This window comes from Duffyella sp. Ts4 (assembly GCF_051851875.1).
GTDB lineage: Bacteria > Pseudomonadota > Gammaproteobacteria > Enterobacterales > Enterobacteriaceae > Duffyella > Duffyella gerundensis.
Window position 1 is genome coordinate 284,358 of sequence record NZ_JBLYPN010000003.1, and the last position, 56,110, is coordinate 340,467.

Sequence of the window (56,110 nt, forward strand, 5' to 3'; positions counted from 1 at the left end):
CAGCGATCGCTTCAGAGGCATAACCTTTGCCACGCGCGTCAGCAATCAGCGTCCATCCCGCCTCGGGGCAGGGCAAAGCTGGGGTAATATCGCGATGGGCATCCTGAAATCCAAATGCACCCACATACAGATTCGTCGTTTTCTCAAATACAGCCCAGTAACCATAACTCAGGGCATGCCAGTGCCCAATGTAGCGCAGCAAGCGCGACCAGATGAATTCTGAGGTGGGCAACTCACCGCGATTCAATTTAATCATTTCTGGATCGGCCCAGCATGCCTGTAGTGCCGGGAAATCATCAAGCGTGAACTGCTTTAACACCAGGCGTTCTGTCTCCAGCCGTGGCGCCTGCTGTATAGGCATTTTATCTCCGTTGCTTTAGCACAGTGATACCGGGCAATTTATCATCACATCCTGATACGATGACGAAAAATTAACGCAGCATGACAAGTAATTTTCGCCCACGTCACAGAATACCCAACCAAAAGGCGCAGCAGACCCGTCAGTAATGAATAGCCAGCGTTGAGCAATAGCATTGGGTAAAACCGATGCCGTGGCTTACCGATCTGGCTTATTCATCACGCTCAACGCAGCAGGAATAGCAGCCTCGTTTCGCGTTATGGATCTGGATATAGCTTATCAACGGATCGGCAAAAAAAAGATGGATAAGCTGTTCAGCGAATTTTCCCTCACAGATATCCGCCTGCCGTATAAAGTGTCTCTCGTCATAGGCGCGCAATGACAGGAGCCGGGTGGTCATCACCTCCGGTAACGCGTTGACGTAAATGCCTTGCTGCGTACAGCCTTCCCACAAATAGATGGCATGCGTGCCGAAATAGGGCGTATTGGCCGGCTGATAGATGTGGTTGATGAGAATCGCGGTTTCACCCATCGGGATATCACATAATGAAATTCTGTCGGGATAGCCAGGATAACTCTCCACAGTGTGCCTGCTGGCACCCAGGCGGTTAAGACAGGCATCGCTCTGTCCAAAAAGATGAATGAACGGCTCGGCCTTCAGGCCAAAAATTTTGTAATTCATAACGTCTCCCGTGGTTGTCAGCGCTACAGTAGCGGGCAATTGAAGGAGAAACTCGCTGCTTTAGGTCAGGGAATTCGCAGTAACGTGCAGGATGAAAATGGCGCATGCGGTGCTGTGCTTCATTCAGCCAGCTTATGCGGGTGATCGGTCAAAGATGAGTGAAAAGCCCGTTCAACACACAATAAATAATATGGCCGCCGCATCCCTGGGCGGCCATTAACGGGTATTACGCTGATAACAGCGTCGCTTCCCAACAAACTCATTTTCGTGGCCTAAGCCGCGAGCAAACGATTATTCAACGGTAACGATAATTTTACCTGTCTGACCATTGGCTTCCATATAGCGATGCGCATCGGCAATATCGTCAAGCGTGAAGGTTTTATCAATGACGGGTTTCAGTTTGCCGGCGCGCAGCCCTTCGGTGACGAAGGATTTCGCCCGCGCCATTTTTTCCGCGTCGGTGGTGATTTCAAACAGCTCATAGCCGCGTAGCGTGAGATGTTTACCAAGAATCTCGAAGACAGGTACAACCATGTCACGGCTGTCGAGCGCACCATACTGGAAGTAGATGCCCTGCGGTGCCATGATTTGCATCAGCTTCGCCGCGTCTGGGCCGCCAACAGGATCAAACACAATATGGGCACCTTCACCCTGCGTCGCCTGATTAATTTCAGCCACCATATCCTGCTCTGCGGTAGCGATAACGGCGGCGGCCCCCGCCTTCATTAGCAGGTCGCGCTTTTCGCTGGTGCGGGTGAGGGCAATGGGTTTGGCACCCAGCATATTCGCTATCTGAATGGCTGCCAGGCCAACGCTGCTGGATGCTGCGCGAATAATTACATTCTGATCCGCTTGCAGGTTACCGTATTCCACCAGCGCACCGTAGGCCGTGACGTACATCATCCAGCTCGCAGCGGCTTGTGCAAAAGAGAGATTATCGGGGTGTTTTACCACCGCATGCGCCGGTGCGTTAACTATCTCACCGTACATGCCATATTCGCTAAACATGAAGGAAGGTATAACGCTGACCACATCGCCTTTGGCAACGCTTTCGACATGCTCACCCACAGCCTCTACCACTCCAGCGGCTTCATAACCCAGTCGCGCCGGGAATTCAGGTTCAATCACATACTGGCCATTGCGGTACATAATTTCTGCGCGATTAAGGCCAATAGCATGGACCCGAATCTGAACTTCTGCGGCACCAGGCGCGGGTACCTGAACATCAATAACTTCCAACACTTCCGGACCGCCAGTGCGGTTAAAGGTAACAACTTTAGACATATTCAGACCTCGTCAGTGAACGACATACCCTGGAAAGGCATGATCGATTTATCTGCGAATACTCTACGGGGTTGTCATCAGGCGAAAAATAGCTGCTGAGGAACATCAGTGTTACGAATTCAGTAACAATCGGTGGTTTCAGGCGAGCTGCCTGGCAAAAAGGTCGCTGAACCAGTCGATAAACACGCGCACCTGCGGCGAAAGGTTGCGCCTGTCCGGATACATCACTGAAACGGGCTTAGAAACACAAGGGTACTGCGTCAGGATGGCTTCAAGCTTACCGGAAGCAATATGCGGGGCCAGGGCGTTACAGGATGCCTGGATAATACCCAGACCGGCCAGGGCACAGGACAAGAGAATATCGGAGTTATCAACCAATATGCTGCCGGCAGGGCGCCGCGAAACAACCACGTCATTCTCGATAAACTTCCATTCCATCACGTCCCGGCTGTGATCGCTGAAGAAGTTAACCGCCCGATGCTGCTCCAGATCTGCCAGCGTTGCTGGCCGCCCGTGCTGCTGCAGATAGGCAGGGGCGGCACAGGTGACCATCCTGATTTCCCCAATACGTCGGGAGATGAAGCTTGAGTCCTGCAGGTCACCCAGCCGCACTACGCAGTCCACGCCTTCGCCAATCAGATCGGTTTTTTTATCCGATGAAACCAGCACCATTTCAATATCGGGATACAGCGACTGGAACCCCATCAGATGGGGAATAATGATGGCATGAGCCAGCGCCAGCGGGACATCAAGCCTGAGCCGTCCACGCGGCGGCAGGGTCGGTGAAAAACTGGCCATCATGTTATCTACTTCAGCCAGAACGTGTTTGGCACGCTGATAAAATTCGTCGCCCTCAGCCGTTACGCTCAGCTTGCGGGTGGTGCGGTGAATGAGTTTTATACCGAGATCGTCTTCAAGATGCTGTATCGCTTTACTGACGGCGGGGCGGTGCAGCTGCAGAACATCAGCGGCTTTGGTGAAGCTACCCAGTTCAACAACCTGGATAAAAATAGTCATATATTCAATCATATTGGAACGCATATCAGCCCCTGAGCACCTTAATATTCCTGCCGCGCCTGTGTGTTTCGTGATTCGGATCGACCTGAGGCGCTAACTGAAAGCGAATGCGGAATGAACCGTGACTTAAGTCTACCTGAATTTCACCTGCAGGCTTTTGGGCGGCTGTGCTTCAATGTTCGCCTCTGGCGCAATGCCGACTACGCCAGGGCTTGCACGTCCGCTATGAGCGATAAGCGGACATCGTTGTCATGTTATTTATGCCGGGCAGGTTTCACAGATCATATCTTTAGCCATCGCCAGCAGGAAAGCGGTAACCGAAGTGGCGTCAGTGATTTGGCCGTTACGTATTAACTGAGCGAAGGCGCTGATTTTAATTTTTTTCACCGTCAGGCCGTACTCTTCCTCCTCCAGTTGCTGGCCGGTAAATGTCAGTTCCGTGGCAAGGTAAATATGATAGCCCTGAGCTGAATAGCCCTGCGCGAGCTTCTGATAACCGACATACAACATTTTTCCGGCGCTCAGCCCGGTTTCTTCTTTAAGCTCGCCTCTGGCAACGTCTTCAGGTGCAGCATCGGGGGAACATTCCCAGCTTCCCTGCGGCAGTTCCGTGGTTCTCTGGCCCAGTGGATAACGGTATTGCTCAACCAGGTAGACTTCATCATTCTCAACCGGAATGACGACTACGAAATCATCTTTCTCAATAACGGAATAGAGCCCCTCGCTGCCATCGGCTCTCATAATCCGGTCCTCCTTAAGCGACATCCAGCGGTTACGGTAAATTTGCCTGGATTCCAGTGTTTTTATCTCTGTCTTCACGATAACCCCCCTTCTTTCTTTGTCTGATGCTCTGCAACAATAACGTTAACGCCTTCGTCTCTGAACAGCGCGATATAGTCAGCGGGTGCATCGTCATCGGTGATGATGTCGCTGATTTCTCCGGGAAATGCATAAGAAAAGGGAGAATGGTTTCCCATTTTCTCTCCCGAAATAACGCACACGCTGCGCTCTGCAGCTTGTGCCAGTCCACGTTTAACCTGAGTTTCGTCATAGTCGATACTGCTGAAGCCGGTGGTGATATTCGCCGCCGCCGCACCGATAAAGCAGATATCAAAAGCCATGGTGCGTAACTCTTCACACACTTTATGGCCCGTTATATCCATCGCGGGCTTAAATAATTTACCGCCCAGCACAATGACTTCCACATCTGGATGATCGGCCAGCGCCATAGCGGCGGGCAGGTTGTTTGTGACGACAGTGCAACGTAATCCGGGCGGGATAGCCTGTGCGATGGCAAGCGTGGTAGTACCTCCGTCCAGTCCGACGACATCATCCTGCCGGATAAGCGAGACTGCCATCGAAGCGATAGCGCTTTTTGACGCACCCGTTCTGCCCAGCCTTTCCTGATGATGAAGCGGTACCTGGGTGCGGGGGATCGCGCCGCCACGGACGCGACGCAGCATGCCTCCAGACTCAAGCCGTATCAAATCGCGGCGAACCGTGTCTTCTGATATACCCAGCTTTTCAGCCAGTGTTGAGGCCTGCAGTTCGCCATGATGGCTCAATAAATCGAGGATTTTCTGCCGTCTTGCATCAGGTAATTTCATTTAAGTGCGCCATTTTGCAATTTATATTGCGTTAATATGCGGAAATATGCAGGTTAATGCAATGTTTTGACAGAGTGGAGGCGCAGAATGAGAGTAGAATTATTCCTGCTGAAGCAGGGAAATGAAATCCCGGCTTACTGGCAATTTATACCCGCCATAGCGTGGAAAAATCGCATCGCTGAAAAGACCGCAGACGGCGTATACAGGTACGAGGCCAGAAATCATGATTAAGGCATTATCTGTCCTGGCCGCAGGCGCATTTGTTTCGCAGACAACCGAATATTTGCCAGTCGGGCTGTTAAATCAGATAACAGAGCATCTGGGGATTAGCGGGGTGAAGGCCGGCATGCTGATTACCGTATATGCATGGATAATAACCCTGTCCGTCATACCCGTCACGTTGCTCACGCAATCAATTGACAGAAAAAGGCTTTTTGTTTTTTTGCTCGGCCTTATCGCAATTTGTAATGGCTCGGTCATGCTGACAGACAGTTTCGTCATGCTGCTTTTACTGCGGGTCATTGCAGCACTGGGACACGGTGTGTTCTGGGCAGGGATTGCCTCTTATGCCATCAGAATAGCGGGCACCATGCCTGCAAGCAGGGCGACAGCTATCGTTTTCTCAGGCATATCGCTGGCGATAGTTATGGGAGTGCCGATGTCGACTGCAACAGGAAATTATTACGGTTGGCAAAAGGGGTTTGGCCTGTTCGGCCTGTTTTCACTGATTATTATGTGTCTTGCTGTCAGATGGCTGCCTCGCGTTCATGAACCTACAGCGAAAGCGGGCCCGTCTGGCCTGCAAAAACCTGCTTTTTCCGGATTACTCTGTCTGCTGGCAGGCGTAACGCTTTTAATTATTACGGCACACTTCATGAGTTATACCTATGTCACTGTTTTCCTGAGATCAATACCGGGAGTTAATGCTGATGTTCTGACAATATTACTTTTTGTTTTCGGCGTGGGAGGAGCCTGCGGTACGCTGCTGATAAGCCGCTTTTCCCTGAAACCGTCTTTACTGACACTGGCGGGAGGCTCGGGTATCGCGCTTGCCCAGACTCTTCTGCTGATACCGCTGCCGGGTTCTCTCAGTGCTGGCGGGGTGTTGTTTCTCTGGGGCTGCGCCATCTCAGTCGTTATCGTTGGTCTCCAGTCATGGGTAATCGAAGCGTCACGGGATTTTCCTGAATTCGCATCTGCTCTTTATGTTATGTCGTTCAATATTGGAATCGGGTCAGGAGCAGTCGCGGGAGGCTACTTTACCGGTACAAAAGACAACAGTGGTTTATTTCTGTGTAGTATCGTTCTGTGTATCACAGGATTATTACTGGCTGGGATTATCTTTTTCAGAAAATCAGACAGAAAACATCGGGAAACGAAAAAGTGACAGGTCTGAGGTTATCGTATTTCGCAGATGAGCCTTTTTGATCTAAACCGCTCCAGCCTCTCTGATTCACTTAGTGATTTCAAACTGAACAGGGGTCGTTATGACGTCTGATTTCCGCTCCTGATATAAAGCGGACTCACTAAAAAACTCATCTCCGCTATGAGCGAGAAGCGGAAGTACAACGTGAAAAAGCTCAGGAGCATTGCCGTTGATGATGATAAAGAGGATCAGACTAACCAGCGTATTAGCACTTCTCATCACAATGATAAGGCACAGAAATACAATCACTATTGTGAATTTTATTTCACTATAGTAAATTTAATTGGACTCATTTCGTACGTTATTACTCAAAATAAAGATCACTTTAAGGTTGAAAAATGTTAGATATCAGAATGTCACGGCCATCTGAAGCGTCAGAAGTCATACAAATCTGGAAGAGTTCAGTGGATGCTACCCACGACTTTCTGACGGCTCATGACCGACAAGAAATCGAAAAAGAAGTTGTCAGCTTTTTCTCAGAAACTCCTGTATGGGTTGCAACAAATCAGGATGACCAACCGCTAGGATTTATGTTTTTGCATGAGGGGCATCTGGAGGCACTTTTTGTAGCTGCCTCTGCTCGCGGACTTGGCGTCGGAAAACGGTTGATCTTACATGCTCTGGCGCTGCACCCAGAGCTAAGCATCGATGTAAATGAACAAAACCAGCAGGCCGTCGGATTTTATCAGCATATGGGGTTTGAGGTATCAGGGCGTTCCGGGCGGGATAATCAGGGAAGGCCATACCCCCTTTTGCATTTAAGAATGGCTAATAAGAAGTAACCATTGTGGCATAGAACTATCATTGATTTTTTTGGCTAAAAGCCACGATGTAAGAGCAGCTCTGCTCACTATCCGGATTGCTCATTCGGTACTCACTTGCAAAGGTAAGGGCAAGACAGTCACCGGCACGTAGATGATGTGTCTGATGATTGACTTGAAAATCAAGGCTGCCACTCAGCATTAAAAGCGTTTGCCCTGAAAGATGCTCATTTGCTGAGGCGGGTATCGTCAGCTCACCCATTGCAGGAATTTCAACTTTGATCAATTCCGGGCATGCCCCTGCAGGAGATAAAGACCAGCGGGTGATGCCTGATTGCTCATCCGTCCAGTGCTGTTGCTGATGAGTGAAACGAACCAGTGAGTTCTGATGTTGCTCAAGCTCTGCAAAGAGTTTAGATAGCGTTATATTCATGGCGTTGGCCAGACGGCTAAGAATAGTTGCACTGGGACTGGAGGTACCTCGTTCAACTTTACTAATCATGGCCTGACTGACGCCCGATCGTTGAGCAAGCTCTGTTACAGTCAAGTTGCGGGCCTTCCTGTGTTTAAGCAATAAACGTGCAATATCGCTATCTACTATCTGGTTTTTAGTTGTTTTATCCATTTCCGCCCTCTCTTTAGCCGAACTGATTATGCCATTACATAAATTGGGCTGAAATAAATGATTTTGTAAGTCTATAAGTTCACGCCTCGTAATCGTGGTACTTCTTTTATATGCACTTATGGCCCTAAAGCATGAGCGGGCAACCTTAACGTCCGCTTTTGGCACAAAGCGGACGGAATCAGATAAACATCCGCTATGCGTGAAGAACCGAAGTTGGCATTTTTCTCACAGTTGTTTGGGCTGTTGCCGATAACAAGTCAGAAAAACTAATAGCAAGGAACGTCGGTAATGCAAGAAGACTGATATACTTTCTTCCAGTTTATTTATCGTCGGCCAGAAGTGAAGTTTGAAGTAATTCCCATTAATGCTCATTAGGGCAAGATTCTGATGTCCGCTATTGGCATAAAGCAGCATGCAGCAGGGCGCCCATGTCCGCTATGAGCGAGAAGCGGTCATACCTGTCATAAATTACAGCGCGACCCCCACTGCATTAAGGCTGGACATGATAATTTGTATCCATCCCATTGATTTATTTATTTCTGGAGCCAGGCCTGAAAGCATGCGCTTTCCCGATGTAAGCGATGAGAAAGGCGACCGCCATTAAGACCATCAGTGCCCAGGGAAAGGATGCTGCACCGGCATTAGTGAGCAGCACGCCCCCGACAACGCCGCCGCTTGCGATAGCCAGATTCCATGCGGTGGTTACCATCGCCTGAACAACATCGACATGATTGCCGGCCGCATCAGCCGCGGCTGTCTGCATCTGGGTTGACGCGCCGCCAAATGACCATCCCCACACGATGACCGCCAGCACAACAACGCTCTGCTCTCGCATGCCCGCAGCCAGCACCACTGAAACAGTAACCAGCGCCGCGAGGCTGAGCAGAACGAGTTTACGTAGGTGACGATCAACCAGCGTTCCGGTAATCCAGATGCCGACAAGTGCAGTAAGACCGAAAACAAGCAGGATGAGGCCGACTCGCTCTGTCAGGCCCGACAACGCCAGGAACGGCCCTATAAATGTATAAAGGATGTTGTGGGCCATCATCCATAAAAAGATGACCGCCAGAACTGGACGCACGCCGGGCATCATGAAAACCTTCCATACGGGCAAACGCCGCTCAGCCTGTTGTCCTGGCAGATCGGGAACCACCACTAACGTCCAGATAAACAAAATAACCGCCAACGCTGCCATGAGACCAAACGACACTCGCCACCCCATTATGCCGCCCAGCCATGATCCTGCCGGAGTGCCCAGGGACAGAGCAATCGGAATGCCGACCATAGCAATAGCCAGCGCGCGGCCCTGTAAATCAGCCGGAACGAGGCGCCGCGCATAGCCAGCAAGTATCCCCCATGCCAATCCGGCCGCCACGCCGGACATAAAGCGAGCTGCAAGCGTCAGCGAATAACTGGTCGAAACGGTCGTAATGGTATTGAAAACCACAAAGGTTCCCACGGTCAGCAACAACACCTTTTTACGGCGCCATCCGCTGGTAAGCACCGTTAGCGGAATAGCTGCGAGCAGCGAACCCAGCGCATAGATGCTCACCAGTTGACCCGCCATCACCTGTGAAACGCCAAGGCCCTCTCCGATGGCCGGAAGCAGGCCCGCCGGAAGTGTCTCGGTCAGGATGGCGATAAAGCCGGTCATGGCAAACGCCAGCAAGGTCGCCAGAGGCAACCTACGTGATGTTGTGGCGGTCGAAAGTTCTGTATTAGCGTGCACGATGAGCCTTTTTAATTTTCATGAAATAGCTGAAAAATTCGCAAAAAAATTTTGCGAACATATATATATCGATTGGTATATATATTGGAAACTATAGATCACCCTACGGGTTGTCAAGCACATATGTATCGATTAGTATTTATGTATCATTTGCCAGACGAGGAGAGGGTATGGCTAAGATGGGACGTCCACGCACATTCGATCGCGACGAAGCAATTCGTCAGGCAATGTACCTTTTTTGGCAGTATGGCTATGAGTGCACTTCGCTTGCCTTGCTTAAAGCAAATCTTGGTAACGGCATAACGGCACCGAGCTTTTATGCGGCATTTGGTTCGAAAGAGGCGCTGTTTGAAGAAGTAGTTGATTGCTATTCGTCAACTTATGGGCAGGTTAACGACTGCCTCTGGGACGACAGTCTCAATCCGCGTGAGGCTACTGAACTGGCGTTGCGCCGTTCAGCAAAAATGCAGACAGAGCAGGGGCTTCCGGGCGGCTGTCTTATCGCGTTATCTATTAATACCTGTTCGCCCGGGCACGAGCATATTCGCCAGATTCTTGAAGCACGACGCACCCGTACCCGCGAAGGATTCCTTAAGTGCGTCCTCAGAGCAATTGATTCGGGCGAACTGGCCGCTGACACCGATGCACGGGGGCTGGCCACGTTTTTTCACAGCTTTGAGACAGGCCTGTCAACTGAAGCGCGTGATGGCGTAACAGGCGAGGAACTTAATGCCTCGGTATCATTTGCGATGAAGGCCTGGGACGCAAATAGTTTGCTGAGTAAAAATTAACGATTAAGAGATGTTATTAATGTCCGCTGCTGGCAAAAAGCGGACGCGCATGTCAGGTCCGCTATGAGCGATAAGCGGACATGCGCAATTTATCGGTAAGAGATGCAGGCTTGAAAAACGGTCGCGCATTTATCGTGTAGAAATAAAGCAGGCTTTCTCTATGGTTGGATGATGAACGTTCAAAACTCAGCAGGTAAGCGCATGATATTAAGTGTTAATCACGTTGGTTTTTCAGTTAAAAACATTGAAGACTCATTATTTTTTTGGACTCAGATTCTTGGAGGTAAATTATTACGTGAAGGAAAAATGTCCGGACCTATAATCGATGAGGTAACAGGGGCAAGGGGAGCTGATGTACGAATGGCTTTGCTTGAACTGGCTGATATTCGAATTGAATTACTACAATACAATAACATTGAACAGCCAAAAGAACCTTCAGCGCCTTATATACCAGGCTACGCTCACCTTGCTTTTAATGTAGAGGATCTTGATACGCTCCTAAGCAACGTATCGGACTACGGCTGGAAGACGCCGGGTAAACCTCAGACAGTACTGTCAGGCCCCATGCAGGGAACCAGAGTAATATATTTACAAAGCCCTGATGGTCAGACGCTTGAATTGATGGAACGCAGTCAATGAGGCCCACATATCATGACCTGTTATCCTCTAACTAAGACAGAGATGTTTGCAATATCTGCTTGTGGCCCAAAGCGGACTGATATCAGGTAAAGTCCGCCTGGAACGAAAAGCGGACCCAAACCTACACGCTGGTCATCAGCCCCAGTAGTTTCTGAAGTTAAATGGCAGTTTTGCAAAAGATGACAATAGATAACGATGACCGAATAAATTTATCTGAAAGGCGGGCACGCCCGGAGCGAGATATGCACACACTGGACTTAGTGCCCTGTAAATACACATACTGATCAATCATGGCTGTTCGGGTAAAGGTGAATCAGTCGCCTGCTTCCCATATCCAGACAGCATTGCCGTTGCTTCATCCATCCGTTGACGATCAAGTTTATAGAACACCCAGTTCTTGATACGTTTCGATGTCACAATCCCAGCTTTAGCAAGAATTTGCAGATGGCCTGTCACGGTGGGCTGACTCAGACCAATTTTTTCGGTGATAAATCCGACACACACACCATCCTTAACCAGATCGCCGTCCTGCTGCACCGGAAAATGTGCCCCTGGATCGGATAGCCATTCAACAATCACGAGCCGATGCTCATTACCAAGGGCACGAAAAATATCGGCCATTAATGTCTTAGAGTTGTGCATATAGCCAATCGCCTATATAGTAATTTGCTTATATAACTTTAGGGTCATACTATGACAAACCACAGACAAAGGCTAACAGACAGTGTCACGCTGAAAGATATTTATGCAGCTTCCGGGCGAATTAAATCAACAATTTGCAAAACTCCGCTGGAGCCTTCGCCCGCGCTCTCTGCTCTTGTCGGGACGGAAGTCAGGCTCAAGATGGAAAATCTTCAGCATACCGGTAGCTTTAAGCTGAGAGGTGCTGCAAACGTGCTTGCCAGTCTTGATGCAGACCAGCGACGTGCCGGCGTCATCGCCCCGACGGCAGGAAATCATGGTTTAGGGCTTGCCTGTGCGGGACATGCAGCAGGCATACCCGTATCCATATTCTTACCGTTTTCAGCAGACCCGATTAAGGTTTCTGCGATGAGGAGTTATGGTGCTCAGGTTACGTTTTTTGACAACATTGAAGATGCAAGGCAGAAAGCCATTGTCACAGCGCAACAGTCCGGCGCAACGTTCGTCTCAGCCTACAATAATCAGCAGATGATTGCCGGGGGCGGCACCGTCGGCCTGGAAATCATTGAAGACTGGCCAGACGCCGACGTTATTCTCGTGAACATTGGCGGCGGCGGGCTGGCCTCCGGTATCGCAACAGCCATCAAGGGCATAAACCCTGCAGCCGAAGTGTGGGCAGTGCAGAGTGAAGCAAGCCCGACGTTTGCGCGCTGGAAAGAAGCTGGTGAGACGATCCCAGTGGAAATATCGTCGTCAATCGCCGAAGGCATAAGTGGCTATATAGAGCCTGAAGCGATGACCTGGCCACATATACGCGAGCGCGTCGATCGTGTTCTTCTGGTTTCAGAAGCCGAAATCAAAGCAGCGATGTTGTTAATGATTAATCTGCACAGCCATATTGTAGAGCCTTCAGGCGTACCCGCAGTTGCGGCAGCCCTTCGTTATGCAAAAGAACTGAGCGGGCGTAAAGTTGTCTGCGTGGTGAGCGGTAGAAACATATCGGGCTCCCGCTATCTCAAATTAATTAATGAGGCGTCACTATGAAGAAACAGAGCGGAGTTAAGGTCGGCTGAGCTCTTATTGCGCAACGTTCTTATCATAACGGCTTTATTTATTACGCAGGCTTTGAGGTAGTGCCCCCTTTGACGGCCTGCCGTTTAACAGCCTTTCCGCTCAAAATTCTATGGTTCGTTTAAGGGAATGTCAGGCATCATCATCAAAAAATATATTTTCCATACAAGGAGTAAGACTAATTAATATAAATATAAGAACAGCCCGCGCTGCTGATATTGATACTATTTTCGAAGTCAGAACCTCAGTGCTCGAGAATTATTGGAGTCGTGAAGAAATGCGTCAGCTGGGGATCACCGAAAGCGTCGTGGCCGATATGATTGAAAAGAATTTATGCGCCTGGGTTGCGGCTGAAAACGATAAAATAGTTGGCTTTTCAATAATTTTGCCTGATGAAGGCTGTCTTTTTGCGGCCTTTGTTCTCCCGGAATATGAAAGCAGAGGTATAGGTCGCAGGCTGGTTTATCTCGCCGAGCAGGAATGATTCAAACATCATGAGATTGCCTGGCTGGAAACCGATAAAAATAGTCGCGCGGCGAAATTTTACATGCAGCTCGGCTGGGGTAATAAAAAAGAGATTAACGGCACCGATATCAAACTGGAGAAACATCGCAGCGTGTGATCCACTGCAACTTTCATCAATGTCCGCTTATGGCACTGAGCGGACAATATCACTCGCCTGGCCGAACGAGCCCCAGCAACTTAACGAGTGGCGAATTTAATGCGCGGAGCAAACAATGTGTCTCACGTTAGAATTAAATCGCCCCCTTTAGCCATCAACTATCCTGCATCAATATCTTTATAAACTTTTCAACCTGATGAGAAAAAGACCCTTTCTCTTCAGGCGAAAGTAATATATTCATAATTTGGTCATCAAGGCGGCAGTCATAAATATCAATACCCACCCAGCCTTCAGACCAGAACTCTACCGTTCCCAGCTTGTTGAAACCTTCAAACTCTATTCTTTCAAGATCACCAAAATCCCCGTTAGCGAAGCATGAATACTTTGCAGTAAAATCCTTGAAAAGGGGTTTTGCTTTTTCATTAAACAAGGAAACATCCATAATAACTCTCAATTCCTGTCTGGAATTTCAATGTTTTTGATCGCCAGAAGATGCTCGCTGCCCTGATTATTAAGCAAAAATTGTTGGGACTTATGGACATCAGGGCCAATCATTTTAAACCAGTTATCTTTACCGCCTTGTAACAGGCTCTCCGCTGGAACATCACATTCAACATAAACAGAGCCTTAAATTCGTCGATACCCTTAGTCGAAATAACGGTTTTGACCTGCTCCCCGTTGATGAGTACATGCCGATGTTAGCAACGTCAGCTTCTGGCACAAAGTGGACTGACGTCAGGCTAATATCCGCTATGTGTGAAAAGCGGGCAGACACGTTCACATCTGAGCGATGCACCGTACTTTCTAATAGTTTATCAACTCACTTCCTTAGCCCATCTGTTGCAGTGTCAGTGAGCATCAGTACCGATTTTAAGCTGGTTTGAATCCGTTCAATAATGGCATCACGTGGTCCTGACGTCCACGCATCACTGCAATAAAATGCTCTCTGTGATGCATCCAGATGCTCAGGGTCATCATAGGCTCGGATTAGGTAGTAAGAATCCTCATCATGCGTTGAGTTTCCAAAGGCAATGATGTCAATGCCCGCATCACGATGGAGGGGGATACTTTCCTCAATCATGATTTGATGAAATTCCCGTCCAGTGCCTGCTTTCAAGGTGTACTGCAATAACTCGACTGTTTTCATCAAACTCTCTCAGTTGCTTTAAGTTCGGGGGAGTTAGCAAAAACTCTCCTGGGTGCGTTCACGCAGATTTCCTCAGCCTGTTTATGCAGCAGTATGGCCGTTTTTCGGCATCCTGATACCCGGTGCGAATCATGCAAAAACGCCTCTGGTAATTTCGGTGCCATTGTTGCTCTATATACCCGCAGATTAATACATTCCGATGTTCATAATGTCTTCTTCTGGCACAATGCGGACGCTGTGCAGGCCAATGTCCGCTATGAGCGAGAAACGGACATTATACCATTACTCTTTGAGCTGTTTGTCTGGAGACATGTAAGCTTTCTGTCCACGCTAAATTTTAAGGGACACAGATGCTAACTACGTCAGGAACACCACAATTATCATATATTGCAGAAGGAAAAGGGGCACTGGTTATAATGCTTCACGGTCTTCTGATGGACGGAAAATCGTGGCGGAATAATGGATTCATATCTTTATTCAGTCCATTTTTCCACGTTGTTTGCCCGGATCTTTTAGGTCATGGCAAAAGCGACAAACAGCCGGTGCCAGAATTATATACACAACAAAACCAGGCGTTATCCATTGTCAAAATTATGGATGAGTTAGGTTATGAGAAAGCGCACGTGATAGGTTATTCCTCTGGCGCATGGGCTGCATTAGGACTACTAAACCACCATCCGGAACGGCTGCATTCTGTCGTATTAGGCGGATGGGACTTAAAAAATGGCCTTCCGGAAACGCCTGAAGGCAAACTTAGTTTTGATATGTTTATGTCTTATGCAGCAAGCACAGCTCCAGAGCTTACCTCTGGGCTTTCACTGAACGATAAAGAAAGTATCAGACGCTTTTTCAATGAGTTAGGAAAATACTCTGACAAAAAAGAAGCTTTATTTCCTTATAAAACGCCCATTCTACTTTGGGCTGGTGCCAGCGACCCTTACAACTCAGCTATGGGTGATATAGCGCAACAATATGGCTTATCTATGATCCCTGGAAAAGGGGATCATTTGAGTGAATTTAACAGTCCTGACAAAGCATCAATAAATGAAATTTTTAGATTTTTTGAAATGCAAGAGGGTTCAATGACATCTGTCACTTGTTCATAAAAATATAAATTGTGGTAGCTGGAGTGATGTCCGCCTCTGGCACAAAGCAGACATGATTGCGTGGCACAGTCCGCTTTGAGCGAAGAGCGGACATGCGCATTTGCTCTGCAGCAGCTGGAGGTTTTGTTAACGTAGCCACATATTAATTAACAGGGGCAGGTCATGCTGCATTTCCACTTCATGCACATGCTCTGGCAGGTTAAGTCGCTCTTTGTACTCGACAAGGCTTGCTGCCAGGTCAACGTTTACTCTGTCACGATCCTCGCGACTGCGCGCCGCAAGATTATGCGTTGTGACTATGCATCCGGATAGCCGGCTAGATTTATGCCAGTTTCAGATGCCCTGTGTGCGAGGCAGAAGGCTTGATAACAATCTCAATATCGCAGCCTAAACGATTCAGGCACTCCATTAGTTTATGCTCTGAGAGGTTAGTAAAATCGCCCCGGAGCAGATTGGAGACCTTTGCCTGGCTTATTCCCATGCGTTCCCCTGCTGCGGTCTGTGACAGACCCAGCCGGCGAATATTTTTAATAATCTCAATCGCCAGCCCTGATTTTACTTTCTGCTTTTCAGCATCCTTCAGGTTAAGGTCAGCGTAAATGTTGCCTGAACTCATTTCGACAGTAACGCCGTTAATGATTTTGTTTTCCATGTTTTATCTCCTGGGCTACTACAGCAGCTACTTTAAGCCGGTTTCTGATAATCTCCATGTCTTCCCTTGGCGTCGCTATACCCTGCTTGCTCTTTTTCTGGAAAGCGTGAAGTACAAACACGGCCTCATCAAACTTGACGGTATATACAGCGCGGTAAGTACCACCCATATCGTCCTCAACCACTTCAAGAACACCGGCACCACCAAAACCTTTAAGAACCTTCGCACTGTCATGCTTCTCACCATGTTGGGCGAAGTCCAACGCAAAGCCAAAGAAACGTTGCACTTCTTTAGGTAGTGACAATAGATCCTTTTTACTGCTACCGAGCCAGATTAGTGGCTTCTCTCCCTGCAAACTCATCCTTTATACCTTTACTGGTATGGGTGCAATCATTATACCTTAAAAGGTATAATTTAAATTACTGTTAACCCAAAAATTTTGAGTTGTAAAAACTCCTGCCTGATACATAGCAGCAAAGCATAACTTTAATTAGCAGACTGGCTTTAAGCCTGATTCAATATTTGAAGAAGATTACAGGACGTCAACTTAAGTGACCTGCTCCCTGTTGATGAGTACATGCCGGTGTTAGCAACGTCAGCTTCTGGCACAAAGTGGACTGACGTCAGGCTAATATCCGCTATGAGTGAGGAGCAGACGTTGCCGGTTAAGGGAAAGGCGCTACCAGACTGAACATCTTCAGCTCCCTTGCCGGTCATACCTGTCTCAGAAAACTCTCTTCCTTAACATTAAAGGCAGGGCGGCATTAATGTCATCGCTTCTGTTCTGAGATTTTGACCATACTATCTAAACATACGAGTTCCTTCTCTCATCATCCACCTTCTCAACGGTGGAGAAATCAACCTGTTAGCAGCCAATGTTTCCCGGAGATTTCATTTTCCTGTCATTTTTGTTGTTTACGCTGTTAGCTTCCTTACCTGGATATTAACAATATGAAAATAAAAACTATTTCTCTGGTTATCGGCTGTGCGCTCTCTTCATCAACGCTGGCGGCGCAGCCGCAGGTCGAGCGCTATATCGTCAGTTTTCCCGAAGGTACGCACGTAAGCTACAACGGCGCATTCGCCAGCGCATTTCCAAAGGGGTTGCCGGTGGGAATCGGCTCCGGTTTGCTGTTTACCGGCAAGCAGGGGGATGCGCTCACCTTCGCGACCGTCACCGATCGCGGGCCGAATGCCGACTCGCCTGATGTGGGTAAGCGAGAGGCAAAAATTTTCGTCACGCCAGAGTTCGCCCCGCTACTGATGAATATTCGGGTGCAAAACGGCAAAGCGGAGGCCATGGACGCCCGACCTTTGCATGACGACAAAGGCAATATCAACGGCTTGCCGTTGCAGGATGGCATCATCGGATCAACCAATGAAATTGCGTTAAGCGATACGTTGAAAGTGCTGCAGGGCGACAACCGCGGTCTGGATACGGAAGGCATTACGCCAGACGGCAAGGGAGGATATTGGCTGTGCGATGAGTATGGCCCGTTCCTGATTAACGTTGATGAGCGCGGCAAGATCCTGACTATTCATGGGCCGCAGGCAGCAGAGGGAGAGAAATCGATCGCGGGCGGTCTGCCGAACGTTCTCAAATGGCGTCAGCCAAATCGTGGATTTGAAGGACTCACCCGCATGCCGGACGGGCGTATCATCGCCGCGGTGCAGAGCACGCTGGATATCAATGGTAAAAGTAAAAAGCAGGCGCGCTTTACCCGTCTGTTGAGCTTCGATCCGGCGACCGGGAAAACCGCGATGTATGGTTACCCTATCGACAGCGCCGCTTACAGTAAAAACAGCGACGCAAAAATTGGCGATATCGTGGCGCTCGACAATCAGCATATCCTGCTGATTGAACAAGGCAGCGACAAAGACGACGCGATGCGCAACCTGATCTATAAGGTGGATCTTAGCCCGGCTACCGATCTTGCCGCGTTCGATAAGCCTGGCGAGTATCCAGAGTTTGACGACGAGAAAGCGCTGGCGCAGCGCGGCATTAAGCTCGCCGCTAAAACGCTGGTGGTCGATTTACGTCAACTCGGCTGGCAGCAGGAGAAAGCTGAAGGTCTGGCGTTGATCGACAATAAAACGCTGGCGGTCACCAATGACAATGACTTCGGCGTGAAAACGGTTATGCAAAATCCGGTGGAAGGTAAGAAGCGCAAGGATTATCGGGTGACTGAACAGGGTACGCTAACGATAGATGATAAGCCGATTGCAACCACCATCGGCGTGAAGCCGCTGAAAAAACCGGAGTCGGACAGCGAGTTGTGGATTGTCACGCTGGCGGCACCGCTGAAGTAAATGCTTTCCCTGCAGCCAGGCTGCGTCCCTTAATTACATCGCTTTTTGTAAAAGAGCCGGATGCAGCCAGTTCTGCTATCGACAGATCATTCCTTGCCGTTTGGTGACAGCGGGCTACGAACCAGACATCGTCCGCTATGATCGGCAAGCGGACGTTTAACTGCCACGAACAGAATCAGTGAGGCTACAGATCTCTAAAAAATCCAGCTCGTTACAGACAGCAATAGCGTACCAGCTACTCTGTTTTTTGCAGATGCGCGTTTTGCACGGTATCCGCATTGATAGGTTGCCCGCATGACGACCAATAACACGTGCCATCTCATTTCTGGCAGAGCGGGCAACGCAAGCGACGGCTGGACTGTTCACCGATCCTTTTCGCGCAGGATCTTGCCGACATTTCCGCCCGGATGAACGTTTAACAGACGCTCCTGATTGAAGCCATTACGCAGCATGATGTTGCCGCACAGCGCATCAAATACCGCTAGCACCAGCACGATAGAGGTGGTGGCCAACATATTGAACGGGTCGATTTCCCGCTGGATATGTGTTTTCACTACCAGCGTAGCGGCCGAGGCAATCGGCGAGTCCAGATTCTCGGTCACGCTGATAATCGTCACGCCTTTAGTTTTCAACGTCGGCAGCAGGCGTGTCAGTTCTTCAGAGTTGCCGCCGCGTGAAATCAGGATCATCAGATCGTTGCTGCGCATAAAACCCAGGTCGCCGTGGGCCGCATCTGTCGCACTGAGGTAAACGGCCGGTTGCTCGACGCACGCCAGCATGTGTGCGATTTTACGTGCAGCAATGCCCGAGGTGCCGACGCCGGTCACGGCAATTTTGCCTTTGCAGCGCGTGACCAGCGTCAGAAGTTGCTGCCAGGTATCGGCATCAAGATTATGCTGCAAAGCCAGTAACTCCTGGCTGTAGGTCTGCCAGCCCTGACACGCCAGACCAAACTCTTCTTCCGCGTTCATTTGGTTTCCCCCTGCATCAGCTGTCGGTATTTCATGCTGTCGTGGTACATCTCATGGAATACGCGGTATTTCCGATCATAATACTCTTTGATTTTGTTGGTCTGTGGCGTGATGGTTTTACCGATGCGGCTCATAGCGGCCATCGCTTCTGGCAGAGAATCGTACGCACCTGCCGCGACGGTGCCCATCATGGCGCTGCCGAGCAACATCGCTTCACTCTCTTCCGGCAACAGCATCGCGCAGCCTGTTGCATTGGAATGTTCCTGCACAAAGACGGGATTTTTGGTGCCGCCGCCACTTGCCATCATGGTATCGATGCAGTAACCGCTCTGGTTCATCGTCTCAATAATATGGCGAGTACCGAGCGCCAGCGCCTGAATGGTGGCGAGGTAGTGCAGCGCCATGTCTTCTGGTGTGCGTGACAGTTTCAGACCCGTCAGCGTTCCAGTCAGCGTCGGGTTAGCACGCGGTGAGCGATTGCCATGGAAATAGGGCAGCATATGAATGTCTTTGGTCAGGAACGCGATATTCTCTGGTTCACCCGCCATTTTGCGCAGGATGCCGTTCAGTATTTCATAAATGGTCTTGCCACTATCTTTGCCCTGCTTCAGCAGATCCTGATAACACGGGTGTGACTGAATAACATGGTCAACCAATGCGCCAGTGGTGGATTGTCCGCCTTCATTCAGCCAGTAATCTGGCAGAATCGCCGAATAATACGGCCCCCAGATCCCACCGATATAGCGCGCGCTACGTGACATCGCCATATGTGCAGTGGATGTGCCGCCGATCAGCGCAATGCGGTTGTCGAAATCCGCTGACTCGCCGGATGGCCCACTGGCACCAAGAATGCCAAGGCTGCCCGCGTGTGCATCAATAATCGAGACGCTGACTGCCGTGCCGGCTATCAAACCCATTTCCGCAGCGGCGCGCTGCGTCAGTCCATGTCCCAACGGCTCGCCCATGGTTTTCACTTCGCTGCCGATTTTCGACGCGTTGTTTTCCAGCAAGTCATCCAGACCGATCTGGCGGAAATAGCTTGGGTCCCAGCGGTCTTCGTGACCGATATAGGTCCACTTGCAGACGGTTGAACATAACGAGCGCGTGGTGTCATGCGTGGCGCGCCAGGTGAGGAAATCAGGCAGGTCGAACAGATGCCCGACGTTGCTCCAGGTGGTCGGCATGTGCTGTTTCAACCAGAGCAGTTTTGGCGTCTGCATTTCCGGCGAAATAATTCCGCCGACGAATTCCAGCACGCGGTGACCGGTGGCATTGATACGTTCTGCCTGCGTGATTGCGCGGTGATCCATCCAAACAATAATATTCTGCTCGCTGCGTCCGGACGGGCTGACGGTCAGCGGTTTGCCTTCTTTATCCAGCACGACCAACGAACAGGTAGCGTCAAAACCGATTCCTTTTACCTGAATGGGGTTGATGTCGGCCTGATTAACCGCGTCTTTGACGGCATTACAGACGGATTGCCAGATCTCATCGGAAGATTGCTCGACGAAATCGGCCTTCGGACGGTACAAGGTGATCTCGCGGCTGGCCTGGCCGACCATGCGGCCGTTCATGTCGAAGACGCCCGCGCGGGCGCTACCGGTTCCTACGTCTACGCCAATAAAATAACTTGCCATGTTGTTTCCCTTCATAAAAAGCGTTCGCTTATGATTTTCTGTTTTGCAGAGCGATAAACAGGATCAGTACGCAGCCCCACAGAGCCATAGTCAGGTAACTGCTGACGCCCATCAGGTTCAGGCCGCTTTCCAGCATTTGCAGGACAATCAGCGCCATTACCAGTCCGATAACCCGACCAAAACCGCCATCGGGATTAATTCCACCCAGCACGGAAGCCAGAATAGTTACCAGCAAATAGGAGTCGCCGTAGCCTGCTTTGGCAGAGTTAAATTTGGACATCATCAGCAGTGCCGCGCCCCAGCCGAGCAGCGCAGAGAGCACGTAAACTGCAATGGTGACTTTGTGGGTGTTGACACCACTGAAGCGCGTGGCCTGTTCATTTGAACCCATCAGATACAGGCTGCGACCAAGGGTGGTATGTTCCAGTAAGAGCCACAACAGCAGCGCTACCAGCAGGAATAAAAGCAGGGCAACCGGAATACCCAGCAGGCTGCCGTTGCTGAGGTATTGGATTGCCGTCGGGAAGCCGGAAATCACGGCGCCGTTCGTCAGCAGAATATTCAGCCCGGCAATGAGCGTCATGGTACCCAGCGTTGCCAAAATCGGCGAAACACCGATATAAGCGATCAATGCGCCATTGAGCACACCAATCACCACGGCCACCCCCAGACCGGCGAGCATCGCCAGTGCGAAATATTCTGGCTGGTTCGGATGCGCCACCAAAATAGCCGCCATCACCAGCGAACAGGCGTTGGCACCGGCAATCACGGAAAGGTTGATACCGCCGGTGAGCATGGTGATACCCATTCCCAGCGCCAGCATGCCCAGAATCGGTAATTGCGAGGAGATCGACTGGAAATTGCCGATGCTGTAAAAACTGCCGCCCAGCGTGAACGAGAACAGCACGGCAACGGCGATGATAATCAGCAACTGCAAACGTATGATGCGGTCGCCAGGGAGAAATCGGTTCAAGGTGGTCATGTCACATCCCCTTTGCCAGTTTGCGTTTTTCATTCCACGCGGTGCTGCTGATGCTGACCAGAATGATCACGCCGCTGAAAACCTGATGCCAGTAGGATGAAATGCTTAGCAAAGTCATGCCATTTTGCAGAAAGCCCAGCAGCAGCACACCCAGAATGGTGCCGGTCAGCGAGCCACGTCCGCCGGTCATACTGGTGCCGCCTAATACCACCGCCGCCAGCACCGTTAGCTCATAGCCGAGCAGGGAATTAGGGGCTACCGACTGGGTGATTTGCGCCTGAACCACCGCAGCAATGCCCGCCAGCAATCCCATAAAACCGTAAACGTAAAAATGCAGCCGTAAGATGTTCAAACCGAGACGCGACGCGGCGTCACGATTGCTGCCCATGGCATAAATCTGACGACCCACGCGTGTTTGGTTCATCAACACCCCGGTGGCAATAACGACACCCAGCAGGCTGAGCAGTGGGAGAGTCAGGCCATAGTCGTAACCATCAGCGGCGGTAAAGGAGAACCAGTTAATGCCGTTCATAAACCAGTCGGGAAAGCCGTACAACCAAGTGCCATTGGTGAGATAAACCAGCAAACCGTAGAACAGATTTAGCGTGGCGATGGTGATAATGATGGCTGGAACGCGCAGCCAGTACACCAGAAAACCGTTGACCAGCCCGAGCAGCAAACCGGTGCCCATTGACATGGCAAACGCCAGCGGAAAGCTGCCGCCGTGATGAATGATGTAACTCGCCATTACGTACTGGCCGATGGATGTGATGGCCGGGAAGGAGATGTCGATGCCTCCGGCGATCAGCACCACAAACAGACCGCAGGCCAGAATACCGAGAATGGCGTAACTGGTGGCGACATCTGTCAGATTACCCAGCGTCATAAATTCACTGGTGCTGACGCTCAGGCCAATTGCCAGCAGCAGAACCAGTAATCCAAGCCAGAATTCGTGCCGGGAAAACAGTTTCGAGAGAACGTTGTTATCCATTGATCATCTCCGCAATCTCCACTTCGCTGCTCTGGTGCGGCGCAAATTCCGCCACCAGTTCACCTTTGCGCATCACCAGCACGCGATGACTGTTGTAGTAAGCTTCCGGAATTTCATCGCAAATCATCAGCACCGCCATGCCAGATTCCGCCAGATCGCGCGCAATGCGATAAATGCCTTCTTTGTTGGCAATATCCACGCCGACGGTCGGTGAATCGAGGATCAGAATATGGGGTCGCGTCGCCACCCATTTAGCGATAGCAATACGCTGCGCATTACCGCCAGAAAGCGTCTTCACCGGTAAGCCGCTGTCGGAGACTTTAATGTTCAGGTCACGAATCAGATCTCTCACTACCGATGCGGCTTTGCGATGATCCATTAATCCTGTGCCGGTGTGCAGCTTGTCGAAAATCGATACCAGCGTGTTGTCGTAAATCGATTGCTCCATGATCAGTCCTTGCGTCAGACGGTCTTCTGATACATAGGCGATGCCGTGACGGATGGCGTCGCGGTTACTGTGGAGTTTCACCGCATTGCCGTTAATGCGGATTTCCCCGCTGTCCGGTTGGGTCATGCCGAACAGGCTTAAACAGAGTTCTGTACGTCCTGACCCGAGCAGGCCGATAATCGAGGTGATTTCACCCTGACGCAGCGACAGTGAAATATTGTGATACTGACCTTTACGACTCAGCTGACTGACTTCCAGCAGCGGCGTCACGTCGGCGGGTGCCCGGTGTGGCAGGTGACTGTAGGTAAAACGCTGTCCAGTCATCAGGAACGCCAGTTCATTGCTGTCGAGTTCACTGGCTGGCCAGGTGCCGACCAGTTTACCGTCGCGCATTACGCTGATGCGGTCGGCCACCTCCATCACCTCATCAAGACGGTGGCTGACAAACACCACGCAGATACCGGCGGCTTTGAGTTCATTCACTACCCGCAGCAGGCCATTAACTTCTGTGCGGGTCAGTGAAGCGGTCGGTTCATCCATAATCACCAGGCTGGCATCAGCGGCGATTGCGCGGCATATTGCCACTAACTGGCGGTCGGCGATCGACAGCTTTTCGACTTTACGATCCGGATCCAGAGAAACCCCGACCCGTTGCATTGCCGCCACCGCTTTTTTGCGCATCGCCTCGCGATGTACCCAAAAATCACCGCCCGGTAAATAACGGTGAATGGCAATGTTTTCGGCCACAGACAGATTTGGAAACAGAGATAAATCCTGATAAATAACCTGAATCCCATAATAAGAAGACAACTGCGGCGTAAGGGTGTGAAAGAGTTTCCCGTCCAGCTTAATGGTCGCGCTTTTTTCCGGCTTATAGACACCGGAAATGATTTTAATTATGGTGCTTTTTCCGCAGCCATTTTGACCGGCAAGACAATGCACTTCACCTTTATTAAGGGTCAGGCTGACATTATCTAATGCTAATACTCCCGGGAATTTTTTACTGATTTTCTCGAGGCTGATAAAGGCCTCATTACCGGCTTGGGACATGCTGACAATATTCATCACAGATCCTTAAATATACCTGTTTACTTCCAGCTGGGATGGGCAACGCTGGCGCACTCAAATCACTTCATTATCCAGGCTTATTGGGATTCGATCATTTGCCGACTTCCACCAACTCAACATATTCAGGGCGTGAAATTTCAAAGTCGGAACAGAAATAAAAATACGGCACAGCGTACGACGCCGTATCTTTTTTATTAACCTGGTGTGTTGCTGGAAAAATTTATATACGAAAGATAAAAGAGTTAAAGGTGCCGATCAGAACCCGAGTGATTTCGCATTCTCTGGTGTCACCTCGAGAATTTTATTAAATCGAATCACTTTCTTGTCCATATCGACGTCGGCTTTGCCCAGCCCTTCAATGCTCAGATCTTTAGTAACTTCTTTACCCTGAAGCAACCGATCGGCGACCGTGACTAAGGCGTAACCGGCATCTTTCGGATCCCACAGCAGGGCTTTCTTAATATCACCGCGCATCAGATAAGGTGCAGCTTGAGCGGGCATAGCGATACCGACAACGGCGATTTTATTTTTCGCACGTTTCTGCTGAACGGCTTGGCCAGCACCGATTGGACCGAGCGAACCGAAGCCGATAATGCCTTTTAGATCGGGATAGGTTTTCATTAAATCGAGCGTGGTGGAGTAGGACTTATCAATATTTTCTGCTACCGGCAGACGTGAAGTCACTTCATGCATCTCCGGGTACTTTTCTTTCTGATATTTGATCGCAGCATCAGCCCATGCATTATGCAATGGCACGGTCAGGGAGCCGACATAAATGGCGTATCCGCCTTTGCTGCCCATATCTTTTGCCAGCTCGTCCATGTTTGCTTCGGCATATTTCTGGCTGTCGATGGTTTCAATATCCCACTGCCCAATTTGCTGGTCCGGCGATTCATGCGTTAATACGACGATGCCCTGGTCACGGGCTTTTTTCAGCACCGGCTCCAGTACTTTGGCATCATTTGGCACCACAATGATTGCGTTGACTTTTTTGGCTATCAAATCTTCAATCACTTTTACCTGCTGGGCCGGATCGGGGGTGGAGCCTCCAACCTGATACGCGTTGACATCCAGCTTCTGCGCGGCTTCTTTTACGCCCACTTCCATACGGGTGAACCAGGGAATACCCGTAACTTTAGCGACAACGGCGATATCGTAAGGTTTGGCGGCAAATGACGGTGTTGTAAATGCCATGCATGCTGAAACCACACATGCGCTGACTAATGCGAGATTAAATTTCATTTCGGTACCTTTCTTATGGTGTTCTGAAAAAGGGAAAGAATGATTTCTGTTAAATTCACGATCAGAGATTAACGTAGAGGAACATCGTTTTTCGCGCAGTTGTGAAGGAAATGTGAGTAAAGCCCGTATTTGTTAAATATTATGTAATATTAAGTTAATAAATTGTTATTAAAGGCGCTCAGTGCGCCGACTTTAGCCCGCAAGGGGGCTGTTTTCAGCTAAATACCTCATATAAAATCACATTAATTTAACAATTAATTTACATATAAGTGCGGCGTGGTGCTTTTCCGGCCGGAAAAATGCGGCAATGGTTTTTATTTGCGCAGAGTGTGAACAGCATCACGCGGCAGGTGCGTGAGCCATCACGCAACGCTGCCTGTGTCGGACGTTAAAGCTGAAAGAATCAGGCAGGACATGTGCCGACATACCTGGACGCCCAAACCCCGTGCATGAAGTGTTGAATAATAAGCGTGCGCTGACGCTGGCAATGTCCGTAGTCTGCATAAAATGCTTACTTTTACGCTGGCATCTCTGGTAGAGGCAAAAGAACCCGAACGAGCGAGAGTGCGGTCACCGGAGCCCGCTACGCGCAGGGTTTTTTAATTCTGTGGCGAGGGATTGAATCCCGAGCCGCCCAGAAACAAAGCGGCATAAGCCACAACGTCACGGACTCATTCGCAAAGCGGGCTAACGCGCGCCAGGGTCGGTTTTGAGGGAGGAGCGGACGAAGTGGCAGAGGGAAAGCATCAATGTTAATGTCCGGAAAGTTCATGTTAAAACTCTGTATGGCATTGGTCATCGACGATTAAAAAGGGCTGTTAATGGCTACAGTTGAGGTATTAAAATTAAAGTATCCAGGCGCAGATGCCTGGCAAATGGGCGACACTCCGGAACTGGCTAGCAAGCTTGCTGACCTGATTAAAAAAGGGATCAAAACGGCCTCCTGCGGATCTCTTACCTCTTACCAGCAGGAAAAGCCTGCGCCGAAGATTGGGAGCTATAACATCATCCTTGATGGCCAGAACGTCCCGGCCTGCGTAATCAGACTGGTTTCAATGCGACTGGTGCGTTTTTGTGATGTTACTGAGGAGTTTGCCCGCAAAGAAGGTGAAGGCGATTTAAGCCTTGAATACTGGCAGAAAGAGCATCAGAGATTTTTCACCTGCACGGGACATTTTTCTGATGATATGGAGCTGATCGCAGAAGAATTTGAGGTAATCGAGGCCCTGTAAGATAAAATAACGTTCTGGCGTTTGAAACCCTGCCATTTATAACAACGTCCGCTTCTGGCACAAAGCGGACATCTGCATAAGGCAATGTCTGCTATGAGCGACAAGCGGACGTTTTGTCATTAGTCATTTTGGTTCGGGTTGGTAATAAGTCTCTTAACGCTACTGAAATACGGCTGGATTAAGCATGGTCTTCATTAGGCGCACTTCTATTCGCAAATAAAGGGTTGCCTTTGTTGAAGGAAAAGACAGTATATCCTTTTAAGTTAAAAGGATTTTTTATGAGTAATTCTTCATACACATCCATCGGGCTGCTCCTGTTTCCGGCTCTTACGCAGCTTGATCTCACCGGCCCTTATGAAGTTTTCGTAAGAGCGCCAAATACCAAGGTTCATCTCATCTGGAAAAACCTGGGCCTCGTGGTTTCTGATCGTGGTATGGCTATACAGCCAACAACCACATTCAACGCATGTCCCGAACTGGATGTAATTTGTATCCCGGGTGGTCCAGGGCAGATAAACCTGATGGAGGACGAAGAAGTTCTTTCGTTTATCCGTACTCAAAGTAAACAAGCAAAGCTCGTGACTTCGGTATGCACTGGTTCGCTTGTTTTGGGCGCAGCAGGGCTTCTGAGGGGATACAAAGCAACTACACACTGGGCGTCTCTGGATCAGCTAGCTTTGTTAGGTGCAGAGCCAGTAAGTGAGCGCGTAGTTCGTGACCGCAACCGTATAACTGGCGCAGGTGTGACTTCAGGTATAGATTTTGCTCTCAACGTCGTGTCAGAAATGTACGGTAGTGATATCGCTCAGAATATTCAGCTGCATATGGAATACGACCCCGCACCTCCCTTTACCTGTGGCTCACCCCGTACAGCATCTGAAGAACAGCTAAAAAAAGCACAGGAACAGGCTGCGCCATTTATTGAAAAGCGGCGGCAGGCTACTTTGAAAGCAGCAGCCAGACTTTAGAAATAAAGGCATAGCGGAAGAAGGTTATTTCCCTTTTCATTTTTAACGTCCGCTTCTGGCAAAAAGCGGACGTAAACTGAAAGAGCAGCTCACGAGCAAACATCTGTATTTTTCATTGCTGCTGAAGCTGCCAGAGAAATCAGTGCTCATTAAACTGCCCAGATTTTTCATTCCCCTATAATGCGGTGAAGCTCGTCATTAGCGCTGAAAAATATACGTCCTTTCACTGAATAATCGCTCGTGTTGAAATAAGGGGCAGCCATCTTGATGCCGACGCGGCTGAGCGGGTGATTATGCAGCCATCGTTATATCGGAGGAGAGAGTCAGGAATGGCTTTATCTGAGTCCCGCAAGGTGGCATTGCGCTGATAAAAGTCATTACCAGGCGAAAGCACCCACTTTTATCGGTTTCTCCACCGTTCAGGCCAGCGAAACTGCCCGCCAGCAGTGCTAAACGCATTCGACGCGTAACAATCCGCGCCGCACTGTGGTTGAATTCGCGCCTTACATTTTTCGTACGTGGTTATCATGCATTACATTCAAAGTTTGGTGAATTTTATTGAGGGAAACAGGGTGCTGTCAGTCAGCGTCAGCCTGCTGTTGCTGATTATGGCCGGGATGGTGACTCACCTGATCTGCAAATTTTTCATCGTCAAAGTGATCAGAAAGGTCTTTTTCAGCAGCCATAAACAAGGCGTTCCGCTGGATAAAGATGTCCGCCTCTCTCAGAAACTGTCGAATTTTGTGCCGGTGATTGTGGTCTACAATTTCCTGCAGTTTATGCCAGGCCTGCCTGAAAATCTGAAAGTTGCGATTCAGACCATCTGCGGCATCCTGTTTTTTGTCTATCTGTCGATCTTCTTCAATGAAGTGCTGGAGATTGTTAACAATTCCTATTCGCGCAAATCGAAGCGTAAGAATCATTCGATCAAAGGCTATATTCAGATTGGCAAAATCCTGGTGCATATTATCGCCGCGATCATGATTCTGGCGATTATGTCCAACAAGTCACCGGCAATTATTATCTCCTCGCTGGGTGCGGTCGCCGCGGTGCTGATGTTGATTTTCCAGCATACCCTGCTGTCGCTGGTGGCGAATATTCAGCTCTCGTCCAACGATGTGCTGCAACTGGGCGACTGGATCGAGATGCCGGACAGAAATATCAGTGGCGAGGTGATCGATATTGCGCTGCATACCATCACCATACGCAACTGGGATAACACCATTTCGCGCATTCCGACCAAGAATTTCCTCACCGAGACCTATACCAACTGGCAGGCGATGTTCTCTTCGGGCGCGCGCCGTATCATGCGCAGTTTTCATCTTGATCAAAAGTCGATCACCTTTGTGAACCAGGAGATGCTGCAGGCGATGAGCCAGATCCGCATCGCCAGCGAATCCATCACTGAGCTGCTGGATGGGCGTGATATCAGCGCAGTCGGCGATCGCTGGTTTATGGAGAACGGCATCACCAACCTGATGGTGTTCCGCAAATTTCTGACCGCCTGGCTCGCCCAGCGTGAGGATATTAAAAAAGAGATGTATATCGTGGTGCGTCCGTTAAAGCCGTCACCGGATGGCTTGCCGGTAGAGATCTACTGCTTTACCTCATCTATTTTCTGGGCCGATTATGAAAATACCCAGGCGGCGATTTTTGAGTATATCTATGCGATGGCCCGTTACTTTGAGCTGCAAATTTACCAGCATCCGGCAGGATCCGATTTTGCCCGGCTGGCGCAGCCGCGCGCAGAGAGCACCGATGCCAGATCGGGCGGCACGCAATAATCTGACTCACGGCGGCGTATCTTACGCCGCCTGATTTTACCAGGCGCATTTGGCGTTATCTGCACCGTCAGCGTCTGCCCTTCAGTGGTGTTACAGGTTCGCGCTGGTAGTTTCATTTCAGCAGACGCTGCCCATACGGATACGGCATCGGGTTGTCGGGTTGACCGCACTGGGCAATCAGCGGCTACTGGCATCCAGGCAATCTGTAGATCTCTGAAATTATTTGCATCGTTGCCTCTTCGATCGTTCCTTCATTACGGCATAAAACCCAGCCGTGATCGGCAACTTCTCGCTCAAACGCCAGGGTACAAGCGACATGCTCTTCCAGCTTATGCATCACCGTACTACTTAGCCCACGCGTTCTGGCCGCGGCCCTTGCCCATGAAATCTCAGGCGTCGTCACCACCCCAACATGCAGGTCTGGCGTTCGTACGTTTCTCTCCCTATTGAGCTGTAAAATCTCTGCAAAGGGCACCATTCGGCGAAACACGGCATCCGACGGATACCAACGATCCATCAGAATTATGCTGCCCGGTGGCTGCTTAGGCAGCACATGTTCGGAAATCCATGCACGGCTATTCGCAAAGTGCGCACAAACTTCCCGTTCCAAATCCAGGGCAGGAGTTCTGGCGAGCCTGTTCACAAGGGCCATCGTTTCGCTTCTGTTGGGATCGCTTTTTTTCTCAGAAAGTCGTATCACTTTCTTGTTGTCTGCCCTCAGCACTTTGGTAATGGCTTCCAACAGCGTGGTCTTACCGACGCCTTTCGGGCCATCGAGAGAAATAAACAGTGGGCGATTCATGCTCAACATGACGATGGATATAAGCTTACACTAAAATATAACTCACTGAAAAACATGATTTTCCCTGATTATAAACAGACCCGGATGAACAGTGTGGCCATGCTTCTCATTCGCGAGCCTGAGCGACTGATATCAAGGCCGATGACGCCGAGTGCTCTACAACGTTATGCGCTCAGCCATAACAAAAAAAGTGCGGATAGCTTAGCGATATCCCTAAAACAGCAGGGGATGATCTTTCCAGCATGTTTAAAATGCAACCCTGTTTTCCGCTATCAGCATCACGCAGAGTTTATTAAAGATTGTCGGCGACGCAGCCGATAAATGGAGATCAATACCTTTAATCCTGAATCCCGTCATCGACAGCGTGCCGCCTGTTTTCTGTAACAAAGAGGCGCGCGCCGCGGCAGCCATGATGCATGACGGACATTCGTTTGATCCTGAACCGCTTGCCGTAATACTTCCCAAAGAGGTTAAGGCAAAGCGGTCTTTAACGACGAGTAGTAAGCTTATTCAGTATCACCAGCCAATAACGGATTCGACCAACATGAGCACTGCGATCAAGCCTGACCTTTCTGCCATTTGGTCCACGGACGCTCAGGGCCTGTGCATCGCCTGTCAGGAAAGTCCTGCTGGCCTGATGCCGGCATTGAAAGGCGTCACGCTCAGCGCCTGGCTGAGGCTCGCGCAGGCAGATGATGATGCGAAGATCGCGCTGCAGCTGACGGCGGCTCTGGAAGGTGTCACGCCTTTTCACTTCGAATTGCCGATTCAGTGTCTGGACGGCACGACGCGGCGGGTGATTTTTTCTGGCCTGCCGGACAGCCAGCCCAGCGCTTCGCATCTGCAATATAACGGCTTTATTTTTGATATCACCGGACAGCGCAAAGCGCTGGAAGATGCGCTGCGCACGGCGGCGGAATACCGTCTGTTGATTGAGAACAGCACCGATCTGATCGCCCATTGCGATTCAGACGGCAGGTACGTTTCAATCTCGCCTTCCTACAGCAAAATGATCGGCTGGTCGGCTGATGAAATGATTGGCCAGCGAGTGCTGGATTTTCTGCATCCTGATGATTATGCCTCCGCTTCCGAAGCGCTGGCACATATATTCAATAACGGTGCGTTACCGGACGTTGTCGAAGTGCGTAAGCGCCATCGCGACGGCCATTACATTACCCTTGGCACCAAAGCCTGTAGCGTCAGCAATCCTTCCACCGGCAAAAATATCGGTGCCGTGCTGGTGTCGCGCGACATTACCCGCGACAAAGAGAAAATTCTTGAGCTGGAGAAACTGGCAACCCGCGATACTCTCACCGGATTACCTAATCGCGCGTGGATCAACGACCAGGTGAACAGCATGCTCGCGCAGGCCGACAGTGGCGCCTGGGTCGCGGTTCTGTTTATCGATCTGAACGGGTTTAAAGCCGTCAATGATTCGATGGGACACGCATCAGGGGATCTGTTGCTGCAGCAGCTCGGCGAACGGCTGCAATACGGTATGCGCCCGGGCGATTCAGTGGCGCGAATGGGCGGGGACGAATTTGTGGTAGCCGCCATGTGCGACAGTCGCGAAGCGGCATCCGCTATCGCCCAGCGCCTTATCGACAGCATGGAAGCGCCTTTTGCTATCAATAATTTGAAAGTGCGGATCGGGGCGGCAATAGGCATCAGCCTCGCCCGGCCCGGCACCGCATCGGCCCAAATGCTGTTTGAAAATGCCGACAAAGCGATGTACCAGGCAAAAGCACGACGCGATGGCTCATATGAGTTTTTTGAGCCGGTGACGCTGTTGTGCGGCGATCAGCCGAGCTGATTCCTCTGGTCCTGACCATGATTTAACGAGTGGTGGCTCACTTTGCTCCCAGTCAATCCTGTTGATGGCTTTCAAAAAATTGCCGAAACAGGGCAGCTCAACCCAATACACGGGTCGATCGTTGCAGGTAGGCTGGCGAAAGAAAGCATGTAAGAACGGTCGCTTGAAACTGTTCAGGTGACTACTTTTGGTACTTCGCAGCCAAACACGCGCGCATGATCTGCCATCAGTGAAAAACAGAGATATTCCCGGTACAGAAGGATTTAATAAAGAGCAGATCACGGTGTGTTTACTGAAGACGGGAGCAGATTTCAACTTACGAAAAAGCGTCACTGAAAATAATAGCGTTGGGCTCGGCTGTGATTATGCTGCATCAGGGCAGCGAAACAGCCCTGATGCATAACTATTGTTATTGGCTTAGCGGATAAAAGATTGCGACTATCACAGAAAACGCGGCCGTTTCCCTTCCCGATGATTATTTCCCTTTATTCACCTTATCCTTCTTTTTATTTTTCTTCTGCCCGGAACGGTATTTTTCGTGATATTGGTCCATCATCCCTTTGAGTGATTTACCAATGGCGGCGTACTCATATTCATTAAGGTTAGCCAGGGAGATGCGGCCAGCAGGCTTCAGGCTACCGAATCCTCTGCCAGGCAGCATAACGATCCCGGTTTCCTCAGCAATACGGAAAAGCAGATCCGTTGGATTGAGCGTGATATTCACCCAGTCGGCAAACTCGTCACCGTAAACCTGACGGGATATCGCTTCGAGATCCAGCAGGGTGTAGTAATCGACAGCCTCTTCAGTATCGATATGCGTGATGCCTAACTCACGATACAGCACCGCCTGACGTCGGCGAATCACCTGCGACACCGCCGCTTTGTATCCATTATCTCCGTCCATCAGGGCAAACAGGCTGAACAACACCATTTGCACCTGCTGTGGGGTGGATAATCCGGCGGTGTGATTGAGCGCCACACTTCTGCTGTCTGCCACCACCCTGTCAAGAAAACGCAACGCCGGAACATCCGGTGTCAGCGAACCGTAGCGATGATTGAGGCGGTTTTTTTCAGCATCACTGAGTTCACTGAGTTGTTCATCAAGAATGTTGTTCTGATGCGTCGCGATAACGCCAAGGCGCCAGCCCGTGGCACCAAAGTATTTGGAAAAGGAATAGACCAGGATGGTGTTTTGCGGACAGACGGCAAACAGCGACTTGAAGTTGTTGGCGAACGTGCCGTAAACATCATCAGTCAGAATAATCAGGTCGGGACGCTGCGCCACGATGCTGACCATTTTCCCCAGCGTGCGTTCGTCCATTTTAACCGATGCAGGATTGCTCGGGTTTACGCAGAAAAAGATTTTGATTGCCGGATCGAGCAGCTTATCGAGCTCTTCATCAGGATATTGCCAGTTCTCTTCCGGTGACGCGTTAATCATCACGCTTTCCAGACGGTAATCTTCCAGTTGCGGGATTTCAATATAGGGGGTGAAGATGGGCGCGCCCATGGCGACTTTATCACCGGCCGTGACCAGGCCGTTGGTGCGCAGCGTGTTGAACAAGTAGGTCATGGCCGCCGTCCCGCCTTCTACTGCAAACAGATCAACATCTTCAGCTGAAATCAGGCCACCGATCATCTCTTTGACGATATATTCACGGGTGATTTTTTCACTGATGGTCAGCATCCGCGGCGGAACCGGGTAATTTGAACCGAGAATGCCTTCGACCATCTCATGTAAAAAATCAGACGCGGAAAGTCCCAGCTGATCGCGCACATAGCTCACTGCCCGCGATAAGAACGCCACGCCAGGTTGTTCATGTCCCCGCGCCAGGAATGCATCAAAGCGCGCTTCGATGCCCTCTTTGCGCGGTATTCCTCCAATGCCATGCGGCAAATAGGAATAGGAACGTTCAGCCTCTTCGGTGGCAAATAATCCCAGGCGCCAGAAGGCCCGGCGCGGCAGGGTAGCCAGAAAATTGGGATTTCCCCTTCCTGCATTCAGCATCATGCGATCGGGTTTGCCAGAAGCCAGCTCTATCAGTGCGTCTTTGAGTTCAAAAGGACTGAGTGATGCATATTTATCGTAAGGATTCGACATGGTTGATCTCTCCGGATAAGAAAGCAGGTCATCGTCATACCAGCGCGACGATAAGCGGGCCTAGCAAGGTGAGGAACACATTTGCCAGCCCGTAAGTCACCGCAAAGGGAGCGGTTGGAATGGCATTACCCGCTTTATCGAGGATTTCCCCAAAGGCAGGATTCGCGCTGCGCGTACCGGATAAGGCACCGGCAAAAATCGCCGTGTTGTCATAGCGCAGCAGATAGCGGCCAATGAATAGCGTGATCATCAGCGGGACGACCGTGACGACGATGCCGATCAGAAAAATGGAGATGCCGTTATTTTTGACGGTCTCAACCGCTTGCAGGCCAGACTGTAACCCGACGACGGCAACGAAACCTGCCAGCCCTAAGTCGCGCAGCAAGCCGGACGCTGGCAGCGGCATATTCCCGATCAGAGGCTTACGCGCCTGATACCAGCCAAACAGCAAGCCCGCGAGCAGGGCACCGCCGCCGCTGCCCAACGTCAGAGGCACAGAGCCGATACGCAGCACCAGCAAGCCAAGCAACAGACCAAACGCCAGGCCAAAGCCGTGAAACATCAGGTCGGTTTTTGGGCTTTTCAGCAGCGCCGGTCCGGCCATGGCGACAGCGCGTTGTATGTCCTGTTCACTGCCGTACAGCGTCACAACGTCATTGCGCTCTATCACTACGTCATCTTTGAAGGGAAGCACCGTCTCGCCACGCTTCAGGCCGGTGACATAAATACCGTGGCGGACATCTGCCGACAGCTGTTCGCGCAGTTCATCCACACGTTTGCCGATCAGCGCGGGATTGGTGAGGAAAACGTCGGCGGTTTTCATGGTCATTGCCGGGCCCGCTTCCTCATCCAGCTCTTTGCCAAGCGAGGGCGCAAGGGCAACGATACCTTTGCGGCGGCCTACCAGAAGCAGCACATCATTCTCATTAAGCGCCATATCCGGCGTGACCGCGATAACCTGATCGTCGCGTTTGATGCGTTCGAGCGTGACCGGAAAAAGCGGATTTGCCAGTGCTTCAACCTGAGCCACGCTTTTGCCAGCGACCGGCCCGGCGAGAAACACGCGCCCGACCAATTCCGGTAATGCGGGCACCTGGCCTGGCGCCAGAACCATTGCACCATGCATCATCTCCTGTTCAGCTTTTATTGCATCTTCACGGATTGAGCGTCCCATGATTTTGGGCAGGATATTAACGCAGATGATGATGGCACCCAGCGAGCCGAAGATGTAGGTCACCGCGTACCCCACCGCGACGTTGCCCTGCATCTGCTGGAGCTGAGCCGGGTCCAGATTTAATTTAGCGATGGCTGCACTGGCGGTGCCAATAATGGCTGACTGAGTTAGTGCACCCGCTGCAATACCGGCGGCAATTCCCTTATCCAGCGCAAAGATTTTTGCCAGCACCACTATCGTTGCTAATGACGAAATAACCAGTACCAGCGCCAGGGCAAATTCCCGCAATGTTCGCCGCCCCAGTGAGGAGAAAAATTTGGGCCCGCTTTCAAAACCCACGGCATAAATAAACACGGCAAACAGAACGTTTTTAATCCCGCTGTCGATAGTAATGCCTACCTGGCTTATCAGCACGGCAACCAATAGTGCTCCGGCTACGCCGCCAAGCTGGAAGGCACCCAGTTTGAATTTACCAATCCACGTACCTGCCGCAAGAGAAAGGAAAAGAGCCAGCTCCGGCGACAGACGAAAAACTTCATGCATCAAGCCCATAGAATAATATCCTGCACAGTGATTCTTGTGATTCAGGCAGATGGAATTACCTGAAAAGTGATCGATCAGGTGAAGATAAGCGGCAATATTTAATGCTCATAAAAGATTAGCGTTATAAATTTTTTTGGCAATGAAAAAGTCGGGAAAACAGGCGTGAACAATCACAGTGACCGTGTTTGATTAATTATCACGTTGGTTAATTCGATGATTTAAAACAAGAAAATTCATTAATCGGTTTCATTGTTTTATTCCTGTTGCAGCAATATTTCAGTGATGTCATTTAAGCGGGAAGCTCACGCTGTATGCCTTATGCGTAATACGCAAATATTGACTTTCAATCTGGATCTGAATTTTCCTGTTGATAAGTTAGAAAATGAATTTTACCTGCGTCATTATTGGATAATATCTTCGCTGATGCTTACTATTGAATTTCAGTGCTGATGCGGAGGTTTTACAGGTTTGGAGAATTAAAATCGGCTTATCCACGCTTCGATTGAATATGAGGTCGTTATGTCCACTGAATCATTAAACGATATAGCAAAAGATTTATCCGCTTTTGTGGGAACACATTTTGTTTATACCTACGATAATGGCTGGAAATACGAATGGTATGCGCGCAATGACAATACCTGTGATTACCGCATACATCAGGGGCTGGTGGGCGGGCGATGGGTGACCCATCAAACGATGAATGCTGTGCAGTTTGCGCCGGGCATTTATAAAGTCGACTGGCACGAGCCGACAGGAACCTGCGTCAGCCTGTTGTTCGACATTGAAAGAAAAATCATTCATGGCACCATCTTCTTTCCGCAGTGGATTGCCGGTGAAAACCAGCACCCTGAAAAAACCATCTGTTATCAAAACGAATTTATAGACGATATGCACCGTTTTCGCGACGAAGGCCCGGCTTATCCTTATGTTGTGATTCCTGAGTTTGCCCGGGTGACTTACATGAAGAACGAAGGTCCTGATAACGATGCTGTAATTAGCATGGCACCGGGCCAGCTGCCAGATGATTTCTTTGAAGGGAAATAAGGGCTAATGGCCGAAGTTAAGATGCACTGGCGGGGTAATTATTGCTGGACGTCATGCCTCATCCTAAAAGGTTTCTTCTGTGGAAACCTTTATCCACTATCCTCATTCCATCAGGGTTTTCTGACTGCCGCGTAATGGGGCAATGCGACACATAAAAAGTCTCGGCATAATAAGGCCAGAGTTAACTGTTGTTGCGGCACGGTTTTCTTGTTGTTTTCGGCTAACCAACATGTGCTTTGGACTGGTGCTGTCACTAAAAAGGCGAGAAAGGTTCTCTTTCTCGCCTTCTCTGTAAAAGTGCGCGACTGGCATACTTTTAGCGTGTTACTGCGGTTGGCTTTCACCAAAAACCTTTTTAATCGCCTCAGCGCTGCATCGATCGTCAGATTCTGCGCCACCGGTGCCCGCCATGCCGACGGCACCGATCCACTGGCCGCGATAGTTAACCGGTACGCCGCCGCCAAGCAGCAACAGGTCGCTGACGGTATTGAGATTAACGCTGTCCGGTGAGGATTGCGCCTTGATGGTGAGCTGTTTGGTCGGCGTTTTGGTCGAGAGCGCCGTAAACGCTTTACGCCAGGCAGCCTGCGTATTGTGCGGTCCAACGTTATCATCCCGCATTATCGACACCAGATTACCGCCGCGATCGACAACTGCTACCACGCCCTGACGATTCATGCCATGGCAAACCGACAGTGCTTCGGTAGCCAGCTCATTACTCAGGGCCTGAGTCATGTCATAGACGGCTGCAGGTTCAGCTGAAAATGCCATGCCTGGCCCGGTTGCCAGCGTCAGTGCAAGCAGTAAACGTTTCATTTATTTTTAAGCTCCCGCGATAGAAAAAATAACCGTACTGGCTCAGCAGCAACGGAACGTACAGATGTAGGTAGCAACAGGAAATGTCACCGGGACTTCACAGATAAAACGCGCTCTCCACGATTCATCACGCTGCTGTTATACCGGCACGGTGGTTCCAACTGCCTGTCAGAAAGATGACCGTATTGTCATCTGGCGTTGAAACGCTGGGGAGGACATGACTTTAATGGCAAACTGCGCCGATGAAACTATTACTGATCGAAGATAATCTGAAGACCAGCGCCTGGGTGCGGAAAGGGTTGGAAGAAGCGGGCTATATCGTGGATTTCGCGGCAGACGGGCGGGATGGCCTGCATCTGGCACTGTCGCATCCTTACAGCCTGATCATTCTGGACATCATGCTGCCGGGCATGGATGGATGGCAGGTGCTGAGAACGCTGCGTACCGCCAGCAATGTTCCCGTGATTTGCCTGACCGCCAGAGATTCTGTAGACGATCGCGTTAAAGGGCTGGAGCTGGGCGCCAATGATTATCTGGTCAAACCTTTCTCATTTGCTGAGCTTTTGGCACGGGTAAGGAATCAGCTACGACAGCAACAGCCGCACAGCAGCGTGCTGCGCGTGGCCGATCTGGTGATGGATTCCACGCGCTTTCAGGTCACGCGTGACGGTATACCTCTGACGCTGACGCGCAAAGAGTTTATGCTGCTCTGGCTCCTCGCCAGCCGTCACGGTGAGATTTTGCCGCGCACGCTGCTGGCCAGCGAAATCTGGGGCGTCAATTTCGACAGTGAAACCAACATTGTCGATGTCGCCATTCGCCGCCTGCGCCGCAAAGTCGACGATCCTTTCACTCATAAGCTCATCACCACGGTAAGAGGCATGGGATATTGTCTGTCGGAAAAGGCACCTGACAATGCATAGCGCGTCGCTAACGCTGCGGCTGACCGCAATTTTTACGCTGATCATGGCGATGGCCTGCGGCGGTATTAGCCTGATACTTTACAACGCCTTACGCAGTGAGCTGGTGTGGCGGGACGACCAGACGCTGATCAACCGCGCTGCGCAATTAAGGCAGCTGCTTGAAGATGGCGCCCATCCCAGTTCGTTGCCGCTCTATTTCAACCGCATGGTCGATATTCATCAGGATATCCTCAGCATCCGATCGCAGCATGAGCAGAACGTCAGTATTAATCACACCGGTGTCGCTTTGCCTGAGATGTCGCCCACGCCGGTAAACAGCCCGCCGAATGCACGACAGCTGCATCGCTGGATGGATGCTGATCATACGGAAGCGGCTGCGCTTAGCCTGCAGGCAAACTCATCGCTCGGACCGGTTACCATCACGCTGGCCCGGGTCGCGCGGGAGCGGGCGATGATGCTGGATCGCTATCGTCAGCAAAGCATTCTGGTCTCACTGGCAGCTATTTTTCTCTGCGCCGCAGTCAGCCCGCTGCTTATTCGCCGAGGGCTAAAAGCGATAGGGCGGCTGAGTGAGATTTTGGCGGAAACCGCCAGTGACAGGTTAAATCATCCGGTGCCGCTGCAGGCTATCCCGCAGGAATTGCTGCCCTTGGGGAAAGCGCTTAACGCGATGCGTCAGAGCTTATCCACTGACTTCGTCCGCCTGACCCAGTTTGCCGACGATCTGGCACACGAAATACGCACGCCCATTAATGTTCTGCTGGGCCAGAATCAGGTGGCGCTGGGCCATGCGCGGTCGGTGAGTGAATATCAGGCGCTGCTGGAAGGCAACATTGAAGAGCTGGAAAGCCTGTCGCGACTGACTGAAAATATTCTCTTTCTTGCCCGCGCCACCCATCACAACATCCAGCTCAATAAAGAGGCCTTCTTGCTTCATGACGCGCTGGAAACGCTGATCGACTTTCTGGAGCCGGTCGCGGAAGAGCGGGAAATGGTTATCGCACTCAACGCCGAAGGCAGCGTCACCGCGGATAAAATGCTGTTCCAGCGTGCAATGACCAACCTGCTGATCAATGCCATACGGTATTCACCGGCACCAGGGCAGATTGTGATTAGCACGTATCATCGTGCTGAATACGTTGAGATTGAGGTGTCGAATGCCGGTGACGTTATTGCCGAGCCGGATAAATTATTCGAGCGATTCTGGCGCGGCGATAATGTCCGCCAGACCTCCGGAAGCGGGCTTGGGCTCTCTTTGGTGTACGCCATCGCCACATTACATGGCGGACTTGCTTATTACCGGCATGAGAAAGGACAGACTATTTTTGGCCTGCGGCTGCTGGCCTGACGGCTGTCGATGGATGCTGCTGACCGTTGGCCACAGGCGCAAAAGCCGATTTCAGATGAGTGCTGCAGGAGAAGAAAAAGCCAGAGCCTGCGGGATTAGCAAGCTGACGCCCGCCCGGAAACATAAAATAGCCCCGCAGAATCGGCAGGGCGTTTTCATTTTTAAGCACCCAGGCGCTGAGCAATTGCCTGTATCACAACCGCTGTAAATTGTGGCGTATTAAACCCACGCTTTTTTGCGTAAAAAACGTGTCAGGCGCTGGCCATACAATCCTGTAATCAGCCCGGAAATAATCAGCAGCAGGGCGAGAATTTTTATCCACGAGAGAGCTTCGCCAAATATTGCCATGGATCCCAACATTCCGAACACCGGCACCAACAGCGACAAGGGCGCCACGGTAGAGAGTGGATAATGCTTAAGCAGGGAATTCCATACCCAATAGCCAAACAGCGTATTAGGATAGACCTGAAAGAGGATTGACAGCACAGCGCGATAATCAATATGACTGACTAACGCCGCGTATCCGTTGCTACCGTTGACCAGCCAGTCCAGCACGAAAAGCGGAATCGGAGAAAAGGCGCTCGACCATACCAGAAAGGAAAATATCTGCGTTGTACCCGAATGCTTATTGATAATATTGGCGAGACTCCAGGCTATTGCGCCTGCCAATACCAGCAGCGTACCTGTAAGCGTAACGGAACCATCGGTAATAAAAACAATAGACATCAATCCTGAACAGGCGACAGTAAAACCCGCAATTTGATAGCGGTTGAGGCGCTCTTTAAAGACTAAACTTCCTAATAAGAGCGTAAAGAAGGCACTGAATTGCAGCAATAGCGAGGCAATTCCGGCAGAAAGCCCGGCTTTAATTCCTAAGTTCACCAATCCCCATAAACCTGTGCCAAAAACCAGGCCATAGCTGATGATATAGCGCCACGCGACATCCGGTTTTTTTATAAAGAATAACGCGGGCAAGGCGCATAAGGTAAAGCGTATACCGGCCAGAATTAACGGATCCACAGAACTCAGGCCCAGCTTAATCACTGAAAAGTTAACGCCCCAAATCGCCGTGATCAGAATCGCAAGCAGCAGATGATGTAATTTCATGATCTGGTTAATCCTGCCCAAAGGATAAAAGCACAGGCGCTCACCAAAGCACCGGCAATACAGACGGATTGCCATCCCCAGAGCGCATAAAGCTGCGTTGCGGCAAGGGCGCCAGAGGCGCTGCCAACGCAATAAAAACACATATAAGCGCCGACGAGGCGGCTCGCCTCTGCTGGCCTGTCAGCAATGATGACGCTCTGATTGATGACATGAACGGTCTGTACCGCGAAGTCCAGCATGATGATGCCGATAATCAGCCACAGCAGGGAGGTCTCGGTATACGCGATGGGCAGCCATGAGAATGTTAGCACTATCAAAGCCAATCCGGTAGCGCGCTGCCCGTTGCCTTTGTCTGCCCATAATCCCGCTTTTGAGGCCGCCAGCGCACCCGCTATGCCCGCTAAACCAAACATGCCTGTCTGCGTATGTGACAGCGACATGGCAGTCAGCGGCATCACCATTGTGGTCCAGAGCATGCTGAAAGCCGCAAAGATAAGCAGAGTCAAAACGCCACGCGTTCTCAATTGAGGTTCCGTGATGTACAGGCGAAAAACAGCCAGCAAAAGAGAGAGATAAGAGGGGGTTTTTGCCTGCGGCAACGACGCTGGCATCACTTTCATAAAGAGTAATGCTATTAGCAACATCAGGCAGGCAGCAATCAGATAAACGGCCCGCCAGCCAGCCAGGTCGGCAAGGGTTCCAGAGATGAAGCGGGCCAGCAGGATCCCCAAAACGATGCCGCTGGTGACGTTACCCACCGCCACGCCGCGTCTGTCAGGCGCTGCCAGTATCGCTGCCCAGGCAACCATGAGCTGAACCACGACGGCCATTAAGCCGATCAACAGCATCGCGCCAAGCAGAATCGGCAGATTCTTTGATAATCCTGCCATTACCAGCGCCAGCACGGAAAGCAACAGCAGCGTGATCACGAGTGTTTTTCTGTTTATCCGGTCGCCGAGGGGAACCAGAAAGAGTAAACCCGCTAAATAACCGGTTTGGGTTAAGGTGACGACGCTGCCGATGATAGCGGGCTCTACTTTCAGGCTGGTTGCCATTGATTCAAGCAGCGGCTGAGCAGAATAGACATTTGCCACCGCCAGAGCACACGTGAATGAGAACAAAAATGTTATCCCTGGTGTCAGCACCGTGGCACTGGTTACAGGCGCTTGAATCTCAACGACAGAATTGTTGTCCGCCTTACCACGCATACCATCCCTCTCTGGTTTCTTTTTGAAACTACGTTAGCCAGAACTTACCTGAGTGGTTTTTTTTTGCAACCTCTTTCTCGGGGCGCTATGCTGTAATCATCAAAAGCAGATGTAGAGAGAAAACGGATGGCAAAGCAGGAATCACTCAGAACCAGCGAATGTCCGGTAGCAAGAACACTGGAATCAATTGGTGAACGTTGGTGCCTGATGATTATCCGTGAGGCGTTTGATGATGTACGCCGATTCAGTGAGTTTCAGAAGAACCTGGGGCTGGCCAAAAATATTCTCTCTTCCCGACTGAAACAGCTGGTTGATGTCGGTGTGTTTGAGATCTGTCCCGCCTCAGACGGCAGCGCGTATGGCGAATATGTGCTTACCGACAAAGGGCGGACTATTTTCACCATCGTCGTGGCACTGCGCCAGTGGGGAGAGCGTTACCTGTTTGAGGAGGGCGAAATACATTCTGTGCTTGTGGATAACACGCATGGAGAACCTGTACAGCCGCTGGAGGTTCGTTCATGCGACGGCAACACGCTGGGGCCTGGCGACTGCCATCGGCGGCGTGTAATTTCAGGCGAGAGTGCTAATCCTCTGTGCGATCCGCCGGTTAGTTAACAACAATCATGGGTGGTCAGAGGGAGAATTATCCGCGAGGTTGTTAGGCGATGGGAAAATTCATCTGCTTTCATTTTTTTCAAGAAAACTATCGATAAAATCTTTGAGATAAATGCGTATCTCAGTGTTCCATTTTCAATAAATCTCTTCTGAGAAACTACCCCAGTCGCGATATAACGCCGGTAAACTTCAGAACTATTGTAACCAGATTTTCAGATGGCCATAAAGCAGACGGCCCAGCGGACGATCTGCTTTAAGCAAAAATGTTGAATTCAGCAATTAACCCTCAGGCCCTTCAACCAGGACAAAAGTTCCGGTCGCCGCACCTGCGCGCAGTAATCTGGCCGCCTGATATCCAGGGCTTTTATAGAAGCGCCTGGCCTCATCAAAAGAAGCGAATTCAAAAACCACATGCCGTTCATGCGACTCGCCCTCAAGATTTTCATACCGCCCAGACCAGGCAATGATTTTAGGATTAAATTCCTGCATTGCCTCTCCGGCGGCGCGGGCATATTCAGAGTAGGCGACAGGGTCTGATACGGTGACATGCGCGATTAAATAACCTTTATTCATTTTTCTTTATCCTGGGTAGGTGACGATATATTTCAGCATAAGCACACAGACAGTCGCGCATAAGCTGAAACGGTGGGTTTAATTCTGTGCAGTAAAAGTGAAAGGTTGGGGGTGCGTTCAGCATCCTGATGGTCGATCATCCATCCCGGATAATGAGGCGGCATCGCGCTTATCGCATCAAGGTGCGCCAGTTCCTCAGCAGTCAGAACAACGTCGGTAGCGCCAGGATTATCCGTGAGCTGGGCGAGCCGCTTCACACCAATAATCACGCTGGTGACATCCGGTTTTGCCAGTAACCAGGCGAGTGCGATCCGGCTGACTGATACCGCGTGTTGGCTTGCAATATCGCGCATGGCAGCAACGCATTTCCATGCCAGGTCGCAATCAACGGGTGGGAAATCGAATATGCTACGACGGGCATCGCTTTCCGCTGCTGCTCCAGGACCAAATTTTCCGGTCAGTAACCCGCCAGCGAGTGGCGACCAGACAAGCAGCCCCATTTTCTCTTCACGTGCCAGCGGTATCAGCTCCCGCTCGACGTCACGTCCGGCAATGGAATAATAGGCCTGAAGCGTTTCAAACCGCGTTGCGTGTAGCGCTTCGCTCAGGCCAGGTGATTTACCCAACTTGCCAGCGGACCCGTTCGAAACACCCACATAACGAACCAGCCCCTGTCGGGTCAGATCGTCAAGCGCCCGCAGCGTTTCCTCAATGGGCGTGACCGGATCGCTGGCATGTATCTGCAACAGGTCAATATGATCGACCTGCAGTCGTTGCAGGCTTTTCTGCACTGAATCCATGATATGCCCGCGTGATGCCCCTTTATCATTAGGGCCGGAACCCATCACGCCACCGGTTTTTGTGGCGAGAATGATGTCACTACGTCTCACACCAAGCGCTTTAAGCGCTGCGCCTGTAATACACTCAGATTGGCCGAAAGAGTAAATATCGGCAGTATCGATAAAGTTAATGCCGCTCGCCAATGCCTGCGCAATAAGCTGGTTCGCTTCATCCTGTGCGACCGCACCCACGGCGGACCACATGCCCGCATCTAGTGTTGCCGCCCAGGGTCATGGTGCCGAAACATAATTCCGAAACGAACAGGCCGGTTCGGCCAGGCTGATTATATTTCACTGTGGTTTCGCCTTTTTATTTAACGATGTTGGGTGCGGGCGGGATGAAACGGCGCGGCGCTATGTGCCATTACAACGTGCCGTTCAATGCGGTGTGAAAGCAGTCTATTAAGTATTACTATCGGCATAAATAGCGTGAAAAATAACGCACTGTTATCCTGAGAGTGAACAATGAAGAATCTCGACGCGCTGAACATTTTTACGCGCGTAGCAGAAATGAAGAGCTTTACGCAGGCAGCAGAAAGCCTGGGCATTCAGAAAGGACGTGTCTCAACGGTGATTCGTGAGCTTGAGCGCGATCTGGGTGCCACGCTTCTGCACCGCACCACGCGAACTGTGCGACTGACAGAAGATGGCAGGGCGTTTTATTCGCGCGCGCGCGACTTGTTATCAGAGGCAGAAGAACTGCACTCAATGTTTACCGATGCAGGTATGGCACTGCGCGGTCGGTTGCGCGTTGATATGCCAGCGGTGTTGGCGCAAAGCGTGGTTATTCCTGCCCTACCACAATTACTGGAAGCGCACCCTGAACTGGAGATTGAGCTTTCAAGTACCGATCGCCGTGTCGATTTGGTTCTGGAAGGATTTGACTGTGTGGTGCGTCTGGGGCCCATCGTGGATGACACACTTATTGCCCGGCCGCTGGGGCATCTGCGCATGATCAATGCAGCAAGCCCGGCCTACCTTGCTCGCATTGGCGTGCCGAAAACAACAAACGATCTTCTCAGTCAGGGACACCGGATGGTTTATTACATGCGGAATTTTGGGGCGAAACCTGACGGATGGGAATATCCCACGGATGATGGCTATAAATCGCTGATGTTACCCGGGGCAATACGGGTCAATAGCGTACCGGCTTATCACGATGCCGGGCTGGCGGGTTTGGGCCTGATCCAGGGAGGATATTCTTCGCTTTTACCGCATATTAAACGCGGCGCCCTGATTGAGGTGTTGCCCGATCTGCGCCCCGAACCGCTCACGGCCTCATTTGTTGTCGCCCACCGGCGCAATTTATCGCAGCGTGTCAGAGCCTTTATGAACTGGACTGAGGAAATCTTAAAACCTTATTTTGACTAACGTCAGCACTGATTTTCGCTACAGGCAAAATGAAGGTGGCGGTGTGGGTAATCTTGCCGCTAATAGATTTGAATGCCACGTTAACGGGGTTATTTGTTCTGACAAAGCTCTGGCTAATCGGCTGTAAAATAGCCAAGGCAAGTACACCAGATAATAACTTCTTGTGCATGTTTTTTGATGATGTTGATAAGAGAGAACAAGAAAAAAAGTAAAGCCTCATGGCAGAGAGCCGATAAAAAGAGCGTCTTTTCTATTAGAGGGAATTTATATGCGTAAAATCATCTGCATCACAGGACTCATGCTGGGAATGACGGGAGCAACGTTTCCAGCTTACGCTAAGACGTTGACGCAAAGCCTGACGCGTTGCGATACAACATTTTTTAGTGAAATTTATCATCAGCGAGCTAAAATCAGCCACGTCGCGCCTTTGACGAACGATAAGCACTCTCACGCCTGGTTCAAGGCCCCAGCCGACGGTAATGGCACCGTTTGGTTTGCTCAACCCTTGCATGAATTAAACCTGACGCTAACGGGATATTATCTCCAAACCAGCAACCTTGATGAAATTAATTATGGTAAATATTATTTTTGGGGGCTGGTTTTCAAAGAATCACCTGAGCAGGTGATGTCAACGCTTAATCATTTAACCTGGAATAAGGCTGGAGATGATTACGTCTCGCAGATGATGATCAAATCAAATTCAAGCAGTGCATGGGAAAAAAATGAACAGTCGGTATCAGGTATTGCGCCGGCAAAAGGAAGCGCTGAAAAACTGTTAATGCTCAGCAAAGGCGAAGACGGAACATTATTGCTCTGTTCAGTTCAGGGACATGTGACGCCAGCTATGCTTGCAATATCACGTCCTGATTTAACCGTCGGGGAAGCCAAATGAAAAAACTGATATGGCTGTCATTACTGATGCTGACGGGTTGCACCCTGTCGCACAAACCATCGCTACAGACACCGGCCAAAACGCCGGCTGGTTTTATAAAAATTCTTGAAGATGATGAAATAACGTCTTATGTCGATTACAGGATTATTTCAACGTATCAGGGTAACAACCAGCTGCGTCGGTTTTATTTAATCAATAACTATGTAAAGCCGACAGAGATTATAAAAAATCCATCCGTCTACATTTCCAGCTCCCGGGCTATTAATGTAATCAACTGCGCTAAAAGCCAGCGAGCCGTTATGGGACGAACTTATTTTTCCAGGCCGTTCGCGGAGGGTGATCTTGTTCATGCTAAGCCGGATATAGGGCAGTGGGAGTCTTTCCCTAAAAACTCGCTTTTTGGAATAATTGCTGAAAGCATGTGCAAAATATCCGTTGAAAAACTCAGGCCAGAACCAGCGAAAGAAACCCGCAAACCGATACTGGATTAATTAGTTCAAATCGGCACACTGAAATCAGTGCTAAAGCAGATGGCCCTGGTCATCTGCCATACATCAACGAACAGGACTTGCAACCCTCAGGGAGTTAAGGACATGCATTGTACTCTTTGTTAATTCTTACTGTTGATGAGGGAGAGGACAGAGGCGGATCTGATGCGGCAGCGTTACGCTATAGTCAGATAATCGGAGCAAATAAATACACCTTGTAAAAGAATAATAGCATTCAGGACACTGGCTACGTTCTTTGGTACAAAGCGAGCATGTCTGCAAATCAAGAATCGCGCTGTACGAATAATGAACGCTCATGAGATATCGGTTACATCGTTATAACGTAATTAACAGCGTGCGGCTTATCCCCTAATAACCTCCCTATGCTCAGGCAATACTGTTGTATTACCGTGCAGAATATACATCTCGTAACTAATGTTTTTTCTAAACATGCCGATATGCACATTACCAGATATTGAAACTGGGGTAGGGGATACGTCATTGAAAGTCCATGCGCTAACGCATCACTTGCCGTATGAACGGATTTTACTTATCACCTTTATAAAAATTAGGGCGCATACCAACTTGCTTGCCCCATAAAGTGCACAGGAAGCGGAATTCACTTTTCAAAATCGGAGGATTTAAGATGCCAATACCGTTAATCATTCTTGGTGGTGCTGCAATAGCCACCGCATTGGGCGGTAAAAAAGCCTACGACGGCTATCAGAAAAAATCGGAAGCGGAAGATCTTCATAATCGTGCCGAAGCTCGCTATAAAAATCGCAAAGGAATTTTCGATAACGCAAATGAAGCCTCTTCCGTCAAGCTGGATAAACTTGGTAAAAAAGAACTGCAAATTGGTAGCGAATTTAAAGAATTTCATACCCTTGCTAAAGAGTTATTGAAAGCCATTTCAAACGTTAACCATCAAGAAATTGAGCTAAAGATCCCTGTACACAAACTCAACAGCATTGAGCGTCTGGCCATCTCCGCTACCGAATACCTCAGTACCGTAGTGAGTGCTGGCGCTTCCGGTGCGGCGGCAGGCTTTGCGGTCTATAGCGGCGTAATGGCCTTTGCCGCAGCCTCAACCGGTACACCGATAGCGGCACTTTCTGGAGCGGCAGCGTATAACGCTACCATGGCAGCCATTGGTGGCGGTTCGCTGGCTGCGGGCGGTTGGGGGATGGCAGGGGGTGCGATGATTCTTGGAGGTGCAGTTGTAGCGCCGCTTCTTCTGATCGCAGGGTGGGCATACGATTCTCATGCGACTAAAGCCCTGGAAAATGCTAAAGAAGCAGAGCGCCAGAGTAACGAGGCTATCAATAAAATGGATCAGGCAGAAGCACACCTTAATCGCGTTAATAAATACGTGGATTCCATCTATCAGTCGCTTGAGCAGATGCACAGTACCTTCGCCACGTGCTATCTCGTTCCGTTAAAAGCGATGCACGCCAGAATCATGGCACGTCACGCCGGACAAATCACCGAGAAAGAGACCGATGATTGCGTGGCCCTTATTCAGAATGGCTACATCCTGGCCGCCATAATGACCAGCATTATCACCACTCCGCTGTTCGAGCCTGTCACCGATATCCAAAGCAAAGCGGTCATCAAAGAAGGTGTGATTCAGCTTAAAACTGATGAAAACGGCATTAACGTGCTGAACACGGTAGCACTGGACAAAGTTCTGAGTGATGCAGACACTGACTTCTCCGGCAAATTTGCCTAAGCCGGAGTCGCCAATGACCAATTTAAATAAAACGTTTGACTGGGGTGAAGAGCTGCATCAGACCGTGGTGAAAAGCCTCGCAACATCATTTGGACTCGATTTCCTGCTTTTTGAAGATAAGGTCGGCGGGAACGTCGACACGATTCATAACGCCCGTCAGCAGGTATACGCTACTGCCAAAGAGCGAGAGAAGTATGCGAAACGCGGCGATTACAACTCAACGTCTTATCACCATCACGAGAACTACATCGCCACGAACCGCGAAGGCAAGGCTAAGCGGAAAGCGGGCACGCTGACGGATACCTACACCGGCGAGACGTTTGCATATAATGGGAAGACCAATTTAGACCATATCAAATCTGCTAAAGAGGTTCATGACGATCCAGGTCGCGTGTTAGCAGATTTAAACGGGTCTGATCTGGCAAATGATCGCAGTAATCTTACTCTTACCAATGAGACGCTCAACAAAGCCAAAGGCGCCAGGACAATGGACGCATTTGTGAAAAAGTTGAGTGCCGACTACCAGGCAACTCAGCAAGAGATTGCATCGCTACGCAGCCAGTTGTCACTCACGGCTCTGGAGCGAAAGCGTCTCGACTCGCTCGAGAATAAAGCCAGTGCCGATTTCGACCGTATGCGCGAAGCCGATAAGAAAGCGCGCAAGCAGTACGAAGACACCGTGAATCAGGCTTACTATACCAGCAGCAAATTTGCCAAAAGCGTGGCGTTAGCTTCTGCTTCCAGTGGTCTGAACATGGGCACTCGCCAGGTGCTTGGGCTGATGCTGGCTGAAGTATGGTTTGAATTTCGGGCTCGCCTGCCGGAAATGGTGGCGCGTCATAAGGATAATTTTGTTGCCGGCGATTTGCTGAGTGAAATGGGAGACGTGTTAAAGGCTATATGGTCGCGCATTCGGGCGAAGTTCAGAATCTTTCTTGAGGCCTTTAAGGATGGTGCAATTGGAGGCATTCTTTCCAGTGTCACTACCACGCTGTTCAATCTCATTTTCACCACCCAGAAAATGATGGTGCGCCTGATCCGTGAGATGTGGAACAACCTCATCCAGGCGTTCAAAATCATGGTTTTTAACCCAGAAAATCTTGCACCGGGTGAGCTGGCAAAAACGGTGAGCAAATTGCTTGCTGCAGGTGTTGCGGTGGCAGCAGGCGTGGTCATTAATGAATCACTTGCAAAAATAATGCCCTTCCCGTTTGGCCCGGAGCTGGCGGCATTCAGCGGAGCACTGGCCACCGGCCTGCTGACGGTGGTGATGAACTACTTCCTTGAATACAGCCCCATAATGCAAAAGCTTTGGGTATTTCTGAATAAATTTAAAGACAAGTATCAGCACGCCGTGGACTATTTCCTCCACATCAATGCCGAGCTGGATCGTTTTATCTTTGAGCTAAGTTCGCTGGAGTTTGCTATGAACACTAGCGAGTTAGCATTGTTCTCGCTGCAGCTTGGAGCGCTTAACAGCGAAGTAGAACGCGGTTTACTACTGCGTGATGAGGCAGCCCAACGCAATATCACCCTGCCCTTTGAGGCGGGCAATACGGATTCGGTCAGAAGCTGGCTGAATTCTTTATGACACACTCACCAGCCTTTCCCTGCAACCAGTGCGGCGCCTGTTGCCGCCTGGTTTCACTCACCCAGGAAACGCAGTTTCTCGACCGGGGTGACGGTGCTTGCCGTCACTACGATGACCAGAATCGGCTTTGTACCATCTATGACACTCGCCCGCTCATTTGCCAGGTCGAGAAACAGTATCAGCTCAATTATCAGCAGCAGTACAGCTGGCGGGAATTTATCGATATAAATCGTATCGCTTGTCTGGAACTGGAAAAAATAGCAGCTCAGCCTGCCGGATAAGGTTTTACAAAATCTGTTGTCATTGCCTGGCTCCGCTAGCAAATAATATTGACAAAGGGTCATGAGGTGACAACTGTACAAATCAAGTGGTGATCTGCGCTTGCAGAGTAGTGCATCTCAATGTTAGCAATCCCCGTTCATGGCACTCGGCAGACCGCCAGAGAACTCCCATCCGCTGCACGCAAAAGCGGACATTAACCTCGCCAACAAATGATCTGTTTGCACACACACGCCCCGCCCAAAAAGCGTGGATGACCTAAAACATTAAATTTAAAGCGCAGCCAGAATGGCGGATTCCATCTTCTCCGGCGTGGAGATTGGGGCAAAACGCTTGAGCGGCTTGCCGTCGCGTCCGATCAGGAACTTAGTGAAGTTCCACTTTACTCGTCCACCCAGCACGCCGGGCAGTGCATCCTTCAGGTAACCAAATACCGGATGCGTTCCGGCACCGTTGACCTCAACCTTTGCAAACATTGGAAAGCTCACGCCGTAATTGATGTGACAGGTTTGCTCAATGGCATCGGCATCGCCGGGTTCCTGCTTACCGAACTGGTTGCAGGGAAACCCCAACACCACTAAACCGCGATCGGCATACTTTTTGTAGAGCGCTTCAAGGCCTGCGTATTGTGGTGTGAATCCACAATGGCTGGCGGTATTCACCACCAGCACCACTTTGCCAGCGTAATCGGCCATTGGGACCAGTTGGCCACGCAGGCTGGTGGCAGTAAGTTGATAAAAAGGGGTCATGGTTGAATCCTCAGGACAGCGCTATATCGATGTCGACATTACCACGCCTCACGTTACTGCGGGCAACATAGCGTGACGAGCAGGTTTTTTGCTTATTACGAGCTGGTTAAACATCATTACTACGGCAGCGGTGACGACGCTTCTGGCAATGTAACTCTGACAGCAGGCCTGCATACCATAGCTCTTCTGCTGCCCTTTCAGGTCATTAAAAATAGGCGATGCATGTTCAAAAAACTGACCAAAGGAAATAAGCCGGCAACCTGATCGCCAATGAATAACGCATCAGGATGCCCGGTCAAACAGGTATTAAGACGGCGGCGGTTCAAGGCCTGGCGGGCATCAACCTGGCCCGGGTGCTGAGAAATTAACGCCTGCTGATTGCCAGCCGTGCTGCAAATAAAAGAAAAACCAGACCGGTGGTGTGGTCCAGCCAGCGAATCACTTTCTCTTTTTGTAACAGAGAGGCCAGCGGGCGCGTCGCGCCAATGAGCATCAACGACCAGACAATACCCATTGTTATATGAATAGTCACCAGCCCAAAAGTCCAGATAACGGGAGAGTGCCCCTGAGGAATAAACTGGGGCAAAAAAGAGACATAAAAGATGCCTACTTTAGGGTTGAGGGCATTGCCGAGAACGCCTTTCAGAAACCAGTTTGAAGCCGTCTTGTTGGAAGCATCAGCCACGATTAATTGCTTCCTGGGACGCACCAGCATACAAACGCCCAGCCAACCCAGATAGGCTGCGCCACAATATTTCAGAATGTCATAAGCAAGCTCTGAAACTGCTACAACGCTTCCTAATCCAAAAGCAACCGCCACGCCCCACAGTAAACAGCCGGTATTAATCCCCAGCGCCGCCTGAATAGCCTGGTTTTTTCCTTCTGTTGTGGCCGTTCTCAATATCAGTGCAGTATCCAGCCCCGGTGTTAAGGTCAACAGAACAGCGGCCAAACTAAATGTCAGTAGTGAATCCATGATGGACATAGCACTCTCTCCAAAGCCATTTAAGTCATCAACTCAGGCTGGATAACGATCCCAGCAGCCTCAGGTTCAGGATAATCGCATAAAGCCCCTCTCATCCGCTTGCGCCTTATCCTCCAATAAACCTGAAGATAGAGCATCCGTAATAGACAAAAACGGAATGTCCACACAACATGATGTGTCAGCATGTTGGCGCGCGCAACACAGGCCGTGCCTGCTATCCTCATTATTCTTCATCATCCGCTCATCACCTTAATCCGCGCTAACCCCCTGATCTCGGAAGTGAAACCCTGTGTAAGCGTGCAACGCTATCCTTGCTGGCACTGATAGTCTGCTTGAACATGAAGAAAGTTCATGTTGAATGAAATTAAATCACTTTTTTTCACGCGAAGAGTCAGGCATAAAATATGCACAGTTATTAAATATTTATCGCGAACACATTGAATAAGAAAGCCTGAAAAATGTGTCATGCAATCAGGCTTTTTATCAGAAATCAGGATGCCAGATAACAATGAATAAAAACTTTGCATTTACTCTCAAGCGCATTCGTTTCGACGAAAATTATAATCCTTCTGTTAAAACGCGTATCACCACCAACTTCGCTAATTTAGCCCGGGGTGAAAAGCGTCAGGAAAATCTGCACAACGCATTGGTAATGATCGACAACCGTTTCAATTCGCTGGCGCAATGGGATAACCCGAAAAGCGATCGCTATGCGGTTGAGCTGGAGATTATTACTGCCGAGCTGAACGTTGATCTCGAAGGCAAGGGCGGCGCTTTTCCGGTCATTGAAATCTTAAAAACTACCGTCGTCGATAAACAGAACGGTCAGCGCATTGAAGGCATCGTGGGCAATAACTTCTCCTCCTACGTGCGAGATTATGATTTCAGCGTGGTGCTGCCAGCACATAATAAAAACTGCGCTGAATTTAGCATGCCTGCTAACTTCGGTGATTTGCATGGCAACATTTTCAAAAACTTTATCAACTCCGACGTATACCACACGCACTTCAGTAAGCCGCCGGTGATCTGCCTGAGCGTATCGAGCAAAAACACTTATTACCGCACGGGCAATGTGCATCCTGTTCTGGGCATTGAATATCAGCAGGACGAGGCATCGCTGACCGATTACTATTTCGCCAAAATGGGATTAACCGCGCGCTATTTCATGCCAGCGGGCAGCGTTGCGCCTTTGGCCTTTTATTTCCAGGGTGATTTGGTTAACGACTACACCAACCTGGAGTTGATCAGCACTATCAGCACGATGGAAACCTTCCAGAAGATTTATCGGCCTGAAATTTACAACGCGAATTCTGCGGCAGGGAACGTCTATCAGCCAAGCCTGAGTCATCAGGATTATTCGTTCACGCGGATTGTTTATGATCGAGAAGAACGTAGCCAGCTGGCTGTTGAGCAGGGCAAGTTTACTGAAGAGACATTCATTAAACCTTACCAGGCTGTTCTTGAGCAGTGGTCTGCTCATTCCGTTCTTTGATTAATCGAACTACAAGGTTATCCATTATGAAAAAGTTATTACCTACCTCAACGTCGGGCAGCTTACCAAAACCTTCATGGCTTGCTCAGCCTGAAACACTGTGGTCGCCGTGGAAGCTGCAAGGCGAAGAGCTGGCTGAGGGCAAACTCGATGCGCTGCGTGTTTGCTTGCAGGATCAGGTTGAAGCGGGCATTGATATCGTCAGTGATGGTGAGCAAACCCGCCAGCACTTCGTGACCACCTTCATTGAGCACCTCAGCGGCGTTGATTTTGAAAAGCGTGAAATTGTTCGCATCCGCAATCGTTATGACGCGAGTGTACCGACCGTTATCGGTGAAGTGGTTCGTCAGAAGCCGGTTTTTGTTGAAGACGCTAAAATTTTACGTCAGCACACCACGCAACCGATCAAATGGGCGCTGCCGGGCCCGATGACCATGATCGACACGCTGTATGATGGCCACTATAAAAGCCGCGAAAAGCTTGCCTGGGAATTTGCCAAAATCCTTAACCAGGAAGCGCGGGAATTAGAGGCTGCAGGCGTGGATATTATTCAGTTTGATGAGCCAGCGTTTAACGTCTTCTTCGACGAAGTGAACGACTGGGGAATTGCGGCGCTGGAAAGAGCGGTCGAAGGGCTTAAATGCGAAACCGCGGTGCATATTTGCTACGGCTACGGCATTAAAGCGAATACCGAATGGAAAAAAACGCTGGGAACAGAGTGGCGGCAGTATGAGGAAATTTTTCCTAAGCTGCAGAAATCCAATATCGATATCATCTCACTGGAATGCCAGAACTCGCGGGTGCCAATGGAGCTGATTGAACTGATTCGCGGTAAGAAAGTGATGGTCGGCGCCATCGATGTGGCGACCAACACCATTGAGACGCCGGAGCAGGTTGCCGATACGCTGCGTAAGGCGCTGCAGTTTGTTGATGCTGACAAACTCTATCCGTGCACCAACTGCGGCATGACACCGTTATCGCGTCGCGTCGCACAGGGTAAACTCCATGCGCTGAGCGCCGGTGCTGAGATCGTGCGTCGGGAACTGCTGGCGAAATAATCGCGGCCACTCCTCAGGAAAACGATGTGAAGGTGCCGCCATCTTCACATCGTTCCCGGATGGCGCCGCGGTGCTGCGATCACCATCAATTCATGGCGTTCTGATTAGAACGGCAACCGGCAAGGCGTTGACGTTAAGCCGGTTGCGCGTGGTTTCTTCAACCAACCTCTCCCCACCATAAACCCATCAGCTTTTTTCCTCTGCCGTGTAACTTCAACTTATTGTGGGTGACAACGCTTTGCGCACGACGCCCGCCTGTGGCGCACCCAGCGGCGTAACCAGCGCATAGTTGTAATGCGCATCACTCCAGTATTGCGCCATGACATCTTCTGCCTGACGTTCTCCGTGGGACATCTTGATCGGGCTGAGTGGGCGAATATACCAGGCGAGGCGCGTACCGTGCGGATCTTCATACATCACCAGTGCAGCGGGCCCTTGCGCCGTTGCCATCAGACGTGCGCCAAGCGGTTTAAAGCCATACTGCTCAAGGTTGGGCGGCAAATCGCCATGAATAAAATAGCGGGTTACCCAGCGCGTCAGATCCGCTTGTTGAGCGGCGCTGACATCAAGCGGCAACTGGCTTTCATCGCCGAACAGCCGGAACGCCTGAACAGCATCTTCCATGGGCAGATGCGCATTCATCTGTGCGTTGATTTGCCAGCCGGTAATGCCGCCGATACCGACTGACAACACCAGCACGCAGGCCAGCGCCAGTTTCCTGAACCTCTGCTGGCGTAAACGTCGATGAAAATAGTGCGCATCAACGTTGGTGGCA

At 50.3% G+C, this 56,110-nt stretch carries 54 protein-coding genes and 3 pseudogenes (2 of these 57 only partly in view); 25 read left to right on the forward strand and 32 right to left on the reverse strand.

The window, feature by feature from the left end; translation table 11 throughout:
- The 6 genes from ACJY2L_RS06740 to ACJY2L_RS06765 all read right to left on the reverse strand — a co-directional run.
- Positions 1–361: the 5' portion of a GNAT family N-acetyltransferase gene (locus ACJY2L_RS06740; RefSeq protein ID WP_209502571.1), read on the reverse strand. Its footprint begins 179 nt before the window's first position; the window shows 361 of its 540 coding nt (coding positions 1–361); it begins with the start codon at positions 359–361; its stop codon lies beyond the left edge, outside the window.
- Positions 362–569: 208 nt separating this feature from the next.
- Complete coding sequence (locus ACJY2L_RS06745; RefSeq protein ID WP_439213312.1) at positions 570–1,040, reverse strand: DUF1203 domain-containing protein; 471 nt, start codon at positions 1,038–1,040, stop codon at positions 570–572.
- A gap of 291 nt (positions 1,041–1,331) precedes the next feature.
- Positions 1,332–2,324, reverse strand: a complete 993-nt coding sequence (locus ACJY2L_RS06750) for a zinc-dependent alcohol dehydrogenase family protein (RefSeq protein ID WP_439213313.1) — start codon at positions 2,322–2,324, stop codon at positions 1,332–1,334.
- A 138-nt stretch (positions 2,325–2,462) separates the two neighbouring features.
- Positions 2,463–3,365: a LysR substrate-binding domain-containing protein gene (locus ACJY2L_RS06755; protein WP_439213314.1), complete on the reverse strand. Its 903-nt coding sequence runs from the start codon at positions 3,363–3,365 to the stop codon at positions 2,463–2,465.
- Between the two features lie 234 nt (positions 3,366–3,599).
- Positions 3,600–4,082: an NUDIX domain-containing protein gene (locus tag ACJY2L_RS06760; protein ID WP_439213315.1), complete on the reverse strand. Its 483-nt coding sequence runs from the start codon at positions 4,080–4,082 to the stop codon at positions 3,600–3,602.
- A 74-nt stretch (positions 4,083–4,156) separates the two neighbouring features.
- A complete protein-coding gene (locus ACJY2L_RS06765; RefSeq protein ID WP_439213316.1) occupies positions 4,157–4,948 on the reverse strand; it encodes a DeoR/GlpR family DNA-binding transcription regulator in 792 nt (263 codons plus the stop codon).
- A 223-nt stretch (positions 4,949–5,171) separates the two neighbouring features.
- On the opposite strand from ACJY2L_RS06765, the gene ACJY2L_RS06770 reads away from it, so the two are divergent.
- Positions 5,172–6,335, forward strand: a complete 1,164-nt coding sequence (locus ACJY2L_RS06770; protein ID WP_439213317.1) for an MFS transporter — start codon at positions 5,172–5,174, stop codon at positions 6,333–6,335.
- A gap of 377 nt (positions 6,336–6,712) precedes the next feature.
- Positions 6,713–7,156 carry an acetyltransferase gene (locus tag ACJY2L_RS06775; protein WP_439213318.1) on the forward strand — a complete coding sequence of 148 codons (444 nt, stop codon included), beginning with the start codon at positions 6,713–6,715 and terminating at the stop codon, positions 7,154–7,156.
- Between the two features lie 19 nt (positions 7,157–7,175).
- Here the strand turns inward: ACJY2L_RS06775 and ACJY2L_RS06780 are convergent, their stop codons facing one another.
- Both ACJY2L_RS06780 and ACJY2L_RS06785 read right to left on the reverse strand, forming a co-directional pair.
- A complete protein-coding gene (locus tag ACJY2L_RS06780) occupies positions 7,176–7,760 on the reverse strand; it encodes a helix-turn-helix domain-containing protein (RefSeq protein ID WP_439213319.1) in 585 nt (194 codons plus the stop codon).
- Between the two features lie 529 nt (positions 7,761–8,289).
- Positions 8,290–9,489: an MFS transporter gene (locus tag ACJY2L_RS06785; RefSeq protein ID WP_439213320.1), complete on the reverse strand. Its 1,200-nt coding sequence runs from the start codon at positions 9,487–9,489 to the stop codon at positions 8,290–8,292.
- A gap of 170 nt (positions 9,490–9,659) precedes the next feature.
- Between ACJY2L_RS06785 and ACJY2L_RS06790 the strand changes: the two genes are divergently transcribed.
- A complete protein-coding gene (locus ACJY2L_RS06790) occupies positions 9,660–10,280 on the forward strand; it encodes a TetR/AcrR family transcriptional regulator (protein ID WP_439213321.1) in 621 nt (206 codons plus the stop codon).
- A 201-nt stretch (positions 10,281–10,481) separates the two neighbouring features.
- Complete coding sequence (locus tag ACJY2L_RS06795; RefSeq protein WP_439213502.1) at positions 10,482–10,919, forward strand: VOC family protein; 438 nt, start codon at positions 10,482–10,484, stop codon at positions 10,917–10,919.
- Between the two features lie 288 nt (positions 10,920–11,207).
- Here the strand turns inward: ACJY2L_RS06795 and ACJY2L_RS06800 are convergent, their stop codons facing one another.
- The gene (locus tag ACJY2L_RS06800; RefSeq protein ID WP_439213322.1) at positions 11,208–11,561 is read right to left on the reverse strand and encodes an ArsR/SmtB family transcription factor; all 354 of its coding nucleotides are present in this window, start codon (positions 11,559–11,561) and stop codon (positions 11,208–11,210) included.
- A gap of 51 nt (positions 11,562–11,612) precedes the next feature.
- On the opposite strand from ACJY2L_RS06800, the gene ACJY2L_RS06805 reads away from it, so the two are divergent.
- Together ACJY2L_RS06805 and ACJY2L_RS06810 are read left to right on the forward strand one after the other, a co-directional pair.
- Positions 11,613–12,605, forward strand: coding sequence for a threonine ammonia-lyase (locus tag ACJY2L_RS06805; protein WP_439213323.1), 993 nt, complete (start codon positions 11,613–11,615; stop codon positions 12,603–12,605).
- A 139-nt stretch (positions 12,606–12,744) separates the two neighbouring features.
- Positions 12,745–13,116 carry a GNAT family N-acetyltransferase gene (locus tag ACJY2L_RS06810; protein ID WP_439213324.1) on the forward strand — a complete coding sequence of 124 codons (372 nt, stop codon included), beginning with the start codon at positions 12,745–12,747 and terminating at the stop codon, positions 13,114–13,116.
- Positions 13,117–13,408: 292 nt separating this feature from the next.
- On the opposite strand, the gene ACJY2L_RS06815 is transcribed toward ACJY2L_RS06810, so the two are convergent.
- The 3 genes and pseudogenes from ACJY2L_RS06815 to ACJY2L_RS06825 form a co-directional block, all read right to left on the reverse strand.
- Entirely contained in the window at positions 13,409–13,696 is a 288-nt protein-coding gene (locus ACJY2L_RS06815) for a hypothetical protein (RefSeq protein WP_439213325.1), read from the reverse strand.
- An 8-nt stretch (positions 13,697–13,704) separates the two neighbouring features.
- Positions 13,705–13,869, reverse strand: a pseudogene (locus tag ACJY2L_RS06820) (hypothetical protein); the annotation flags it as partial.
- Positions 13,870–14,074: 205 nt separating this feature from the next.
- Positions 14,075–14,401 carry an NIPSNAP family protein gene (locus ACJY2L_RS06825; protein ID WP_439213326.1) on the reverse strand — a complete coding sequence of 109 codons (327 nt, stop codon included), beginning with the start codon at positions 14,399–14,401 and terminating at the stop codon, positions 14,075–14,077.
- A gap of 350 nt (positions 14,402–14,751) precedes the next feature.
- Here ACJY2L_RS06825 and ACJY2L_RS06830 point away from each other — a divergent pair, with 350 nt between their 5' ends.
- A complete protein-coding gene (locus ACJY2L_RS06830) occupies positions 14,752–15,507 on the forward strand; it encodes an alpha/beta fold hydrolase (protein ID WP_439213327.1) in 756 nt (251 codons plus the stop codon).
- Positions 15,508–15,672: 165 nt separating this feature from the next.
- On the opposite strand, the pseudogene ACJY2L_RS06835 reads toward ACJY2L_RS06830, so the two are convergent.
- The 3 genes and pseudogenes from ACJY2L_RS06835 to ACJY2L_RS06845 form a co-directional block, all read right to left on the reverse strand.
- A pseudogene (locus ACJY2L_RS06835) lies at positions 15,673–15,807 on the reverse strand (DNA polymerase III subunit theta); the annotation flags it as partial.
- 22 nt (positions 15,808–15,829) lie between these two features.
- The gene (locus ACJY2L_RS06840) at positions 15,830–16,159 is read right to left on the reverse strand and encodes a helix-turn-helix domain-containing protein (protein ID WP_439213328.1); all 330 of its coding nucleotides are present in this window, start codon (positions 16,157–16,159) and stop codon (positions 15,830–15,832) included.
- Positions 16,140–16,520, reverse strand: a complete 381-nt coding sequence (locus ACJY2L_RS06845; protein ID WP_439213329.1) for a type II toxin-antitoxin system RelE/ParE family toxin — start codon at positions 16,518–16,520, stop codon at positions 16,140–16,142. Before ACJY2L_RS06845 ends, ACJY2L_RS06840 begins: the two co-directional genes overlap by 20 nt.
- Before the next feature lie 590 nt (positions 16,521–17,110).
- Here ACJY2L_RS06845 and ACJY2L_RS06850 point away from each other — a divergent pair.
- Positions 17,111–18,469, forward strand: a complete 1,359-nt coding sequence (locus tag ACJY2L_RS06850) for an esterase-like activity of phytase family protein (RefSeq protein WP_439213330.1) — start codon at positions 17,111–17,113, stop codon at positions 18,467–18,469.
- A gap of 362 nt (positions 18,470–18,831) precedes the next feature.
- On the opposite strand, the gene ACJY2L_RS06855 is transcribed toward ACJY2L_RS06850, so the two are convergent.
- The 6 genes from ACJY2L_RS06855 to ACJY2L_RS06880 form a co-directional block, all read right to left on the reverse strand.
- Entirely contained in the window at positions 18,832–19,440 is a 609-nt protein-coding gene (locus ACJY2L_RS06855; RefSeq protein WP_439213331.1) for an SIS domain-containing protein, read from the reverse strand.
- Entirely contained in the window at positions 19,437–21,077 is a 1,641-nt protein-coding gene (locus ACJY2L_RS06860; protein ID WP_439213332.1) for an FGGY-family carbohydrate kinase, read from the reverse strand. Before ACJY2L_RS06860 ends, ACJY2L_RS06855 begins: the two co-directional genes overlap by 4 nt.
- A 28-nt stretch (positions 21,078–21,105) precedes the next feature.
- Positions 21,106–22,059, reverse strand: coding sequence for an ABC transporter permease (locus tag ACJY2L_RS06865; RefSeq protein WP_439213333.1), 954 nt, complete (start codon positions 22,057–22,059; stop codon positions 21,106–21,108).
- A gap of 1 nt (position 22,060) precedes the next feature.
- Positions 22,061–23,050: an ABC transporter permease gene (locus ACJY2L_RS06870; RefSeq protein WP_439213334.1), complete on the reverse strand. Its 990-nt coding sequence runs from the start codon at positions 23,048–23,050 to the stop codon at positions 22,061–22,063.
- On the reverse strand, positions 23,043–24,563 hold the full coding sequence (locus ACJY2L_RS06875) for a sugar ABC transporter ATP-binding protein (protein WP_439213335.1): 1,521 nt from the start codon (positions 24,561–24,563) through the stop codon (positions 23,043–23,045). Before ACJY2L_RS06875 ends, ACJY2L_RS06870 begins: the two co-directional genes overlap by 8 nt.
- 258 nt (positions 24,564–24,821) lie before the next feature.
- Positions 24,822–25,808, reverse strand: a complete 987-nt coding sequence (locus ACJY2L_RS06880; protein WP_439213336.1) for an autoinducer 2 ABC transporter substrate-binding protein — start codon at positions 25,806–25,808, stop codon at positions 24,822–24,824.
- Positions 25,809–26,629: 821 nt separating this feature from the next.
- Between ACJY2L_RS06880 and ACJY2L_RS06885 the strand changes: the two genes are divergently transcribed.
- From ACJY2L_RS06885 to ACJY2L_RS06895, 3 genes are all read left to right on the forward strand, one after another.
- Positions 26,630–27,040: an ASCH domain-containing protein gene (locus tag ACJY2L_RS06885; RefSeq protein ID WP_439213337.1), complete on the forward strand. Its 411-nt coding sequence runs from the start codon at positions 26,630–26,632 to the stop codon at positions 27,038–27,040.
- A 278-nt stretch (positions 27,041–27,318) separates the two neighbouring features.
- On the forward strand, positions 27,319–28,008 hold the full coding sequence (locus ACJY2L_RS06890; RefSeq protein WP_439213338.1) for a DJ-1/PfpI family protein: 690 nt from the start codon (positions 27,319–27,321) through the stop codon (positions 28,006–28,008).
- Positions 28,009–28,535: 527 nt separating this feature from the next.
- A complete protein-coding gene (locus ACJY2L_RS06895; RefSeq protein ID WP_439213339.1) occupies positions 28,536–29,792 on the forward strand; it encodes a mechanosensitive ion channel family protein in 1,257 nt (418 codons plus the stop codon).
- A gap of 184 nt (positions 29,793–29,976) precedes the next feature.
- On the opposite strand, the gene ACJY2L_RS06900 is transcribed toward ACJY2L_RS06895, so the two are convergent.
- Positions 29,977–30,594: a dTMP kinase gene (locus ACJY2L_RS06900; protein WP_439213340.1), complete on the reverse strand. Its 618-nt coding sequence runs from the start codon at positions 30,592–30,594 to the stop codon at positions 29,977–29,979.
- A gap of 544 nt (positions 30,595–31,138) precedes the next feature.
- On the opposite strand from ACJY2L_RS06900, the gene ACJY2L_RS06905 reads away from it, so the two are divergent.
- Positions 31,139–32,407 (forward strand): diguanylate cyclase domain-containing protein, encoded by a 1,269-nt coding sequence (locus ACJY2L_RS06905; RefSeq protein WP_439213341.1) that lies wholly within the window; start codon positions 31,139–31,141, stop codon positions 32,405–32,407.
- A gap of 187 nt (positions 32,408–32,594) precedes the next feature.
- Positions 32,595–32,810: a hypothetical protein gene (locus tag ACJY2L_RS06910; protein ID WP_439213342.1), complete on the forward strand. Its 216-nt coding sequence runs from the start codon at positions 32,595–32,597 to the stop codon at positions 32,808–32,810.
- A 72-nt stretch (positions 32,811–32,882) separates the two neighbouring features.
- On the opposite strand, the gene ACJY2L_RS06915 is transcribed toward ACJY2L_RS06910, so the two are convergent.
- Together ACJY2L_RS06915 and aspT are read right to left on the reverse strand one after the other, a co-directional pair.
- Positions 32,883–34,508 carry a bifunctional aspartate transaminase/aspartate 4-decarboxylase gene (locus ACJY2L_RS06915; protein ID WP_439213343.1) on the reverse strand — a complete coding sequence of 542 codons (1,626 nt, stop codon included), beginning with the start codon at positions 34,506–34,508 and terminating at the stop codon, positions 32,883–32,885.
- Positions 34,509–34,542: 34 nt separating this feature from the next.
- On the reverse strand, positions 34,543–36,234 hold the full coding sequence (aspT, locus tag ACJY2L_RS06920) for an aspartate-alanine antiporter (protein ID WP_439213344.1): 1,692 nt from the start codon (positions 36,232–36,234) through the stop codon (positions 34,543–34,545).
- Positions 36,235–36,744: 510 nt separating this feature from the next.
- Between aspT and ACJY2L_RS06925 the strand changes: the two genes are divergently transcribed.
- Entirely contained in the window at positions 36,745–37,269 is a 525-nt protein-coding gene (locus ACJY2L_RS06925) for a phenolic acid decarboxylase (RefSeq protein ID WP_067436226.1), read from the forward strand.
- Positions 37,270–37,593: 324 nt separating this feature from the next.
- Here the strand turns inward: ACJY2L_RS06925 and ACJY2L_RS06930 are convergent, their stop codons facing one another.
- Positions 37,594–38,085 carry a GlcG/HbpS family heme-binding protein gene (locus tag ACJY2L_RS06930; protein WP_439213345.1) on the reverse strand — a complete coding sequence of 164 codons (492 nt, stop codon included), beginning with the start codon at positions 38,083–38,085 and terminating at the stop codon, positions 37,594–37,596.
- A 242-nt stretch (positions 38,086–38,327) separates the two neighbouring features.
- On the opposite strand from ACJY2L_RS06930, the gene hprR reads away from it, so the two are divergent.
- On the forward strand, positions 38,328–39,008 hold the full coding sequence (gene hprR, locus ACJY2L_RS06935) for a response regulator transcription factor HprR (RefSeq protein ID WP_439213346.1): 681 nt from the start codon (positions 38,328–38,330) through the stop codon (positions 39,006–39,008).
- A complete protein-coding gene (locus ACJY2L_RS06940) occupies positions 39,001–40,356 on the forward strand; it encodes a heavy metal sensor histidine kinase (protein WP_439213347.1) in 1,356 nt (451 codons plus the stop codon). Before hprR ends, ACJY2L_RS06940 begins: the two co-directional genes overlap by 8 nt.
- 219 nt (positions 40,357–40,575) lie before the next feature.
- On the opposite strand, the gene ACJY2L_RS06945 is transcribed toward ACJY2L_RS06940, so the two are convergent.
- Both ACJY2L_RS06945 and ACJY2L_RS06950 read right to left on the reverse strand, forming a co-directional pair.
- A complete protein-coding gene (locus tag ACJY2L_RS06945; RefSeq protein WP_439213348.1) occupies positions 40,576–41,463 on the reverse strand; it encodes an EamA family transporter in 888 nt (295 codons plus the stop codon).
- The gene (locus tag ACJY2L_RS06950) at positions 41,460–42,671 is read right to left on the reverse strand and encodes an MFS transporter (protein ID WP_439213349.1); all 1,212 of its coding nucleotides are present in this window, start codon (positions 42,669–42,671) and stop codon (positions 41,460–41,462) included. The genes ACJY2L_RS06945 and ACJY2L_RS06950 overlap by 4 nt, the downstream gene beginning before the upstream one ends.
- Before the next feature lie 126 nt (positions 42,672–42,797).
- Here ACJY2L_RS06950 and ACJY2L_RS06955 point away from each other — a divergent pair, with 126 nt between their 5' ends.
- Entirely contained in the window at positions 42,798–43,286 is a 489-nt protein-coding gene (locus ACJY2L_RS06955) for a winged helix-turn-helix transcriptional regulator (RefSeq protein ID WP_439213350.1), read from the forward strand.
- A gap of 279 nt (positions 43,287–43,565) precedes the next feature.
- On the opposite strand, the gene ACJY2L_RS06960 is transcribed toward ACJY2L_RS06955, so the two are convergent.
- Positions 43,566–43,859: a DUF1330 domain-containing protein gene (locus ACJY2L_RS06960; RefSeq protein WP_439213351.1), complete on the reverse strand. Its 294-nt coding sequence runs from the start codon at positions 43,857–43,859 to the stop codon at positions 43,566–43,568.
- 32 nt (positions 43,860–43,891) lie between these two features.
- Positions 43,892–44,993, reverse strand: a pseudogene (locus ACJY2L_RS06965) (aldo/keto reductase).
- 170 nt (positions 44,994–45,163) lie between these two features.
- On the opposite strand from ACJY2L_RS06965, the gene ACJY2L_RS06970 reads away from it, so the two are divergent.
- The 6 genes from ACJY2L_RS06970 to ACJY2L_RS06995 all read left to right on the forward strand — a co-directional run bounded on the left by ACJY2L_RS06970 (position 45,164) and on the right by ACJY2L_RS06995 (position 51,053).
- Positions 45,164–46,069 carry a LysR family transcriptional regulator gene (locus tag ACJY2L_RS06970; RefSeq protein WP_439213352.1) on the forward strand — a complete coding sequence of 302 codons (906 nt, stop codon included), beginning with the start codon at positions 45,164–45,166 and terminating at the stop codon, positions 46,067–46,069.
- 268 nt (positions 46,070–46,337) lie between these two features.
- Complete coding sequence (locus tag ACJY2L_RS06975) at positions 46,338–46,961, forward strand: hypothetical protein (RefSeq protein ID WP_439213353.1); 624 nt, start codon at positions 46,338–46,340, stop codon at positions 46,959–46,961.
- The gene (locus ACJY2L_RS06980) at positions 46,958–47,452 is read left to right on the forward strand and encodes a surface-adhesin E family protein (protein ID WP_439213354.1); all 495 of its coding nucleotides are present in this window, start codon (positions 46,958–46,960) and stop codon (positions 47,450–47,452) included. The genes ACJY2L_RS06975 and ACJY2L_RS06980 overlap by 4 nt, the downstream gene beginning before the upstream one ends.
- A 643-nt stretch (positions 47,453–48,095) precedes the next feature.
- Positions 48,096–49,181, forward strand: coding sequence for a chemotaxis protein (locus ACJY2L_RS06985; RefSeq protein WP_439213355.1), 1,086 nt, complete (start codon positions 48,096–48,098; stop codon positions 49,179–49,181).
- Positions 49,182–49,194: 13 nt separating this feature from the next.
- Complete coding sequence (locus ACJY2L_RS06990; RefSeq protein WP_439213356.1) at positions 49,195–50,772, forward strand: cobalamin adenosyltransferase; 1,578 nt, start codon at positions 49,195–49,197, stop codon at positions 50,770–50,772.
- Positions 50,769–51,053 carry a YkgJ family cysteine cluster protein gene (locus ACJY2L_RS06995; protein WP_439213357.1) on the forward strand — a complete coding sequence of 95 codons (285 nt, stop codon included), beginning with the start codon at positions 50,769–50,771 and terminating at the stop codon, positions 51,051–51,053. Before ACJY2L_RS06990 ends, ACJY2L_RS06995 begins: the two co-directional genes overlap by 4 nt.
- Before the next feature lie 270 nt (positions 51,054–51,323).
- On the opposite strand, the gene ACJY2L_RS07000 is transcribed toward ACJY2L_RS06995, so the two are convergent.
- Both ACJY2L_RS07000 and ACJY2L_RS07005 read right to left on the reverse strand, forming a co-directional pair.
- Positions 51,324–51,800: a glutathione peroxidase gene (locus tag ACJY2L_RS07000; protein ID WP_439213358.1), complete on the reverse strand. Its 477-nt coding sequence runs from the start codon at positions 51,798–51,800 to the stop codon at positions 51,324–51,326.
- A gap of 364 nt (positions 51,801–52,164) precedes the next feature.
- Positions 52,165–52,785 carry a LysE family translocator gene (locus ACJY2L_RS07005; protein WP_439213359.1) on the reverse strand — a complete coding sequence of 207 codons (621 nt, stop codon included), beginning with the start codon at positions 52,783–52,785 and terminating at the stop codon, positions 52,165–52,167.
- Between the two features lie 508 nt (positions 52,786–53,293).
- On the opposite strand from ACJY2L_RS07005, the gene ACJY2L_RS07010 reads away from it, so the two are divergent.
- Positions 53,294–54,277, forward strand: coding sequence for a DUF1852 domain-containing protein (locus ACJY2L_RS07010; protein WP_439213360.1), 984 nt, complete (start codon positions 53,294–53,296; stop codon positions 54,275–54,277).
- Positions 54,278–54,303: 26 nt separating this feature from the next.
- A complete protein-coding gene (locus ACJY2L_RS07015; RefSeq protein ID WP_439213361.1) occupies positions 54,304–55,335 on the forward strand; it encodes a methionine synthase in 1,032 nt (343 codons plus the stop codon).
- Between the two features lie 213 nt (positions 55,336–55,548).
- On the opposite strand, the gene ACJY2L_RS07020 is transcribed toward ACJY2L_RS07015, so the two are convergent.
- Positions 55,549–56,110, reverse strand: the 3' portion of a protein-coding gene (locus ACJY2L_RS07020; protein ID WP_439213362.1) for an anti-sigma factor family protein. It continues 173 nt past the right edge of the window; 562 of the gene's 735 nt are visible here — the last part of the coding sequence; the start codon falls outside the window, past its right edge; the stop codon is at positions 55,549–55,551.

Excerpts from the sequence above, each read along its gene's own strand:
- ACJY2L_RS06745 (WP_439213312.1), bottom strand. The coding sequence starts at position 1,040 with ATGAATTACAAAATTTTTGGCCTGAAGGCCGAGCCGTTCATTCATCTT.
- ACJY2L_RS06750 (WP_439213313.1), bottom strand. The coding sequence starts at position 2,324 with ATGTCTAAAGTTGTTACCTTTAACCGCACTGGCGGTCCGGAAGTGTTG.
- ACJY2L_RS06755 (WP_439213314.1), bottom strand. The coding sequence starts at position 3,365 with ATGCGTTCCAATATGATTGAATATATGACTATTTTTATCCAGGTTGTT.
- ACJY2L_RS06760 (WP_439213315.1), bottom strand. The coding sequence starts at position 4,082 with ATGAGAGCCGATGGCAGCGAGGGGCTCTATTCCGTTATTGAGAAAGAT.
- ACJY2L_RS06765 (WP_439213316.1), bottom strand. The coding sequence starts at position 4,948 with ATGAAATTACCTGATGCAAGACGGCAGAAAATCCTCGATTTATTGAGC.
- ACJY2L_RS06770 (WP_439213317.1), top strand. The coding sequence starts at position 5,172 with ATGATTAAGGCATTATCTGTCCTGGCCGCAGGCGCATTTGTTTCGCAG.
- ACJY2L_RS06775 (WP_439213318.1), top strand. The coding sequence starts at position 6,713 with ATGTTAGATATCAGAATGTCACGGCCATCTGAAGCGTCAGAAGTCATA.
- ACJY2L_RS06780 (WP_439213319.1), bottom strand. The coding sequence starts at position 7,760 with ATGGATAAAACAACTAAAAACCAGATAGTAGATAGCGATATTGCACGT.
- ACJY2L_RS06790 (WP_439213321.1), top strand. The coding sequence starts at position 9,660 with ATGGCTAAGATGGGACGTCCACGCACATTCGATCGCGACGAAGCAATT.
- ACJY2L_RS06795 (WP_439213502.1), top strand. The coding sequence starts at position 10,482 with ATGATATTAAGTGTTAATCACGTTGGTTTTTCAGTTAAAAACATTGAA.
- ACJY2L_RS06800 (WP_439213322.1), bottom strand. The coding sequence starts at position 11,561 with ATGCACAACTCTAAGACATTAATGGCCGATATTTTTCGTGCCCTTGGT.
- ACJY2L_RS06805 (WP_439213323.1), top strand. The coding sequence starts at position 11,613 with ATGACAAACCACAGACAAAGGCTAACAGACAGTGTCACGCTGAAAGAT.
- ACJY2L_RS06810 (WP_439213324.1), top strand. The coding sequence starts at position 12,745 with ATGGTTCGTTTAAGGGAATGTCAGGCATCATCATCAAAAAATATATTT.
- ACJY2L_RS06815 (WP_439213325.1), bottom strand. The coding sequence starts at position 13,696 with ATGGATGTTTCCTTGTTTAATGAAAAAGCAAAACCCCTTTTCAAGGAT.
- ACJY2L_RS06825 (WP_439213326.1), bottom strand. The coding sequence starts at position 14,401 with ATGAAAACAGTCGAGTTATTGCAGTACACCTTGAAAGCAGGCACTGGA.
- ACJY2L_RS06830 (WP_439213327.1), top strand. The coding sequence starts at position 14,752 with ATGCTAACTACGTCAGGAACACCACAATTATCATATATTGCAGAAGGA.
- ACJY2L_RS06840 (WP_439213328.1), bottom strand. The coding sequence starts at position 16,159 with ATGGAAAACAAAATCATTAACGGCGTTACTGTCGAAATGAGTTCAGGC.
- ACJY2L_RS06845 (WP_439213329.1), bottom strand. The coding sequence starts at position 16,520 with ATGAGTTTGCAGGGAGAGAAGCCACTAATCTGGCTCGGTAGCAGTAAA.
- ACJY2L_RS06850 (WP_439213330.1), top strand. The coding sequence starts at position 17,111 with ATGAAAATAAAAACTATTTCTCTGGTTATCGGCTGTGCGCTCTCTTCA.
- ACJY2L_RS06855 (WP_439213331.1), bottom strand. The coding sequence starts at position 19,440 with ATGAACGCGGAAGAAGAGTTTGGTCTGGCGTGTCAGGGCTGGCAGACC.
- ACJY2L_RS06860 (WP_439213332.1), bottom strand. The coding sequence starts at position 21,077 with ATGGCAAGTTATTTTATTGGCGTAGACGTAGGAACCGGTAGCGCCCGC.
- ACJY2L_RS06865 (WP_439213333.1), bottom strand. The coding sequence starts at position 22,059 with ATGACCACCTTGAACCGATTTCTCCCTGGCGACCGCATCATACGTTTG.
- ACJY2L_RS06870 (WP_439213334.1), bottom strand. The coding sequence starts at position 23,050 with ATGGATAACAACGTTCTCTCGAAACTGTTTTCCCGGCACGAATTCTGG.
- ACJY2L_RS06875 (WP_439213335.1), bottom strand. The coding sequence starts at position 24,563 with ATGAATATTGTCAGCATGTCCCAAGCCGGTAATGAGGCCTTTATCAGC.
- ACJY2L_RS06880 (WP_439213336.1), bottom strand. The coding sequence starts at position 25,808 with ATGAAATTTAATCTCGCATTAGTCAGCGCATGTGTGGTTTCAGCATGC.
- ACJY2L_RS06885 (WP_439213337.1), top strand. The coding sequence starts at position 26,630 with ATGGCTACAGTTGAGGTATTAAAATTAAAGTATCCAGGCGCAGATGCC.
- ACJY2L_RS06890 (WP_439213338.1), top strand. The coding sequence starts at position 27,319 with ATGAGTAATTCTTCATACACATCCATCGGGCTGCTCCTGTTTCCGGCT.
- ACJY2L_RS06895 (WP_439213339.1), top strand. The coding sequence starts at position 28,536 with ATGCATTACATTCAAAGTTTGGTGAATTTTATTGAGGGAAACAGGGTG.
- ACJY2L_RS06900 (WP_439213340.1), bottom strand. The coding sequence starts at position 30,594 with ATGAATCGCCCACTGTTTATTTCTCTCGATGGCCCGAAAGGCGTCGGT.
- ACJY2L_RS06905 (WP_439213341.1), top strand. The coding sequence starts at position 31,139 with ATGAGCACTGCGATCAAGCCTGACCTTTCTGCCATTTGGTCCACGGAC.
- ACJY2L_RS06915 (WP_439213343.1), bottom strand. The coding sequence starts at position 34,508 with ATGTCGAATCCTTACGATAAATATGCATCACTCAGTCCTTTTGAACTC.
- aspT (WP_439213344.1), bottom strand. The coding sequence starts at position 36,234 with ATGGGCTTGATGCATGAAGTTTTTCGTCTGTCGCCGGAGCTGGCTCTT.
- ACJY2L_RS06925 (WP_067436226.1), top strand. The coding sequence starts at position 36,745 with ATGTCCACTGAATCATTAAACGATATAGCAAAAGATTTATCCGCTTTT.
- ACJY2L_RS06930 (WP_439213345.1), bottom strand. The coding sequence starts at position 38,085 with ATGAAACGTTTACTGCTTGCACTGACGCTGGCAACCGGGCCAGGCATG.
- hprR (WP_439213346.1), top strand. The coding sequence starts at position 38,328 with ATGAAACTATTACTGATCGAAGATAATCTGAAGACCAGCGCCTGGGTG.
- ACJY2L_RS06940 (WP_439213347.1), top strand. The coding sequence starts at position 39,001 with ATGCATAGCGCGTCGCTAACGCTGCGGCTGACCGCAATTTTTACGCTG.
- ACJY2L_RS06945 (WP_439213348.1), bottom strand. The coding sequence starts at position 41,463 with ATGAAATTACATCATCTGCTGCTTGCGATTCTGATCACGGCGATTTGG.
- ACJY2L_RS06950 (WP_439213349.1), bottom strand. The coding sequence starts at position 42,671 with ATGCGTGGTAAGGCGGACAACAATTCTGTCGTTGAGATTCAAGCGCCT.
- ACJY2L_RS06955 (WP_439213350.1), top strand. The coding sequence starts at position 42,798 with ATGGCAAAGCAGGAATCACTCAGAACCAGCGAATGTCCGGTAGCAAGA.
- ACJY2L_RS06960 (WP_439213351.1), bottom strand. The coding sequence starts at position 43,859 with ATGAATAAAGGTTATTTAATCGCGCATGTCACCGTATCAGACCCTGTC.
- ACJY2L_RS06970 (WP_439213352.1), top strand. The coding sequence starts at position 45,164 with ATGAAGAATCTCGACGCGCTGAACATTTTTACGCGCGTAGCAGAAATG.
- ACJY2L_RS06975 (WP_439213353.1), top strand. The coding sequence starts at position 46,338 with ATGCGTAAAATCATCTGCATCACAGGACTCATGCTGGGAATGACGGGA.
- ACJY2L_RS06980 (WP_439213354.1), top strand. The coding sequence starts at position 46,958 with ATGAAAAAACTGATATGGCTGTCATTACTGATGCTGACGGGTTGCACC.
- ACJY2L_RS06985 (WP_439213355.1), top strand. The coding sequence starts at position 48,096 with ATGCCAATACCGTTAATCATTCTTGGTGGTGCTGCAATAGCCACCGCA.
- ACJY2L_RS06990 (WP_439213356.1), top strand. The coding sequence starts at position 49,195 with ATGACCAATTTAAATAAAACGTTTGACTGGGGTGAAGAGCTGCATCAG.
- ACJY2L_RS06995 (WP_439213357.1), top strand. The coding sequence starts at position 50,769 with ATGACACACTCACCAGCCTTTCCCTGCAACCAGTGCGGCGCCTGTTGC.
- ACJY2L_RS07000 (WP_439213358.1), bottom strand. The coding sequence starts at position 51,800 with ATGACCCCTTTTTATCAACTTACTGCCACCAGCCTGCGTGGCCAACTG.
- ACJY2L_RS07005 (WP_439213359.1), bottom strand. The coding sequence starts at position 52,785 with ATGTCCATCATGGATTCACTACTGACATTTAGTTTGGCCGCTGTTCTG.
- ACJY2L_RS07010 (WP_439213360.1), top strand. The coding sequence starts at position 53,294 with ATGAATAAAAACTTTGCATTTACTCTCAAGCGCATTCGTTTCGACGAA.
- ACJY2L_RS07015 (WP_439213361.1), top strand. The coding sequence starts at position 54,304 with ATGAAAAAGTTATTACCTACCTCAACGTCGGGCAGCTTACCAAAACCT.